The organism is Actinoplanes sp. NPDC023714, assembly GCF_040639855.1.
GTDB lineage: Bacteria > Actinomycetota > Actinomycetes > Mycobacteriales > Micromonosporaceae > Actinoplanes.
On the sequence record NZ_JBFAAR010000001.1, the window covers coordinates 362,863 to 418,413 of the forward strand.

Genomic DNA, 55,551 nt, shown 5'->3' on the forward strand with positions numbered 1-55,551 from the left:
CCGGCGGCTTTGACCAGGTGGGGGTGCTCGGCGGTGACCGCCAGCATCGCGCGCACGGCGTAGTCCGTGCGAGCCGAGACGTACACGACGAGCCCTCCTCCCGCGATACTTTGCTTAACCTATCTGCTGGATGGGAATAGTGGAGCATGTAGGTCTGGTGCGTCAACCCCCGTCCGGATCGGCGGATCGGGATATGGCGCATTTACGCTGTTGGGTGAAGCGCGACTACCGCGCGGATCCGGGCCGACACGCTAGATTCGTACCGTGGCGCCCAGAATCAAGATCCCCGCGACGAAATATCCGGTCGAGCGATTCACCCTCGGCAATGGTCTGCGCGTGGTCCTCTCGCCGGATCGCAGCGCTCCGGTGGTCGGCGTGGCCGTCGTCTACGACGTCGGCATCCGCAGCGAACCGGAAGGCCGGACCGGCTTCGCCCACCTCTTCGAGCACCTGATGTTCCAGGGCTCGGCGAACCTGGAGAAGCTGGCCCACTTCCGGCACGTGCAGGGGGCCGGCGGCACCTTCAACGGCTCGACCCACCTGGACTACACGGACTACTACGAGGAGCTGCCCTCCGGCGGCCTGGAGCGCGCGCTCTTCCTCGAGGCCGACCGGATGCGCGGCCCCCGGCTCACCGAGGAGAACCTGCGCAACCAGGTCGACGTGGTCAAGGAGGAGATCCGGGTCAACGTCCTGAACCGGCCGTACGGCGGGTTCCCGTGGCTGAAGCTGCCGCCGGTGATGTTCGAGACGTTCCCGAACGCCCACGACGGGTACGGGTCGTTCGAAGACCTGGAGAGCGCCACGGTGGAGGACGCCCAGGGCTTCTTCGACCGCTACTACGCCTGCGGCAACGCGGTGCTCTCGGTGGCCGGCGACTTCGACGTGGCCGAGGCGACCGCCATGATCGAGCGGCACTTCGGCGACGTGCCGGCCCGGCCCGCGCCGGCGCTGCCCGACTTCGCCGAGCCGGGCATCACCGAGGAGCGGCGGGAGTCGTACACCGACCGGATCGCGCCGCTGCCCGCCGTGGCGGCCGCCTGGGGTGTGCCCGACCCGATCGGCGACTTCGCCGGCTACCTGCCCTACGCCGTGCTCGCCGAGGTGCTCACCGACGGCGACGCCTCCCGGCTCGTGGAGCGCCTGGTCCAACGGGACCGGTCGGCCACCAACCTCGGCGGCTACATCGGCTTCATGGGCGACGAATACCAGGTCCGCAACCCCACGGCGCTCCTGCTCCAGGCGCACATGCCGCCCGGCGGCGACGCCGGCAAGGTGCTGCAGACGATCGACGAGGAGCTCGACCGGCTGACCACCGACGGCCTCAAGCCGGGCGAGCTGGACCGCACCCAGGCGCGGATGGCGACCCGGCTGCTCCAGGGCACCGACGACGTGCTCGGCCGGGCCCAGCCGATGGCCGTCCTCGAGCTGCAGCGCGGCCGCCCGGGTCTGCTCAACGAGCTGCCCAAGCTGGTCAGCGAGGTGACCGACGAGCAGATCGTCGCCGCCGCGGCCACCCTGCGGCCCGAGCGCCGCGCCAGCGTCGAAGTCATCCCGGGAGCCGCCCAATGAGCGAGCTTGCGAGCGAATCAGCCAGTCCAGTCGACACATGTCGATGCCGGAGCGCAGCGGAGGTAGCGGCATGAGCACCACGACCCTGCCCGACCTGATCCCGGACGCCGCGCTGCACCTCCCCCGGGAGGCGGAGCGCCGGCTGCCCAGCGGGCTCACCGTCATCGCGATCCGGCGCTCGGCGGTGCCGCTCGTCGAGCTGCGGCTGCGGATCCCGTTCGGCCGGGCGCCGCTGGCCCCGGCCACCCTGCTCTCGCAGGCGATCTTCACCGGCACGAGCACGCTGTCCAGCATCGACATCGCGGCCGAGCTGCAGGCCGTGGGCGGCAGCCTCGGCGCCGTCCTCGACCCGGATCGCCTGCTGATCAGCGGCAACGCGCTCGCCGACGGCCTGGGCCGGACCCTGGAGCTGCTGGCCGGGGTGCTGACCGACGCCACCTATCCGGCCGAGGAGGTCGGCGTCGAGCGCGAGCGCCTGGTCGACCACATCCAGGTGGCGATGAGCCAGCCGGCGCACCTGGCTCGGGTGGCACTGCTCAAGAGGATCTTCCAGAGCCATCCGTACGCGGTGCAGACGCCGACGCCGGACGAGGTCCGCTCGGTGGAGCCCGGGGCGCTGCGCGAGCTGCACGCCGAGCGTGTCCGCCCGGCCGGCGCGACCCTCGTCCTGGTCGGCGACATCGACCCGGACCAGGCGATCGACGTGGCCGAGAAGGTGCTCGGCGGCTGGACCGGCGCGGGGCCGGACGGCGTCATCCCGCCGACCCCGGCGATCGAGACCGGCCCGCTGCTGCTCGTCGACCGGCCCGGCTCGGTGCAGTCGTCGCTGCGGCTCGCGCTGCCCGGCGTCACCCGGACCGACCCCGACTACGCCGCGTTCACGGTGGCCAACCTGATCTTCGGCGGCTACTTCTCGTCCCGCTGGGTGGAGAACATCCGCGAGGACAAGGGGTACACCTACGGCTCGCACTCGGGGATCGAGCACTTCGTGGCCGGGTCCACCTGGTCCGGCTCGGCCGAGGTCGCCACCGAGGTGACCGGGCCGTCCCTGCTCGAGACCGTCTACGAGCTGGGCCGCATCGCCAGCCTCCCGCCCGGCGAGGAGGAGCTCGAGCAGGCCCGGCGCTACGCCCTCGGCACCCTGCGCCTCAGCATGTCCACTCAGGCCGGCCTCGCCGGCCTGGCCAGCATGTACGCGGGCTTCGGGCTGCGCCTCGACCACCTCCGGGAACACTCGGAAGCGCTCGCCTCCGTCACCCGTGAGGAGGTGTTCGCGGCCGGAGCGAAGTACCTGGCACCCTCCCGTGCGGTTACCGTGGTCCTCGGCGACGCCGACAAGATCGAGTCGCAACTGTCCGTACTGACGGCCGTGGAGCGCAGCAGAGAGTGACCGAACCCGAACAGCCAGACCTGGGTGAGCAACCCGGCACCCCGCCGCTGGCCCGTACCACCCTGGACCGCGCCGCCCACCGGCGGAAGGACGAGGCCTGGCTGGCCGGCGCGGCCACCCGCGGTCTCGTCCTCGTTGTCGACCTCGCCGCCGGCGGACGTGCCCTGGTCACCGATCGTCCCGACGGCGGCGCCGCACTCGTGCTGGCGCCGTCGTCGGCGTTGCCCGACGCCGAGCGCTGGTTCCTCGGCCTCGACGCCGACGGCACCCCGATCTGGACCGTGGACGCGCCGGTGGAGCCGTCCGAGGGCCGGCGAGCCGTCACGCTCCGCGAGGTCGGTCACCTGCTCGACGACCGGGACGCCGGGTTGTTCACCGCGGCGGCGGCGCTCGGCAACTGGCACCGCAGCCACGCGTTCTCGCCGCGTACCGGCCAGCCGACCACCGTGGTGGAGGCCGGCTGGGCGCGGGCCGACCCGGAGGGCCGGCTGATGTGGCCGCGGACCGACCCCGCCATGATCGTGCTGGTGCACGACGGCGTGCCCGGCCCGTCCGGCCGTTGCCTGCTCGGGCACAACGCGTCCTGGCCGACCGGCCCGGACGGCGTACGCCGCTTCTCCTGCCTCGCCGGTTACGTCGAGCCCGGCGAGTCGGCCGAGGCCTCGGTGGTCCGCGAGGTCCGCGAGGAGGTCGGCATCGGCCTGCGGTCGCTGCGGTACGCCGGGAGCCAGTCCTGGCCGTACCCCGGCTCTTTGATGTTGGGTTTCCACGCGGTCGCCGATCCGGACCAGCCGTTCGTGCTCGACCCGGAGGAGATCGACGAGGCGCACTGGTTCACCCGGGACGTGATCGCCAAGATGATCGCCGGCGGCTACGTCGACCCGGAGAGCGGCGTGCCGATGAGCCTGCCCATGCGTTCCTCGATCGCGTTCTATCTGGTCGAGAAGTGGCTGCAGGGTTAACGGAAACTTTTTCTGATTCCCGGGCAACCAACCAGGTACCCCACGGCGTCTTGGATACAAAGACGAGAGGGGAACCGATGACCCAGGTGGAAGCCCCGGCGTGGACGCCGATGTCCGCGGAGGAGCGGGAGGCGTTCGAGCGGGACGGGTACATCGTCGTGCCCTCGGTGCTCAGCGAGAGCGAGATCGAGGCCGGCCGGGCCGCGATCCTCGGCCACTACGAGAAGACCAAGCCCGAGGGCGGCGCGCTGCACCAGCTCTCGCCGGTCGCGCACGTGCCCGAGCTGGCGTTCCTGCTCGACCACCCGAAGGCGTTCAAGTACATCTGGTCGCTGCTCGGCTGGAACGTGCACGTCTACCACTCGCACATCGACGTGCACCCGCAGCTGCACGAGCAGCAGAAGCAGTGGTGGCACTGGCACCAGGACGGCGGCCGGCAGAACCGGGAGATCGAGACCGACCCGCGCCCGATGATGTCGGTGAAGCTGGCGTACTGGTTCTCCGACGTGAGCGAGACCGGCCGGGGCAACTTCACGGTCCTGCCCGGCAGCCACAAGACCAACTGGCTGCCCGGCCCGCCGAGCCGCGGCGTCCCGTGGCCGCAGCCTTCAGGCGCCGTCCAGATCACCGCGAACCCGGGTGACCTGGTCGTCTTCGACCGGCGCATCTGGCACGCCCGGTCGGACAACTACTCCGACATCACCCGGGTCGGCGCGTTCTTCGGCTACACCCCGCGCTGGATCGCGATCCGCGACGAGGTGGCCCACTTGCCCGCCCGGTCCGACTGGGACGGCTTCAACGACGTGCAGAAGCAGCTGCTCGGCGGCTTCGGCAACGGCGACGGCGACCACCAGTGGGGTCACTACCCGGAGACCACGCCGCTCTACGGCGCGCTCAAGGAGCGGGGCCTGCTCGACTCGAGCATCCCGGCGTTGATTCCCTGATCTGCCCCATACGAAAGGGGCCTTCCGCAAGGAAGGCCCCTTTCGCTGCTTTTCAGGCGGAGATCGTCGCCAGGTGCTGCTTCACCTGCACGATCGACGGGTTGGTCAGCGCCGACCCGTCGTCGAACTTCAGCGTCGGAACGGTCTGGTTCCCGCCGTTCACGCTGCGCACGAACGCGGCCGAGGCCTCGTCCTGCTCGATGTCCACGACGTCGTAGGCGATGCCCTCCCGGTCGAGCTGGCTCTTCAGGCGGTGGCAATACCCGCACCAGGACGTCGAGTACATGGTCAGCATCGGTCACTGCTCCTTCGATACAGGTCACACGGCGGTGCGGCTGAGAAGCACAACGCCCGGCCGGGGTGTCATGATTCCCTACCGTGCGCAGTGATGGGGTGCTGGCCGGGCTGGACCCGGAACAGCGGACGGCGGTGACCGCTCCGGCGGGTCCGGTTTGCATCCTGGCCGGCGCCGGAACAGGTAAGACTCGGGCGATTACCCACCGGATCGCGTACCGAACCTCGACCGGCGAGATCAGTCCCCGGCACGTCCTCGCCGTGACGTTCACGGCCCGCGCGGCCGCCGAGATGCGCGCCCGGCTCACCGCGCTGGGCACGGCCGGCGTGCAGGCCCGGACGTTCCACGCCGCCGCGCTGCGCCAGGTCCGCTACTTCGCGCCCCGGCTGCTCGAGGGCCGGGGGATGCCCGAGCTGATGGAGAGCAAGGTCCGCGTGGTGGGCCTGGCCGCGGCCCGGGCCGGGGTGCGCGCCGACCGCGCCGCCGCCCGCGACCTGGCGGGCGAGATCGAGTGGGCCAAGTCGTCGCTGGTCGAGCCGGGGGAGTACGCCGTCGCGGCCGCCAAGGCGCTGCGGGAGCCGCCGTTCGAGCCGGCCCGGGTGGCCGAGGTGTTCGCCGCGTACGAGTCGCTCAAACGGCGGCAGGGCGTGATCGACTTCGAGGATCTGCTGCGCGCCGCGGTCTGGGGCATCGAGGAGCACCCGGACGTGGCCGACCAGATCCGCGCGCAGTACCGGCACTTCGTCGTCGACGAGTACCAGGACGTCAACCCGCTCCAGCAGCGGCTGCTCGACGCCTGGCTGGGCGGGCGCGACGACATCACGGTGGTCGGCGACGCCAGCCAGACGATCTACTCGTTCACCGGCGCGACCTCCGGCTACCTCATCGACTTCCCGCGCCGCCGCCGCGACGCCGTGGTGGTCCGGCTGGTCCGCGACTACCGGTCGACGCCGCAGGTGGTCGGCCTCGCCAACGCGGTGATCCGGCAGGCCCGGGGCACCGAGGCGAAGCTGCGGCTGGAGCTGGTCGGCCAGCGCCCGGCCGGCCCCGAGCCGGAACTCAAGATCTTCCCGGACGAGCCGGGCGAGGCCGCCGCGGTCGCCCGGCGGTGCCGCGAGCTGATCGCGTCCGGCACGCCGGCCAGCGAGATCGCGGTGCTCTTCCGGACGAACGCGCAGTCCGAGGCGTACGAGGAGGCACTCGCCGAGGCCGAGGTCCCGTACGTGGTCCGCGGCGCCGAGCGGTTCTTCGAGCGCGCCGAGGTCCGGCAGGCCATGGTCGCCCTGCGCGCCGCGGTCCGCTCGATCCCCGGCGAGACGCCGCTGGCCGACGCGGTCGTGGAGGCGCTCGCGGCGACCGGCTGGAACCGTCACCAGCCCCCGCCCGGCGGCGCGGCACGCGAGCAGTGGGAGGCCCTCGCGGCCCTGGTCACCCTCGCCGAGGAGTACGCCGCCTCGCCCGAGATCCTGCCGATCGGGGAGGCCGGCCGGGTGCAGCGCGAGGTGTCGCTCTCGGCCTTCAACGACGAGCTGGCCCGCCGCGCCGAGCAGCAGCACGCGCCCACCATGGCCGGGGTCACGCTCGCCTCGCTGCACTCGGCGAAGGGCCTGGAGTGGGACGCGGTCTTCCTGGTCGGGCTCGCCGACGGGACGCTGCCGACGACGTACGCGAAGACGCCGGAGCAGCTGGAGGAGGAGCGGCGGCTGCTCTACGTCGGGGTGACCCGGGCCCGCCAGTGGCTGTGGCTCTCGTACGGGCAGTCCCGGTCGCCGGGCGGCCGCCCGCGCCGCCCGTCCCGGTTCCTCCCGCAGCTGGAGCGCTCCCCGGGCGCGACCGCCGACCGGGGCGAGCGCGGCAGTCGGAAACCCGACCGCAGGCGCCCGCAGGTGGCGTCCTGCCGGATCTGCGGCGCCACCCTGCTGGCCGGCGCCGACCGCAAGCTGGGCCGCTGCCCGACCTGTCCGTCGGACCTCGACGAGGACCTGTACGAGCGCCTTCAGGTGTGGCGGGCGGCCACCGCGGCGCGGCTCAAAGTTCCTGCGTACGTGGTATTCACCGATGCCACGCTGGTGGCCGTCGCGGAACGCCGCCCGGCGGAGCCCGCGCAACTGCTCGCCATCGCCGGAATCGGCGCCCGGAAGCTCGGCCAATACGGCGAGGCGGTCTTCGCTCTGGTGTCCGGCGCCAGCCCCGACGATCTTGAACAGAAAAACTTCGAAAGTTAGTCCGTTAATTCGTTTGCCCTCCGCTGTAGGGCAGGCATAGCCTCAGGACACACCTTGGCGAACGGTTCCGTTCGCCGAGAAACAGGACACGAGTGCAAGGTCATGGAGGAGGTGGCAGAGATGAGGCTCAACATGTTCGTTCCGTCGATGCTGCCTGCTTGCTCCCTGCCCGTGTCCGCCGCTCCGACCGTTCTGCTGACTGCCGAGCGGCCGGTGGCCCCGTGGGCGCACCAGGCTCAGATCCAGGCCGAGCTGGGCAAAGCCGTTCTGGTGCTCGACGGAAACAAGGGGACCACTGGGTTCAGTGGCAACGGCTCCATCGCCCGCAAGCGCTACACGGATGGTGGCGGCGGAATCCCGCCTCGAGGAAGGCCGGTCTAAACGACCACCGGCTCACTTCGAGGCCGCGGAACCCGCTAACCCGGGATCCGCGGCCTAATTTTTTGCCGGCCAACAGGCCGGTGCACGACCCGAGAGAAAAACGATCCAGAAGATCGAGAAGAAGAGAGAGGTGACCGGGCTTTATGAGTCTGGCGCTGGCCCCACTCGACGCGAACGTCGAGCTCGAGGCAAACCTGCCCTGTCGGAAGTTCGACCCCGACCTCTGGTTCTCCGACGCCCCTGCCCAGCTGGAGCTGGCCAAGTCGCTCTGCGGGGACTGCCCGCTGCGCGTCGAGTGCCTCGCCGGCGCGGTGGAGCGCAGCGAGCCCTGGGGTGTCTGGGGTGGAGAGATCTTCGAGCGTGGCGCCGTGGTTCCGCGCAAGCGGCCCCGTGGACGTCCCCGCAAGGTCGACGTCGCGCGCGACGCCGAGCTGGCCGTCGAGGTCGAGGAGCGGCTCGCCGCGAACGGTCTCGAGACCCGCAACTCGGTCCGTCTGGCGGCCTGAGATGAACTCCCTCCCCGTAGCAGTGATCGATATCCGAAAGCCGAGCACCGAGATGACCACGAACGGAAGCGCGAAGATGAGACTCATCCACGAAGCGTTATCGAGGGCCCGAATGCGAAGGCCTCAGCGTGACACCGCACCTGAGGCTTACCGCTCCGCCCGCCGCATCGCCATGGAGGCCCGCCATCGGGCCGCTCGCGAACTGGGCGGACTCTGACCCGTAGATATCTCACCCACCGATGACTGAAGGCCCGTCCGCCATGCGGACGGGCCTTTTGCTCGCGGAAAGGCTAGGCGAAGCCGGGGAGCCACTCCTCGAGGATCTCCCGATAGGAGGCCTCCGCCTCCAGCTGGCAGAGCACCCCGATCGACCCGAGCGTCACCCGGTGGATCAGCAGGTACGACGGCGGCAGGTTGAGCTTGCGGCTCAGCTGGTACGCCGGGGACCGCGGGCTGCCGAGCCGGGTCGCCTCGCCGCGCAGCCACGCCCGGGTGAACCGGAACCGGTCGAGCGCGATCGGCTCGATCATCGGCAGCAGGAACTCCAGCACCGCCTCGGCGTCGATCTCCTCGTCCGGCTTGATGAACCCCTCGTCCCGCAGGCCCTCGACCACGTCGGCGGCGCGGCCCTCGAGCGCGAGCCGGACCAGCCGGCCCACCGGTTCCGGCATGCCCTCGGGCAGCCGGGCCACCGCGCCGAAGTCGATGACGCCGAGCCGGCCGTCGCCGAGGATCCGGAAGTTGCCGGGATGAGGATCGGCGTGCAGCAGGCCGGCCCGGGCCGGGGCGGAGAAGTGCAGGATCGCCATGAGCCGGCCGGCCTCGTCGCGCTCCTCGACGGTGCCGCCGGCGATCACGTCGGCCAGCGGCCGGCCCTCGACCCACTCGGTGACCAGCACCCGGGGCGCGGACGCCACCACCCGGGGCACGAAGATGTCCGGGTCGTCGGAGTACGCCGCGGCGAAGGCCCGCTGGGTCTCCGCCTCCATCTCGTAGTCGAGCTCCTCGATGATCCGCTCGCGCAGCTCGGCGATCAGCGGCTTCACGTCGATGCCCGGCTGAATGATCTTGAACATCCCGGCCAGCCGGGAGAGCTGCTTCAGGTCGGCGACGAGCGCGTCGCCGGCGCCCGGGTACTGCACCTTCACGGCGACCGGCAGCAGCTTCGGCTTCCCGTTGCGGCGGGCCGGCGGCAGCTTCCAGACCGCCCGGTGCACCTGCCCGATGCTCGCCGCGGCGGCCGGGCTGTCGTCGAACTCGGCGAAGTTGTCCCGCCAGTCCGGGCCGAGCTGCTCGGCGAGCGCCCGGTGCACGTTCGCCACCGGCATCGGCGGCGCCGCCTCCTGGAGCTTGGTCAGCGCCTGGCGGTACGGCCCGGCCATCTCGTCCGGCAGCGCCGCCTCGAAGACCGACAGGGCCTGACCGAATTTCATCGCCCCGCCCTTGAGCTGACCGAGGACGCTGAAGAGCTGTTCGGCGGTGCGCTGCTGGATGTCCGCGGAGATCACGTCGGAGGCGATGCCGACCGCTCGCTTGCCGAGGCCCAGCGCGGTCCGCCCGGCGAACCCGAGGGGCAACGCGGCGAGCTTGGCGGTCCGGGACGCCGCGCGGCGGGGGATGTCGGTCACCAGATCATTGTGACCGACGTACGGCACTCACTCCGCCCGTCGCATGGTGCTTTTGGGCTTATGTGGTGAAGGTCCGGTGAAGGTTGCCGCCCGGCGCCGGCAGGCGCAGCCCGGATGCGGCGGCCAGGTGCGCCGCCGGAACCGTCCCGGCGCGGAGATCTCCACGGCCGCGCCGAGCGTCTCCGGCCGCCGGCCGTCCAGGTGGGCGAGGACCTCGGCGGTCGCGTACGCGGTGGCCGCCATCAGCGTGGCGACGGTGCACGGCTCGGCGCCCGGCGCCGCCGCTCCGAGCCCGCCCGGCCAGCCCGCGTCCCGGTCCTGCCGGTGCAGCTCGACGCAGCGCAGGCAGGGCGCGCCGCCGGCCGGGACGAGCGGGCCGACCACCACGGCGCCGTCCCGGACCACGACGGCGAGGTGTGGCTGCCGCCGGCCGGCGTGCCCGGCCGCGATCAGGGTGACCGGCTCGTCGCAGGCCAGCTGGACGACGAGGCCGGCGGGCGGCCGCCGGACGGCGTGCACCAGCGTGCCGGGGAAGGCGCGCAGGATCGCGGCGGTCGTGGCGGACCGCCGCGGGCTGCCGACGTCGGCGGACCCGAGCGGCCCGCCCGCGACCTCACCGGCCCCGACGGCGCCGGACAGATCCGGGTACACGTGCCCGACACCGGCCTCGGCCAGGGCCACCGCGATCGGCGCGCCGAGCCGGCCGCGCCCGGTGATCACGACGGTGGCGCCCTGCCGGCGGCGCAGTACCAGGGCCGGGGACGGGTCGCCGGTGGCAGCGGCGACCGCGCCGAGGGCCAGGGCGGCGGCCTCGGCGCTGAGCCGGGCCCGGGAGACCGGCGGCAGGGCGGCGGGCAGGAACGCGGCGCCCGGCAGCACGAGGCCGGCCCGATGGAGAAGATCGAGCAGGGTACGGGACTCCTCCGGCGGCACGCCGAGCTCGGCGGCGCGGAGCAGGACGGCACGTTCGGAGCGGTCGCCGTCGAGGAGGTCGAGGACCTTCGCGGTCCGGGGATCGGGCAGCCGGAGCAGCACGGCGTGCGCCGGATCGAGGCCGAGCTGCAGCTCATCGGGGCCGCGCCAGAGGCGGGGCAACCCGGGAATGAGGGTCGGCCGCGGTAGCGGCGTCCGTGACATGGCCACAGGTTGTCACGGTGGGAATGCGGAGCGGTGATGTTATCCACAGGCCGGCATCGGCCCGTGCAGCTTTGTCCACAGCCCGGTGCGGGTTATCCACAGGCCGCCCCGGATCACTCAACGTGATCGGACGGCCACGGTTACGGCCTGGCGGGAGAACTCCCGGGGAGGGCGACCGGGCGGCCGGTCCTCCCCGGGCGAGCGATCAAGCCTTGGCCTTGCCCAGGATCCGGTTCATGGTCGTCCCGCAGACCGGGCACTTCCCCTTCGCCATGTTCATGCCGGTCTTGGAGACCTCCACGTTGCCCTGGAAGTCACGCTTCTCCTTGCACTTGACGCAGTAGCCGTTGTAAGTGGTGTCGGCCACGGTTCCTCCTCGTCGTAATGTCGGCCGCTCAGCCCGGTGCCTTGTTCGCGGCTACGGGTGCGAACCTCTCTGCGGCGCTGGACCGCGCGGCCACGCGGTTGTGGCCACCCGTCCGGGGCGGTCACTTACCCAGGTCAGGCCGGTTCCATGTCAACGCAGCGTCGGCGGTGTCACCGACGCCGTGAGTCTGCCGGGGCGAATGGTCCTTTTGCGCCAGATTTGCCGGGACACGCCGACGATTACCATCAGAACGGCATAAAACCGACACGAGGGCCGTCCTGAGGGCTGAGTTGAAGATGGTCTAGGTTGACGGATGCCTCGGGTGTTGCCGGTGAGGAAAATTTTTTCGGGTATATGCGGCGGAAGTGCGCATTTTCGGAGACCGTCCTGCCCGTACTCTTGCGTTGACCAGGGGCTGGCGGATTAGCGTCTCAACGTGAACCCGAATCAGGGCCGCGCGAGCCGGTAATGGCTGCCCGCACGCGCAAGCCTGTCGTTGAGGTGCGGCGCAGTCAGCGCCGGCGCCGGACGGTGTCCGCGTACCGCGACGGTGAGCGCGTCGTCGTGCTGATCCCGGACCGGTTCTCCCGGGCCGAGGAGACCGAGTGGGTGGAGCGGATGCTCGCCCGGCTCGCGGCCCGCGAGGAACGCCTGAGGTGCACCGATGCCGAGTTGCTGGCCCGGGCCAGGCGCCTGACCGCGCGCTACCTCGCCGACTTCGCCGACGTGGTGGTGCCGGCCAGCGTCCGATGGGTCACCAACCAGAACGGCCGCTGGGGTTCCTGCACCCCCGACGACGCGACCATCCGGATCTCCCACCGCATCCAGGAGATGCCCGAGTGGGTGATCGACTACGTGGTCCTGCACGAGCTGGCCCACCTGGTCGTGCCGAGCCACAACGCCCGCTTCTGGGAGCTGGTCAACCGGTTCCCCAAGGCCGAGCGCGCCCGGGGCTACCTCGAAGGCGTCTCGGCGGCCGGCAACCTGGAGATGGCCGAGCACTAAGCTCGACGGCTGTGGTGCGACGTGTGGTGGTGACCCTGCTCGTCCCGGTCCCGTGGAGCCCTCCGGGCGTGGACCCGGCGGCCTGGCGTGCGGCCCTGGCCGAGGACACGGTCGACCTGCTCGCCCGGCTCTCCACGGCGGACGCCGCGATCGCGGCCGCTCCCGGCGACCGGGAGCTGGCCGAGGAGATCGCCTGGCCGGGCATGAAGATCTACGAGGTGCCGTCCCCGACGGTCCTGCCGGTGCTCGCCGCCGCCGCGGCGGACGGGTACGACCAGGCCGCCGTCATCGCGGCGGACGCGCCGGACGTCCCCGGCATGACCCTGGGCAAGCTGCTCCAGCCGCTGGACAGCCGCGCGGTCGCGGTGGCGCCCGGCGGCCCGGACGGCGGGCTCTTCGGCGTCGCCACGAACCTGCCCGCCCCGGAGTGGCTGGCCGACCACGACCTGGACACCGCGACGCCGCAGCGACTGCGCAGGACGGCGCCGGCGCCCGGCGAGGTCACCTCGACCCCGCAGTGGCGCCGGCTGCGCGGACCGGCCGCGCTGGCGACGCTCGACCCCGCCCTGGAGGGCTGGGAGAACACCCGAGCCCTCCTGGGAGGGTGAGGACTAGTCGTCCTCCTTGGGCGCCTCGCCCAGGTTGTCCAGCTCGCTGATGTCCCAGTCGGAGCGGGTCCGGGCGAAGGCCGCGGGGTCGGCGAAGTCGTCCTCGGTGGGCAGCAGGTCGGGGTGGTCCCAGAGCGCGTCGCGCCCCCCGATGCCCCGGTGCTCGGCCACCGACGCCCAGAGCGCCCCGGCCTCGCGCAGCCGGCGCGGGCGCAGCTCGAGGCCGACCAGCGCCGCGAACGTCTGCTCCGCGGGACCGCCCGCGGCCCGGCGGCGGCGGAACGCCTCGCCGAGCGGGACCACCGACGGCAGGCGGTCGCCCGCGGCCGCGTCGACCACGTGGCCGACCCAGCCCTCGACCAGCGCGAGCGCCGTCTCGAGACGGGCCAGGCTGGCCTTCTGCTGCGGGGTGTCCTCGGGGGTGAAGATGCCCTCGAGCGCCATCTGCTGCATCGACTCGGGGTCGCTCGGGTCGACCCGGCTCATCGCGTCCTCGATGGCCTCGCGGTTCACGGTGATGCCGTTCGCGTAGGTCTCGACCGCGCTCAGCACGTGCGACCGCAGCCACGGGACGTGCCCGAAGAGCCGCTGGTGGGCCGCCTCGCGCAGGGCCACGTAGAGCCGGACCTGGTCTTCCGGGAGCTCGAGGCCGGACCCGTACGCCTTGATGTTGGACGGCACGAGCGCGGCGGTGCCGGCCGGGCCGAGTGGGAGGCCGATGTCGCCGGCCGAGAGCACCTCGGCGGCGAGCTGGCCGAAGGCCTGCCCGAGCTGCCCGCCGAAGAGCGCCCCGCCGAGGGTGGCGACCATCGACTGCATCGGGCCGAGCTGGGCGCGGGCCTCCTCGGGCACGAGGTCGCCCATGGCGCCCACCATGCGGCCGGCGATCGGCTCGCACAGCTTCTTCCACACGTCGAGGGTGTTGTAGATCCACTCGTTGCGGTTCCACGCCACGGCCTTGTGGATGCCGCTCGGGAGGGCGGTGACCGGGTCGAGCCAGAGGTCGGCGAGGCGCAGCGCCTCCTCGACCTGGTGGCGCTCCAGCATGTTCACCGATGGGTCGCCGGTCGCGGAGAGCTGGCTGGCCGCGACCTGCCGGGCCAGGTCCCAGTTCACCGGACCGCTGCCGGGCGCGGCGAACATCTGCTGCAGCTGCGCCATGAACTGCTGCATCTGCTGCGGGTCGGAGGGGTCGGGCGGCTGAGCGCCCGGCAGGGAGAAGCCGAACGGGATATCAGGCACGTCCCCAACGGTACGCGTGAAAAGCCCGTAGCGGACTGAGGGAGCCGTCAGCTCAGAGAGAACTCAGGGGTTCAGAGAGAACTCAGGGTGGGTGGGTACGCTCACGCGCATGAGACGTCGCGGTGTCACGGTCATCCTCGGCGCCCTGATCACCGCTCTGCTGGCAGCCGGTGTCATGGTCGCACCCCTGCCCTACGTGGTGCTCAAACCCGGCCCCACGGTCGACACCCTCGGCTCCGACAACGGCACCGAGGTGATCCAGGTCAAGAAGGGCGAGACCTCGACCTCGAAGGGCCAGCTGCGGCTCACCACCGTCAACGTCCAGTCGAAGGTCGAGCTGGTCTGGGCGATCGAGGGCTGGCTGAGCGGCGAGGACGCGGTCGTCCCCAAGGAGCTGATCTACCCGCCGGACCAGACCGAGAAACAGGTCCAGGAGCAGAACGCGCAGGAGTGGAAGCAGTCGCAGACGAGCGCCGAGACGGTCGCGCTGCGCGAGCTGGGATACCCCGTCCTCACCTCGGTGCGCAAGGTCACGTCCGGCGGCGCGGCCGAGGGGAAGCTCCTCGCCGGCGACGTGATCACCTCGGTCGACGGCACCGAGATCGAGAACCCCTCGCAGGTCACCGAGCTGATCCGGGCCAAGCCCGCCGGGACCGCCCTGACCGTGGGCTACGACCGGGGCGGCCAGGCCGGCACCGCGCAGATCACCTCGAAGGCCGGCGGGGACGACGACACCCCGCGGATCGGCATCGAGATCGAGACGACCCAGCCGAACCCGTTCGACATCGAGATCGACCTCGACAAGATCGGCGGGCCGAGCGCCGGCCTCATGTTCTCCCTCGGCATCATCGACAAGCTCAAGCCGGAGGATCTGACCGGCGGCAAGATCATCGCGGGCACCGGAACCATCGACGACGACGGTAATGTCGGGCCGATCGGCGGCATCCCGCAGAAGCTCGTGGGAGCGAAGAAGGCGGGCGCCGAGCTCTTCCTGGTGCCCGAGGACAACTGCGCGGAGGCGCTTCGCAACACCGTGCCCGGCCTGCCGATGGCCGAGGTCGCCACGGTGGATGACGCCCTCACCGCACTTGCGACATTCGCCTCCGGCGGAACCCCGAAGCCCTGTACGGCGTCGTAGGTCCTACCGGTGGTGACGAGACAGTTCGTCCGCGTATTGAAGCTGGATGCGACATCGTTAAGGTGAATCACCGGCCAGACGAAGTGTGGAGCCAACGTTGGTCATGCGTAACAGTCCTCTACCGAGGATGAGCCGGCGCGGTCGCGTCACCGTCGGCGTCCTGGTCGGGGTCTTCATTCTTTTCACGCTGCTCGGTTGGGGCATCGACGCGTACACCGACTACCTGTGGTTCTCCGAAGTCGACTTCACCAACGTCTTCTCGGAAGTCCTGATCACCAGGTTGCTGCTCTTCCTGGCGGTCGGTGTGGCGATGACCCTCGTGGTGGGTGGCAACCTCTACCTGGCGTACCGGCTCCGGCCGCTGCTGCGCCCCCACTCCCAGGAACAGGCCACCCTGGAGCGCTACCGGATGATCCTGGCGCCGCGCCTCGGCACCTGGGTCACCGTGGTCAGCCTGATCGTCGGCTTCTTCGCCGGCCTCTCGGCGCAGAGCCGCTGGGCCGACTGGATGCTGTTCCGCAACGGCGGCTCGTTCGGGGTCCAGGACCCCGAGCACAAGGTGGACATCTCGTTCTACATCTTCGAGTACCCGCTCTGGCGCTACCTGCTCGGCGTCGGCTTCACCGCCGTGGTGCTGTCGCTGCTCGGCGCGCTGGCGGTGCACTACATCTTCGGCGGCGTCCGCCTGCAGGGCGTCGGCGACCGGATGACCGCCGCGGCGCGGGCCCACCTGACCACCCTGGTGGCGGTGTTCGTGCTGCTCAAGGCGGTCGCCTACATCCTCGACCGCCGCGCGCTGCTGCTCGAGCAGCACGTGTCGCCGGGTCTCTACGGCGCCGGCTACACCGACGTGAACGCGCTGCTGCCGGCCAAGGAGATCCTCGCCTACATCTCCGTGGTGGTGGCGATCGCGATCATCGTCTTCTCCAACGCGGTGATGCGGAACCTGGTCTGGCCCGGCGTCTCGCTGGCCCTGCTCGCGATCTCCGCGGTCGCGATCGGCGGCATCTACCCGCTCGCCGTGCAGAACTTCCAGGTCAAGCCGAGCCTGTCGGACAAGGAAGCGCCGTACATCAAACGGTCGATCGACGCGACGCGCGACGCGTTCGCCCTGGACGCCACCGAGGTCACGCAGTACAGCGCGGCCAGCGGCAGCCCGCCGGCGAACCTGGCCGAGAACTCCAGCGCGCAGAACGTCCGGCTCATCGACCCGCAGCTGGTCTCCCAGGCGTTCACCCAGTCGCAGCAGTCCCGGGGCTTCTACGACTTCGGCGAGAAGCTCGACGTCGACCGCTACACGATCGACGGCAAGACCCAGGACTACGTGGTCGGCGCCCGTGAGATCAACGACGAGAAGCTGACCGCCCAGCAGCGGAACTGGCTGAACCGGCACACCGTCTACACGCACGGCTACGGCCTCGTGGCGGCGCCCGCCAACCAGGTCTGCGGCACCGGCCTGCCGTATTTCGTCTCCGGCTTCCTCGGCAGCACGGCGCAGGGCAACTGCGCCTCGACGACCGACGAGATCAAGGCCGAGCAGCCGCGGATCTACTACGGCGAGCAGTCCAGCGAGTACGTGATCGTCGGCCAGGAGGACGAGAACAAGAACGTCGAGTTCGACCGTCCCCAGGAGCAGAACAGCGACGCCTCCGAGCTCTACACCTACGAGGGCACCGGCGGCGTGCCGATCGGCTCGTTCTTCAAGCGGGCCGTCTTCGCGATCAAGAACACCGAGAGCAACTTCCTGCTCTCCGACGCGGTGAACTCGAAGTCGCGTCTCATGTACATCCGCAACCCGCGGGAGCGCGTCGAGAAGGTCGCACCGTTCCTCACCATCGACGGCGACCCCTACCCGGCGGTCGTCGGCGGCAAGATCGTCTGGATTCTGGACGGTTACACGACGGCGCAGACCTACCCGTACGCCCAGAAGATCAACCTGGCCACCGAGACGCGGGACGAGCTGACCGGGCAGGGCTCCTTCGCCCTCGCCCGCGACGACGTCAACTACATGCGCAACTCGGTGAAGGCGGTCGTCGACGCGTACGACGGCACCGTCAAGCTCTACGAGTTCGACGAGAAGGACCCGGTTCTCAAGGCGTGGAACAAGGCGTTCGGCGGCGACCTCGTAGTCCCGAAGGCGGAGATCCCGGCCGAGCTGTCCTCGCACTTCCGCTACCCGGCCGACATGTTCAAGGTGCAGCGCAACCTGCTGACCAAGTTCCACGTCACCGACCCGCAGACGTTCTTCTCCGGGAACGACTTCTGGGAGGTCCCGAACGCGCCGGACGCGCCGCAGAACGGCGTGAAGCAGCCCCCGTTCTACCTGAACGTGAAGCTGCCCGAGCAGGACGAGACGCGCTTCCAGCTCACCGCCGGCGTCACACCCGCCAACCGGGAGAACATGGCCGCGCTCATCTCCGGCTCCTACATCGACGGGCAGCCCAAGCTGGAGATACTGGAACTGCCCGACGACACCGTCGTCTCCGGCCCGGTCCAGGTGCACCAGCGGATGGTCAACAACGCGAACGTCGCCTCCGACCTCGCGCTGCTCAGCAGACAGGGGCAGGCCACCGTCCTCTACGGCAACCTGATCTCCCTGCCGCTCGACAAGGACATCCTCTACGTCGAACCGGTCTACGTGCGCAGCAACAGCCAGGCCAACGCCGCGCCGCTGCTGCAGAAGGTCCTGATGTCCTACGGCGACGGCGGCACCTACGTCGTCCTCGAGGACAACCTCACGAAGGGCCTCGAGGCGCTGGCCGAACTCGGCCGGACATCGGGCACACCGACCACCGAGACACCGGGCCAGACACCGGGCACCGGGACACCCGCGTCGCCGGCGCCGGGCGCCACGCCCACGACGCCACCCGCGGTCACCGGCAACCTGGCACAGGCCGCGGCCGACGTCGACCGCGCCATCGAAGACCTGAAGGCAGCCCAGCGCAGCGGAGACTTCGTGAAGCAGGGCGAGGCGCTCAAGGCCCTCGACGACGCGATCAACCGCTTCCAGCAACTCCAGGCGGCCCAGGGTGGCGCGGCTCAGGGTGACACCCCGGCCACGTCGGCGCCCGCCATGGCGCCGACGGCCAGCGCCGGAAGCTAGATGTGGCAGCCGTCTCCGGGGGCCGTTTTGCAGCCCCCGGAGACGGTGCGCTAGTGTTAACAGGCCGACGCGGGGTGGAGCAGCTCGGTAGCTCGCTGGGCTCATAACCCAGAGGTCGCAGGTTCAAATCCTGTCCCCGCTACGAGTGAATTGGGACCGTGTGTCTGCGGAATGCGCAGACCGCGGTCCCTCTTCGCATGTCTGCCGGGGGGCCGAGCCCCCCGAACCCCCCACGTTGCGGTGGTTGCGGTGGGGGATTCTGTTGCGGTTCATTCCTTTGCATCTGTACGGGTGGAATGGGCCGTTATCGTCTTTTCATGGATCGGTGGCGGCGGTCTGCGGTTGTCATCGGGCTTGTGGTTCTGCTGGGGGCTCTGGGGACGGGGCTGTCGGCGGTGGCTCTGCACATGTCGGCCCGGGGGTGGAGTGAGCGGGCCTTCGAACAGAAGCGGGACGTCATCGCGAAAGTGGTGATGGCCGAGCTGGTGCAATATGGCGTCGCTCTCGCTGATCTGTCGGCCTCGATCGGGGCCCAGCCGGAGGTCGACGCGGCTGCGTTCGCGGCCATCACGGCTCCGATGAACGGGGAACGGCTGCCGGGGGCGGTCGCCGTGGGGTTCGTGGTGCCGGCCGGGGATGCGGACGTCGCTGGGCTTCAGGCGCGGTGGCGGGAGTCCGGCGACCCGGAATTGACGCTCTCGCCCGATCCGGCGGCGACGGGTGAGCACTACTTCGCCGTGCTCGGGAAGTCGTTGACGGGGCCCGCGACCGTACCCCAAGGGGTTGATCTCGCGAGTGTCGCGGCGGTCGCCTCGGCTCTGCGCGAGGCCCGCTCGGGCGGCGGGGTGGTCACGAGCGCCACGTTCGAGCCGGCGGGAGGCGGAGACCGGTCGTTCGTCATGGCGGCCGCGGTGCGCGGTGGTGAGGCGGGCGAGGTCCGCGGGTGGGTGGTCATGACGTTCCTGGGGCGGGAGTTCCTCGGGATGCCGGTCGGGCTCATCGGGGGCGAGCAGGTCGACGTCGAGTTCGCCGACGTCTCCGGCGACCGGCCGGTCACCGTCGCCACCTGGCAGTCCGGGGCCCGGCCGGACCACCGGATGCCGGCCTGGTCCACGGTCATGCCGGAGCCGCCGGGCCACTGGCGGCTCACCGTACGGCCCACGGTGCGGCTGCTGCCCGCCGGTCAGGCCTGGCCCGCGCCGGTCGCGGCGGTCGCCGGCAGCCTGATCACCATCCTGCTGGCGACGCTGACGGCCACCGTGGTGACGTCCCGGGACCGCGCGCTGCGCCGGGTGGACGAGGCCACCGCCGAGCTCCGCGACGACATCGCCCGCAGGGAGGCCGTGGAACAGCAGCTCCGGCGCCGCGAGGAGGAGCTGGTCGGGTTCGCCGGCGTGGTCGCCCACGACCTGCGCAGCCCGCTCGCCAACGTGGTCGGGTACGCCGACATGATCCGGCTGCTCGACGACGGCGACCTCAGCGAGAAGCAGCGGGCGCACCTCGCCAGGCTGCAGAGCAGCGCCGGCCGGATGCAGGCCCTGATCGAGGACCTGCTCGCCTACGCCACGGCCGACAACACGACCCTCAGGTCCGAGCCGGTGGACCTCGGCGCGCTGGTGGACGTCATCGTCGCCGAACGCCGCGTCACGGCGCCGGACGCCGAGATCACCCGCACCCCGCTGCCGGTGGTCCTGGGCGACGAGTCGCAGATCCGCCAGGTCCTCGACAATCTGATCGGCAACGCCGTGAAGTACACCCCGAAGGATCGGCACGCCCGCATTTCGATCAGTGCGACGGACGTCACGGAAACGTCTTTCTGCCGCGTCGAGATAGCGGATCGCGGCATCGGAATCCCGGAATCCCGGCTGTCCGAGGTCTTCAACGCTTTCACCCGGGTGGAAGGCTCCGAGAACTATCCGGGAACGGGCCTCGGCCTGGCGATCGTGCAGCGGATCGTCGAACGCCACAACGGCGACGTGGGCGTGGCCGGGAATCCCGGCGGGGGCACGATCTTCTGGTTCACGCTGCCCACGGCGGGCGCACGGAGTTCCGTACCATAGAAAAAAGGGACCGCTGATCGCGATCCCTTTTTCACTCGTAGCGGGGACAGGATTTGAACCTGCGACCTCTGGGTTATGAGCCCAGCGAGCTACCGAGCTGCTCCACCCCGCGTCGGTAAGAACAACCTTACCTCGCTTACGGAGGAGCGCCTAATCGGGGTCGGGGAGGCCGCCGTAAAATCGATGAAGTGACTGGTCTCGCCGCTGATTGTTCCCGCTGTGCCGCGCTCTGCTGCGTCGCGCCGGCATTCGCCAAGTCGTCGGATTTCGCGGTGGACAAGCCCGCCGGCCGGCCCTGCCGGAACCTGCGCGACGACTTCCTCTGCGGCATCCACGAGGAGCTGCCGCAACGCGGGTTCCCGGGATGCGTGGTCTTCGACTGCTTCGGCGCCGGGCAGCGGATCACCCAGGAGACGTTCGGCGGGCGGGACTGGCGGACCACGCCCGCGATCGCCGGGGAGATGTTCGCGTCGCTGCCGATCGTGCGGCAGCTGCACGAGCTGATGTGGTACCTCACCGAGGCGCTGAAGCTGGAGGAGGCACGGCGTCTGCATCCCAAGCTCTCGGCCGCCCTGACCGAGACTGATCAGCTTGCGGGGGCGAGCGCCGCGGAGCTGCGGGCGCTCGACGTGGACGCCCACCGCGGCCGGGTGAACCCGCTGCTGCGCCGGGCGAGCGAGATGGCGAGGGCGACGGCCGGCGGCAGGCGGCCGGACCACAGCGGCGCCCAGCTGATCGGCCGGCGGATGCGCGGCGCCGATCTGCGCGGTGCGAGCTTCCGGGGCGCGCTGCTGATCGGCGCCGACCTGCGGGACGCGGATCTGCGGCGGGCCGACTTCACCGGCGCCGACCTGCGGGGGACCGACCTCCGCGGTGCGAACCTCGCGGGCGTGCTGTTTCTCACCGCGTCCCAGCGCCGCGCCGCAGTGACGGGCGCCGATCAGCCCTAGGATGACCACATGCAACAGGTCTCCGGTGTGGTGTGGGTTCTGACCGTCCTCTTCATCATCGGCCTGCTGCTCTTCGACTTCTTCTTCCACGTCCGCAAGGCGCACGTGCCCCGGCTGCGTGAGGCCGCGCTGTGGACGTCGATCTACGTGTCGATCGCCATCCTGTTCGGCGTCGGGGTCTGGATCTTCGGCGGCTCCACGATGGGCGCCGAGTACTTCGCCGGATACGTCACCGAGGAGGCGCTCTCGGTCGACAACCTCTTCGTGTTCCTGCTGCTGATGAGCAGCTTCAAGGTGCCGCGCGCGGACCAGCAGAAGGTGCTGCTCTTCGGCATCGTGGTGTCGCTGCTGGCCCGGACCGGGTTCATCCTGGTCGGCGCCGCGCTGATCAACTCGTTCGCCTGGATCTTCTACATCTTCGGGCTGATCCTGCTGATCACCGCAGGGAACCTGCTGCGGAACAAGGGCGAGGAGGAGGAGGCGCCGGACAACATCGTGATCCGGCTGGCGCGCCGGTTCCTGCACACCTCCGACGACTACGACGGCGACAAGCTCTTCACCTACCAGGACGGCAAGCGGATGCTCACGCCGATGCTGCTCGTCATGGTGGCGATCGGCGGCACCGACATCCTGTTCGCCCTCGACTCGATCCCGGCGATCTTCGGGCTCACCCAGAACGTCTACCTGGTCTTCACGGCGACCGCGTTCTCGCTGCTCGGGCTCCGGCAGCTCTACTTCCTGATCGACGGGCTGCTGGACCGGCTCGTCTACCTGTCCTACGGCCTGGCCGCCATCCTCGCGTTCATCGGCGTGAAGCTGGTCCTGCACGCGCTGCACGAGAACAACATCCCGTTCATCAACGGCGGCGAGCCGGTCGACGTCGCCGAGATCCCGACGGCGCTCTCGCTCGGCGTCATCGTCGGCGTCCTGCTGATCACCGTGGTGGCGTCGCTGCTCAGCCCGAAGGGACGGGCCCGGACGCACGTGGCGGCGGCCCGCCGGCACGCCACCGAGTTCCTCGACATCGAGACCGACCCGCGGTACTGCGACGAGATCTACCACCGTCTCCTCGAGGAGGAGCAGAGCCTGCGCGGGCTGCCCGAGCGCTACCGGGACCGGATCCGGCAGGAGGACGAGCTCATGGCGCTGCTGCGCCGGGCCCACCAGGTGCACGCCGAGCGGGTCGCCGAGGGCCGGTGCTTCGCGGCGCCGTCGGCGACCAGGGCGTCCGAGGCCTGATCTCTAGCGCGCCGTGCCGGGGTCGACGTCGGCGTTCAGGTATGCCGACAGGTTGGTGACCTGGCCGGGCCGGTCGTCGTCCGAGGCGGAGACCAGGCCGGCGATCCGGGCCGCGAGGCTCGCGGCGCGGGAGGCGAGGTCGGGCTCGGAGTACCGGCTGTCCTGCTCGGCCCGGAGTGCCTGCTCGGCGCGGATCGCGTCGGCGGCGAGGCCGGGCCGGTCCACGGCGTGGCCGGCCGAGACAGGGGTCGCCGAGATGGGGGTCGCCGAGATCGGAGTGGCCGAGACGGGAGCGGCCGAGACCGGGGCGGCCTCGTACACCTCCTCGGCCTCGTAGACCTCCACGTCGATCGGCTCGTCGGCGTACGCCTCGTCGGCATACGTCTCCCCGGCGTACGGGGCCGGGACCTGCACCGAGCCGAGCAGGCTCACGGTCTGCCCCTCGCCGCCCTGGTAGTTGCTGAACTCCGGGCCGATCACGAGCCGGGACAGCATCCGGGCCTGCGGGGCCGGCACGCCGATCTCGTTCGCGTTCTCCACCCGGAACCGGGCGATCGCCTGCCGCATCACGTTGGCGAGACGGTCGGCGTCGCCGACCGTGGCGAGCGCGCCGCCGGCGAAGACCAGGGCCGGGAAGCTGCCCTCCGGCCCGTTGCAGACGAGCTGGATCTGGGTCACCGTGGCGTTGCGCCCGGTCTCCCGGTTGCCCGGCTGCACGCGCAGGTGCTGCGGCCAGAGCCAGAAGAGCTCGCCGCTACGCAGCGTGGACTCGTCCGCGTGGGTGTAGCGGACGCGCCGGTCGGTGACGAGGACGTCGGTCTCCTCGGGCAGCGTCCACCGCGGTAGCGAGGACGCCTCGTCGAACGCGTACTCGGCGACGGCGCAGTGGCCCTGCCAGAGCACACGCTCCCCGCTGTCCAGCGGTCCCAGGTCCGTACCGGGAGCGGACAGGAAGTGCTGGTGGAACATCGTGCGCCTTCCCCGTGGTTCGCCGCATCCGCCATGTGCGGCCGCACCGATTACAGCCTGTCGCATCCGGTGCCGCCAGTCACCGGGCGCGAATCACAGCGGAACTTGCGAAATCGACGCAGTGCGGTGATCAGTGGTGCACCTACGGCCGATCTGGTCATCACTTTCGGTTACCGAAGAGGCCGGCCGGTGGCGGCGGCGAGGGCGTCGCGGTGGCGTCGGCGACCGCCGCCACCCCGCCGGTGAAGCGATCGAGGTCGGTCTCCACCCGGCCGGGGAACCAGTCGCCGGCGGCCCGGCGGGTCAGCTCGGCGACCGGCGGCGGGGTCCGGCCGGCGAGCACCACGAGGTTGCCGAACCGCCGGCCGCGCAGCACCCCGGCGTCGGCGATGAGGCAGGCCTCGGGCAGGGCCGCCCGGATCGTGGCGACCTGGCTGCGGGCGTACTTGAGCGGCGGGCCGTCGGCCACGTTCGCGATGAGCCAGCCGGCCGGGGCGAGGACGCGGGCCACCTGCCGGGCGAACTCGGTCGAGTTCAGGTGGGCCGGGGTCCGGGCGCCCGCGAAGACGTCCAGGATGACCACGTCGTACCCGGAGTCGCGCATGCCCTCCACGGCGGCCCGGGCGTCCGCCACCCGGACCCGGATGTTGCCCGCCGCCGGGAGCGGCAGCGCCTCGCGCACCAGCTCGACCAGCGGCCCGTCGATCTCAATCACCCGCTGTGCGGAGCCGGGCCGGGTCGCGGCGATGTAGCGCGGCAGCGTGAGCGCACCGCCGCCGAGGTGCAGGGCCCGCAGCGGCCGGCCGGCCGGCGCGATCAGGTCGATCGCCGAGGCCATCCGGCGGACGTACTCGAACTGCAGGTACGACGGGTCGGCGAGGTCGACGTGGGACTGCGGCGCGCCGTCGAGCAGCAGGGTCCAGGCGGTGTCCCGGTCGGGGTCGGGCACCAGCTCGGCGACCCCGGACGCGACCGTCTCCACGCGTCGCCGGGACGCCCTGCGCTGTGCCATCGGGCAAGTATGTCCGGAGCAGTTCGGTAGCGCGGCGCGGGGAACCCAGCGATCACCCGGGAAACCTCCGACTTCTGCGTCCGTGAGCGCATTCGAGCAGACGATGACCCGGCGCGGCGTCCTCGGGACGGCGGCGGCGGCCGGTGTGGCGGCCGCCCTTCCCGCCGTGCCGGCCGCGGCGGCCACCGCCTCCACCGCGGGCGCGGCGGCGGAGTTCCTCTCCGACGATCAGGCCCTGCACCTGCTGCGCCGGGCCACCTTCGGGCCGAGCCCCTCCTCGATCGCCGAGATCCGCCGGCTGGGCGCCGGCGCCTGGCTGGAGCGGCAGCTCAACCCGGTCTCGATCCCGGACACCGTGGCCGAGCGGGTCGTCGCCCGGCTGCCGCTGGCCGGCCTCGGCATCGCCGACATCCGCGCCCGGGTCGCCGCCGGCACGCTCAAGCAGTACAGCTGGGACCCGATGTGGCAGCTCGGCTTCGCCGCGGTGGCCCGGGCCATGTGGGGCGAGCGCCAGCTGTTCGAGGTGATGGCGGACTTCTGGAGCAACCACCTGAACGTCACCTGCCCGCACGGCGACGTCTGGGACAGCCGGATCGACTACGACCGCAACGTCATCCGCAAGTACGCGCTCGGCACCTTCGCCGACCTGCTCAAGGCGTCGGCGCGGCACCCGGCCATGCTCACCTACCTGGACAACCGGTTCTCCACGAAGGCCGCGCCGAACGAGAACTACGGCCGTGAGCTGCTGGAGCTGCACACCGTCGGCCTCGCCTACGCCGAGTCGGACGTGAAGGACGCGGCGCGCCTGCTCACCGGCCTGACCGTGGACAACGCCACCGGCCGGTACCGGTACGACGGCGCCGGCCACGCGACCGGGGCCGTCCGGGTGCTGTCCTTCCAGCACGCCAACACCACCGCGGCCGGCGGCGAGGCGGCCGCCCTCGCGCTCCTCGACTACCTGGCCCTGCACCCGGTCACCGCCCGCCGGATCGTCACGAAGCTCTGCGTCCGGTTCGTCGCCGACGAGCCGCCGGCCGACCTGATCACCGCGCTGGTCAAGGTGTACCTCGACAACAGGTCGGCGATCGTGCCGGTGTTGCGCGCGCTCTTCACGTCGCCGCAGTTCGCGGCGTCGATCGGGGCGAAGACCCGGACGCCGTTCGAGGACCTCGCGGCGACCGTGCGGACCCTCGGCTACGGCCCGGCGACGTCCGGGACGAAGTTCCTGGAGAGCCTCTACGGGATGGCCCGGGACGCCGGCCACGCGCCGATGAACTGGGCGCCGCCGAACGGGTACCCGGACGTCGCGAGCGCCTGGGCGTCCCCGTCCGGACTGCTGGTGCGCTGGAACTTCCACCTCTCCATCGCGGCCGGCTGGTGGCCGGACACCCTGGTCCGCCCGGCGAACCCGGCGACCGGGATGCTCGGCGTGCTGCCCGCCACGTACGGGGCGTTGATCACACAGCTCGGCGTGCGGCTGCTCGGCACGGCCCCACCGGCTAAGCACGTGACCGCCCTCGCCGAGTTCTATGGCAAGACGCCGGCGTCACCGCTGAAGGCCACCGATCCGGCGGCCGGCTGGATGTTCCCGTACCTGATGGGGTTGTTGTTGAACTCCCCCTCCTTCGCGCTGAGGTGACGATGACCGAGACCTTCTCCTGCTGCGACGACCAGCGTCAGGCCACCGTCTCCCGGCGGCGGCTGCTCGCCACCGGCGCGGCCGGCGCGTTCGCCGGGCTGGTGGGATCGCAGCTCGACACCGGCCTCGCGTTTGCGGCCGACGCCTCGTACGACGGCGACGTGATCGTGCTGCTCTCGCTGCGCGGCGGCTTCGACGGGCTGTCCGCGGTCGTGCCGCACGGCGACGCCGCGTACTACACCGCCCGGCCCGGCATCGGCGTGCCGAAGGCGCAGCTCATCGGCGGGGACGCGGTCTTCGGGCTGCACCCGGCCCTCGCGCCGCTGCTGCCGTACTGGACCGGCGGGCAGCTCGCCGCGGTGCAGGCGGTCGGCCAGCCGGCGCCGAACCGGTCGCACTTCTCCGCCATGGAGGAGCTGGAGCGGGCCGCGCCGGGCACCTCGATCCGCACCGGCTGGCTCAACCGGATGCTCGGCACGCTCGGCGGCGCGGACCCGTTCCAGGCGGTCGCGATGGGCACCGCCATGCCGGCCCGGGTGCTGGGCGGCCCGGCGCCGTACCTCGGCCTCACCTCGATCGACAAGCTGCAGCTCACCGGCGATCAGGCGGACCGGCCGATCGCCGCGACGATGAGCAGGCTCTACGAGGGGGCGCCGGCCGCGCTGGCGCAGACCGCCGGCCAGCTCACCGGCGCGCTGAGCCGGGGCGCCGGGCTGCGGGCCGCCGGGTACACGCCGGCGAACGGCGCGGTCTACCCGGACACCGACCTCGGCCGCGCGCTGCGCGACGTGGCCCGGCTGATCAGGAGCGGGACCGGCCTGATGAGCGCCACCGTCGACTCCGGTGACTGGGACATGCACGAGAACCTCGGCGTCGCGGCGCCCGGCCGGCGGATGTACGACCAGCTGAAGGCGTTCGCCACGGCGCTGGCGGCGTTCGCGGCCGACCTGGGTCCGGAGGGCCTGAGCCGGGTCTCGCTCATCACGATCAGCGAGTTCGGCCGCCGGGTCACCCAGAACGGCTCGGGCGGCCTGGACCACGGGTACGGCAACGCCATGTTCGTGCTGGGCGGCGGCGTGCGGGGCGGCCGGGTGTACGGCCGGTGGCCCGGTCTCACCGCGGCGGACCTGCGCGATGGCGACCTCGCGGTGACCACCGACTACCGGTCGGTGATCGGCGAGATCCTGCGGACCCGGTGCGGGGCCGCCGACCTGTCCGCGGTCTTCCCGGGGGTGACCGCGTCGTCGCTGGGCTTGACGACCAGCCGATAAGAGGCCGATAAGCAGGGAAAAAGGGCAAAACCGCCATCCGGCTCATGGGGTGCGCTTCACACTGAAACGCAACACCACGAACACGGAGGTGACGGTGTCGAGCAACGTGCTTGCCGAGATCATGAGCCAGCGGCGGCCATCAGGGCCGCCGCCGGTCCGCGAGATGCCCGGAATCCTGGCCGCCGCGAAGCATCGCGCCGGCCCGCCGCTGCGGATCCGCCGGCACACCTCCGATGAGGGCGCGCCGTTCTGGCGCTGGGACTGCACCGGCTGCGGTGAGTACGGCGGCGGGCGGCACCACGAGGACGCGCTGAACCGGGCGCACCGGCACTGCCGGGAGCACCCGCAGCACGGCTCGTCGCTGCTGCCGCCCGCTCGCTGCCGTCAGCCGGACACCTTCCTGCCGTTGCACCCGATGCTCTACGCGGTGGACGACGACCCGCCGCCGGAGCCCCTCGCGGTCTAGACCGCGGGCGGCGGCGGAGTTCCCCCGGTGGGGCCCGCCGTCGGCCCGGTGCGCTTCTTGATCTCCTCGACGCCGCGGTCGATCTTGGCGGTGTGCTTGTGGCCGGTGCGCCGGTCCACCTCGTCACCGATCTTGTCGAGCGCGGCGTCGACCTTGTCCTCGTGCTTGTTGACCAGTTCCTTGGCCTTGTCCAGGAAGCCCATGTGGCTCCTCTTACCCAGAATCCCGGCCACTTCCCCGAAGATCGGGTGCCGGATCACGTCGGCGAGGTCCGGGGTGAGCGGGATCCGCCAGTTCGGGTACTCGTCGAAGGTGCCGGGCAGGTTCGGCTGGCGGCTCTCCAGCAGGACGTCGTGCAGCGACGCGGTGACCAGCCGGCACGGGGTGCGGGCCAGGAACCGGTGCATCGCGAGCACGGTCTCCTCGGTGGTGGCGTCCTCGCCGAGCAGACCCTCGGCACGCAGCAGATCCAGGAGCTCGGCCCGGTCCTTCCGCCAGTTGGCGCGCTCCTGCTCGACCGGACCCGCCAGCTGACCCAGCTCCGCCCGTACGGTCACCTGCTCTCCCGCCAGGAAGCCGGCGGCGGTCGGGAGGTCGTGGGTGGAGATGCTGGCCAGGGCGTTGCGCGGGTATTCGGCCGCGGGCAGGTAGTCGCCGTCGTCGTCGCGGGTGAACCACAGCACGGCCGAGCCGAGCATGTTCGTCCGCGACAGGCCCTCGGTCACCTCCGGCAGGACCGTCCCGAGGTCCTCGCCGATCACCACGGCGCCGGCCCGATGCGCCTCGAGCGCCAGGATGCCGAGCATCGCCTCCGGGTCGTAGTGCACGTACGTGCCCTCGGCCGCGCCCAGGCCCGGCGGCACCCACCAGAGCCGCCAGAGCCCGGCCACGTGGTCGACCCGCAGGCCGCCGGCGTGCCGGAAGATCCGGCGCAGCATGTCCCGGTAGGCGGCGTAGCCGGTCTCCACCAGCCGGTCCGGGCGCCAGGCGGCGAGTCCCCAGTCCTGGCCGAGCTGGTTGAACGCGTCCGGCGGCGCGCCCGCCCGGACGCCCGGCGCGAGCACGTCCTGGAGCAGCCAGCCGTCCGCGCCGCCCGGGTCGATGCCGACCGCGAGGTCGTGCACGATCCCCACCGGCATCCCGGCCGCCGCCTCCCGGGCCGCGACGAGTTGCTCCTCGACGAGGTGCTGCACCCAGGCGTGGAAGGCGACGCGCTCCGAGCGGTAGGCGAGCACGTCCGGCGAGTCCGGCCGGCGCAGCCGCTCCGGCCACTTCCGCCAGTCCGGGCCGTGCTCCTCGGCGAGCGCGCAGAACCGGGCGAAGTCGGTGAGCCCGGGGTCGCCCTCCAGGTCGACGTCGCCGGCGAGCGGCCGGAGCAGCTCCAGCGCGGCCAGCTTCGCGGCCCACACCGCGTCGTAGTCGATCAGGCCGTCGGCGGGCGGAGCCGGCTTCAGCGCGTCCACCCGGGCCTGGAGCGCGGCGTCCGCCCGCCGGTACGCGTCCAGGTCGGTGATCCGCAGGTAGAGCGGGTTCGCGAAGCGCCGGCTCGACGGCGAGTACGGCGACGCCGGCACCGGGTGCGTCGGCGTGATCGCGTGCAGCGGGTTGAGCAGCACGAGCCCGGCGCCGGCCGCGCCGGCCACGAACGTCCTCAGGTCGCCGAGGTCGCCCATGCCCCAGGAGTCCGCCGAGTGCAGCGAGTAGAGCTGGATCATCCAGCCCCAGGTCTCGGGTGGCTCGGGAAGCTCGGCCGGGCACACGACGAGGGTGACCTCGCGGTCACCGCTGCGGAGCCGATGCCAGCCGAGCGGGAGCTCACCTCCGGCGAAGGTGGTGCCGTCCTCCAGGGTGATCTCGCCGGGGACCGGGACCGGCTCACCGGCGCGCAGCACGATCGTCCCCGGCAGGCGATCCGCGTCCCGGGCCGGGCTCTCCGGCGAGGCGCCGAGCAGGCCGAGCACGCCGCGCACGGACTCCTCGGAGACCTCGGTGCGTTTGCGCCGCCAGTCCTCGTACCACGTGGCAACCCCGTGCGCCTCGGCCAGCGCCACCAGATCCGCGTCCATTGCCTGTCCTTCCGTCGGTACCGCCCCATTACCCGTTGCGCTCATGAGTCAGCATTGGGTACATGGCCTATCCAGAGAAGCTTGCGAAGTGGTGGTCGCGGGTGGCCGCCGCCGTGACCGGCGCGGTGCTCACCCTGGTCGTCCCGGCTCATGCGTGGGCGGCGAGCAACGGCGTGGCGGACCTGGCGGTCGAGGCGGCCCGGCGCAGGTCACGAGGCGGATTCGGGTTCATCGGCTTCGGGCTGCTCTGCTGCCTCTTCGTCGTGGGCGGCGTCATATTGGCGATAGTGTTGATTTCGCGGAACCGCAGGCGTCGCTGACCCGTCCCGCCCTAGCGTTGAATCTATGCGTTCTCGGGGCGGTTCGTTGCTGGCTGGTGGGATTGTCGCGGTGCTTCTCGTGCCGCCGGCCGTCGGGCTGGCCGCGGCGGGCGGCGCCGATGTGCTGATCTCCCAGGGCCGCCCGGCCGTGGCCTCCTCGGCCGCGTCGGTGTCCTGGGCGGGCACGGCGGCCGCCGACGGCGACGGCCGGACCCGCTGGACGAGCGCGGCCGGGCCCGGGACGCAGTGGGTCCAGATCGACCTGGGCGCCGCCCAGGAGGTCCATCGTGTGCACCTGAGCTGGGCGAAGGTCTATGCGAAGGCGTACCGCCTGCAGATCTCGGCGAACGGTTCGGTGTGGACCGACCTGTTCCGCGCCGAGCGGTCCGACGGCGGCGCCGACGACGTGCGCGGGCTGCACGGCTCGGGGCGCTATCTGCGCCTGCTCGCCACCCGGCGCTCGGTCGAGTCGGGTGGCTATTCGCTGTGGGAGATGCGGGCGTACGGCCCGGGCCCGTCGGGGCCGGTCGCGGAGAGCGGGCGGGTGCCCTCCGCCGCGGTTCCGGCCGCGGCCGCCGACCTGACCGCCGCGCCGAAGAAGGAGACCGCCCTCGAGCTGGTCGCCAGCGCGGAGAACTCGACCCTCGACTGGCGGTCCTCGTACGGATACATCGAGGACATCGGCGACGGGCGGGGTTACACCGGTGGGCTCGTCGGTTTCACGTCCGGCACCTCGGACATGCTCGGCGTGGTGGCCGAGTACGCCCGCCGCAAGCCGTCGAACGGCCTGGCCCGCTACCTGCCGGCGCTGCGGAGGGTGGACGGCACCGACTCGCACGCCGGGCTCGGCGCCGGCTTCACGAGAGCGTGGAAGGCGGCCGCCGCCGACCCGGTCTTCCGGAGGGTCCAGGAGGACGCCCGGGACCGGATCTACTTCGACCCGGCCGTCCGGCTCGCGAAGTCCGACGGGCTGCGGGCGCTGGGTCAGTTCGCGTACTACGACGCCGCGGTCATGCACGGCCCGGAGGGGCTGAGGGAGATCCGGGACCGGGCGGCTGCTGCCGCCCGGACCCCGGGCCGGGGTGGCGACGAGATCGCCTACCTCACGGCGTTCCTGAACGCCCGGTCCGCCGAGATGCGCACCGAGGCCGCGCACAGCGACACCAGCCGCGTGGAGACCGCGCAGCGGGTGTTCCTGCGATCCGGCAACCTGGACCTCACCACCCCGCTGACCTGGAAGGTCTACGGGGACGACTATCGGTCCTAGGCCCTCGTCCACTTCTGGTTGGCGGTGCCGCCGCAGTCCCAGAGCTGGAGCTGGGCGCCGTTCGCGCTGTTCCACTCCCGGATGTCGACGCACCGGTTCGCCGAGACGTTGACCAGGTCACCGGCGGCCGACAGGGTGAACCGCTGCACCGGGTTGCCGTTGCAGGTGACCAGCTGGATCGGGGTGCCGTTGGCGAGCGCGCCGCCGGCCGGGTCCATGCACTTGCCGAGCGCGCGCAGGGTGCCGTCGGCGTTGGACGTCCAGCGCTGGGCCGTGCTGCCGTTGCAGTCCCACATCTGCAGGCGGGTGCCGTCGGCGCTGTTGCCGTTCGGGATGTCGATGCAGCGGCCGTTGAAGTTGCTCTTCAGCGCCGAGCCGGTGGCCGGCGGCGGGGTGCTGCCCTCGTTCCAGGCCGAGACCCGGACGTAGTCGACCAGCATGGTCTGCGGGAAGGACGTGCTCGCGTCCGGGCTGCCCGGCCAGTTGCCGCCGACCGCCACGTTCAGGATCAGGAAGAACGGGTGGTCGAAGACCCACTGACGGCCGCCGAGCGTGGCCGGGGTGACGCGGTGGTACTCGACGCCGTCGAGGAACCAGACGATCAGGTTGGGAGACCATTCCACCGCGTACGAGTGGTACGCGTCGCCGAGCGGGGCGCCGAGGGTGCGGCTGCCGCTGATGGCGCTGCCGCCGGAGTAGCCGGGGCCGTGGACGGTGCCGTAGACCTTGTTCGGCTCCTTGCCGACGTTCTCCATGATGTCGATCTCGCCGGACTGCGGCCAGCCGACGCTGCCGAGGTTGTCGCCGAGCATCCAGAACGCCGGCCAGATGCCCTGGCCCTTCGGGATCTTGATGCTCGCCTCGAAGCGCCCGTACTTCTGGGTGAACTTGCCGGAGGTCAGGATCCGGCCGGAGGTGTACTGGCACGTGCCGTACCAGCACTGGAAATTGGACGGGTTCTCCTTGCGCGCGGTGATCGCGAGGTGGCCGGCGCCGTCCTGCCGGACGTTGTTCGTCGAGTTCGTGTAGTACTGCAGCTCGCTGTTGCCGAAGCCGCCGCCGCCGGTGTCGAAGTTCCACTTCGAGCCGTCCACCGGCGCGCCGGCCGCGCCGTTGAACTCGTCGGACCAGGTGACCGGGCCGATCGCGGCCTCGGCGGTGTCGCCTTGCGACGCCAGGGTCAGCGCGCCGGCCAGGGTGGTCGCTACCACGGCCACGCTGAGCAGGGTTCTCAACTTACGCATGGGGGATCCTCCGGGGAGAGGGAAGGCCGTTACTCCAAACAGTCTTTAGAGATTGACTGTCACCGGTCAATGGAGACGGGTTCCGGAACCACCGGATAACGAAAACGTCAGATTTTCTGAAAAAGGGCCGGAACCAGGCTCGGCTGCCACCCCGGCAGCGACGTGTGCCGCTCGCGGACCCGGTAGGTGCCACCCTTGTACGAGACGTACCGGCCGGCCTCGTACGTCGTGAACTTCTTCCACGGCGTGCTCTTCACCGGGACCTCGACGGTGACCCGCACCGCGTCGACCACCATGGCGGGCGCCCGGCGGCCACTCGAGTTCAGGTTCAGGACCAGGAAGAACGGCGCGCCGCTCACGGCCCGGGTGAAGCGGATGACCTCGGTGCCGTCCACCGACCAGACCATCGCGGAGGGCGTCCAGTCGATCGCGTAGGTGTGGAACTCGTCGTCGTCCACGCCGTCGTCGGCGAGCACCTCGACCCGTCCGGCCGGGATCTGCCCGGTCTCGTCGAGGACGCCCAGCGCACGCCACGCGCCGGACGTACGCCGGAGTCTGATCTTCGCCTCGGCGTGCCCGGACTTCTGGGTGAAGGTGGCGGCGCTCCGCATCGGGTCGTCGAGCGCGAGCAGGCCGGCGCCGTCGAGCCAGGCCTCCGGGACCGGCGACCACTTGGCGGCGTCCGGCGCGGCGCCGCGGTCCCCGTCGAAGGCGTCGTCGAAGACGATGCGCGTCACCGTCGCGTCGGCGCGGGCCGGCGCGGACGCGGCCAGGCCGGAGACGAGCACTGCGGCCGCCGTGAGCGACCGCAGCAGACGCGCGCACTTCATCGAAGACTCCCACCCCTTGATCACTCGCGCGTGCACAATGCGCGCTTGGGAGCGCTTTCAGCAAGGGTTGGAGGCAAAAAACTCAGTCGTAGTCGGGAGCGCGGGTCTCGTGCATGGCCAGCTCCTCGGCGCTGGCGCCGCCGCCGGCCGCGCCCGCGTCGTAGGCGACGCTGTCCGGCTCGTCGTCCCAGCCGGAACCCTCGTCCGGGGCGACCAGGCGGCCGACCGGCTCCGGGCTCTCCTCGTCGAGCTGGCCGTCGTCGTAGAGCGAGACCGGCGAGTCCGGGTCCGAGGTGGGCCCGGGCTCCCAGACGTCCCGGTCGAACGCCCGCTGCTCGGGGTCGTCGACGGTCTCGTCGAAGAGGTTGCGCTCCGGCTTGATCTGTTCCCGCTCGGCGCCGACGTCCGGCACCTCCTGGCGCAGACGCTGGTCCAGCGACTCACCCTGGAGCTGCTCCTCCGCGGTGTCGCCGAACCGGTTCGACCCGCCGGGCCCGACGCCGGCCAGCGCGGCGGGATCCGCTCCGTCGGCCCACCGGGGGCTGTTCACCTCGTCGTACGCGGTGGAGTCGTCATCGGCGGTGTCCGGTAGTCCCGAGGCCTCCGGGTCGCTGACCTCGGCCGGGTAGTCGTTGTCTCGCATGTCCGCAATCTACCCACGGATCGGAGGGCTCATTCCGCTGTGCCGCCGCTATCCGGCTCGAGCTGCGCCCACACCACCTTGCCGCCGCTCAGAGCGAGGTGACCCCACCGGGACGAGACCGTGTCGATCAAGAGAAGACCGCGGCCACCGTACGACGTGGGGGCGACCGGCCCGGTGAACCGCGGGACCACGGGGGAGCCGTCGCGCACCGCCACGCTCATCGTGTCGCCGTGCAGGGCCAGCAGGAACCGCATCGGCGTCCGGGCGTGCGCCACCACGTTGTTCACCAGCTCGGTCGCCACGATGCAGGCGCTCCCGGTGAGCGCCGGCCGGTTCCACCGCCCGCACGCCTCGGTGATCATCTCGCGGGACCGGCGGGCCGCGCCCACCTCCGGCTCCAGGTCGAGGCTGAGGCGGTGGTACTGCCCGTCCGGGTCGCCCAGCGCCGCGAACGCCTCGCCCGGGTCCGGCCAGACCGGCCAGCCGCTCGGCTGCCAGACGGCCGCGTCGGTGGTCCCGCTGAGCGCGAGGTGCGAGCCGGGCCAGTCGCGGGTCTCGTCGAGGACCTCGCGCAGCATCCCGACCGCGCCGGCGTGCGGCGCCTCGACGCCCGCCACGTCCACGACCATCGCCTCGGGCTGGTTCGCCAGCTCGTCGAGCAGGGTGGACCGGGCCGACGCGACGGTGTCGTCATCGAGCACCCCGGTCAGCCGGACCAGGGGATAGGCCTGGTCACGGTCCACCGGGTGACGAACCTCGCTCGGCATGATCGCTCCATTGTGCATAACGCGTCCCCTCCTCGCATTTCGGCGTGAGGATCGGCCGTCACCGGAGATTGCTGGGTACCCCGCCCCGCGGGTCTCATGCCACCGGGACGTCAACTCCGGCGGGCGAGGGCGGTGAGGACGCTCTCGTGCAGCAGGCCGTTCGTGCCGACCACCGAGCTCTTGTCGGCCGTCGGGCGCCCGTCCAGGTCGGTCACCTTGCCGCCGGCCTCGGTGATGATCGGGATCAGCGCCGCCATGTCCCAGAGCGAGAGCTCCGGCTCGGCCATCGCGTCCAGGGCGCCCTCGGCCAGCAGCATGTATCCGTAGAAGTCGCCGTAGGCCCGGCTGCGCCACACCCCGAGCAGGATGTCGAGCAGGGCGTCCAGCCTGCCGTTGCCGGCCCACCCGTTGAGGCTGGCGTAGCAGAAGCTCGCGTCGGTCAGCCGGCGCACCGAGGAGACGCTGATCCGGGTCGCGGCGTGCTGGTGCTTGCCCGCGAACGCGCCCAGGCCGCGCGCCGCCCACCAGCGCCGGCCCAGCGCCGGGGCGGAGACCAGGCCGACCACCGGGGTGTCGCCCTCCATCAGCGCGATCAGGGTGGCCCAGATCGGCACGCCGCGCACGAAGTTCTTCGTCCCGTCGATCGGGTCGATCACCCAGTACCGGCTGCCCGGCCCGGCGGCCGCCACCGACCTGCCGAACTCCTCGCCGAGCACGCCGTCCCGCGGGCGCGCCCGGGCCAGCGTGGACCGGATCGCCTTCTCCACCGCGGTGTCCGCGTCGGTCACCGGCGTGAGGTCCGGCTTGGCCTCGACGTGCAGATCCAGCGCCCGGAACCGGGCCGTCGAGACGGCGTCGGCCGTGTCGGCGAGCAGATGGGCAAGCGCGAGATCGTCCGCATATCCGGCCATGGTGAGAAGTTAGTCCATGAGGAGCCGCGATCTAGGTGGTGGATCCCTCTTCGTTCCGCGCGTCCAGCTCACCGGCCCGCGAGGCCAGGAGCCTTCGGTACGAGGCCAGGCGCCGGGCGTCGGCCTTCCCCTCGGCGACCCACGCGTCCAGCCGGCAGTCGCCGTCGGCCGCCGTGTGCCCGCAGTTCGGCTGGTCCTCGAGGGTGCCCTCGACCAGGTCGGGGAATCCGTGCAGCAGGCTCTCGGCGCTCACGTGGGCCAGGCCGAAGCTGCGGATGCCGGGCGTGTCGACGATCCAGCCCGGATCCTTCTTCGACTTGCCGACCGGGGGCAGCCGGAGGGCCACCGCGCTGGTCGAGGTGTGCCGGCCCTTGCCGACCGCGCTCACCGCGCCGACCGCCCGCAGCGCGTCCGGGACCAGCCGGTTCACCAGCGTGGACTTGCCCACCCCGGAGTGGCCGACCAGGACCGAGATCCGGCTCGCCAGCCGCCCGCGCAGCTCGTCGAGGTCGCTGCCGGGCTTGACCAGCACATAGGGCAGGTCGAGCTCGGCGTAGTAGTCGAGCACCTGCTCGGGACCGGCCAGGTCGGCCTTGGTGAGGCAGAGCAGCGGCTCGACGTCGGCGTCGTACGCCGCGACGAGGCACCGGTCGATGAACCCGGTCCGCGGCGGCGGGTCGCTCAGCGCGCTCACGATCACGAGCTGGTCGGCGTTCGCCACGACGACCCGCTCGAGACGGCCCTCGGGCGTCGTGTCGTCGTCGTCGGCGGTCCGGCGCAGCACCGACGTGCGCTCGCCGATCCGCACGATCCGGGCCAGCGCGCCGGGCGCCCCGGACACGTCGCCGACCAGCGACACCCGGTCGCCGACCACCACCGACTTGCGGCCCAGCTCGCGGGCGCGCATCGCGGTGATCACCTCGAAGCCGCCCGCGGCGCCCCTCGTCCCGCTCTTCGTCTCTCCGGTGTCCTCGAGGACGCAGCCGTACCGGCCGCGGTCGACGGTGATCACCAGGGCGTCGACCGCGTCGTCGTGTTTCGGCCGGGTCCGGGTACGCGGGCGCGACGAGCGCCCCGGCCGGACCCGGACGTCGTCCTCGTCGTACTCCCGCTTCCGCGCTGGCAGATCTAGCTCCTCGCCACGAGTCCCGCCCAGAGTTCGGGGAACTCGGGCAACGTCTTCGAGGTACAACCTACGTCGGCCAGTTGAATGCCCGGCACGGCCAGCCCGATAACCGCCGCGGCGTGTGCCATCCGGTGGTCCGCGTACGTCTCGAAGGTCGTCCCGGACAGCGGCCGGGGCTCGATGCGCAACCCGTCCGGAAACTCGGTCACCCCGGCGCCGGCCTTGCCGAGCTCGGTGGCGAGCGCCGCGATCCGGTCGGTCTCGTGCCCGCGGATGTGCGCGACGCCGCGCAGCTCCGAGGTGCCCTCGGCGAGCGCCGCGAGCGCCGCGATCACCGGGGTCAGCTCGCTCACCTCGGAGAGGTCGGCGGTGATCCCGCGCAGCGTGCCGGTGCCCCGCACGGTGAGCCCGGCCTCGGAGCGGGTCGCCTCCGCGCCCAGCGCGGTGAAGAGCTCGATCACCCGCTCGACCGGCTGCCAGCTGTCCGCGGGCCAGCCGGCCAGGGTCACCTCGCCGCCGGTGACCGCCGCCGCCGCGAAGAACGGCGCCGCCCCGGACAGGTCCGGCTCGATCGTCCAGGTCCGCCCGCGCAGCACACCGGGCTCGACCGTCCACACGTCGGGCACCGACTCGTCGACGCCGGCGCCCGCGGCGCGCAGCATGTGCGTGGTCATCCGCAGGTGCGGCGCGGACGGCACCGGCGGGCCCTCGTGGCGCAGGGTGAGGCCCTTGGTGAACCGGGGCGCGGAGAGCAGCAGGCCGGAGACGAACTGGCTGGACCCGGACGCGTCGATGACCGCCTCGCCCCCCTCGACCAGGCCGGTGCCGCTCACGGTGAGCGGCAGGCCGCCGGCCGGCGACGCCTCGATCGTGACGCCGAGTGAGCGCAGCGCCTCGACGATCGGCTTCAGCGGCCGGTTGCGGGCGTGCGGGTCGCCGTCGAACTCGACGGCGCCCTCGGCGAGCGCGGCGGCCGGCGGCAGGAACCGCATGATCGTGCCGGCCAGGCCGACGTCGACCCGGGCCGGACCCCGCAGCGGGCCGGGCTCGACGGTCCACCGGTCGTCCGCGCCGGTGTCCACGCCGACGCCGAGCGCGCGCAGGCCGGCCGCCATCAGCACGGTGTCGCGGGCGCGCAGCGGCGCCTCGATCACCGAGGGGCCGTCGGCGAGCGCCGAGATGATCAGGGCGCGGGCGGTCATCGACTTCGAGCCGGGCAGCCGCACGGTCGCCGTGACCGGGCCGGAAGCGGACGGGGCGAGCCAGGGGCGGGGTTCAGCAGTCACAGGGCCATTCTGCCGCCGCCCGGTCCGGATGCCCGCCGGAGTTCCCGTCGCCTGGGACGGCGTCACCGTCACGGTGGACGAAAGCCGCGGCCGGCCGCTCGCGAACCGCCCGCGCATTCCACCGGACAGGGCGGATTCCCCGACGCTTTCCTTTACCTATGGCGGGTCTGCCCGCGCATTCCGTGGGAGCGCGCCCACGCCATTCGGAGTTCCGCCCCCGGAGGGTTCCGGAGCTCCGGGGCGGACGCCGGGGCCCGCCGCGCAGTACCGTGCATGTCCATGTGCGGCCGATACGCGACCACCCGGAGCAACGCCGACCTCAGCACCTTCTTCGAGGCCGCCGATGTCGCCGAGCCGTTGCGGGCCAGCTGGAACGTCGCTCCCACCGACCCGGTTCCGCTGATCCGCACGTCGAAGTCGCACGAGGGCCGGGTGCTCGACGCGGCGCGCTGGGGCCTGGTGCCGCCGTGGGCGCCCGACCTGCGCGGCGGCGCCCGGATGATCAACGCGCGGGCCGAGACGGTGGCCACGCTGAAGTCGTTCGCCCCGTCGTTCGCGAAGCGCCGCTGCCTGGTGCCGGCCGACGGCTGGTTCGAGTGGGTCCGGGACGGCAAGCAGAAGCAGGCGTTCTACATGACGCCGAAGGACGGCCGGCCGCTCGCCTTCGCCGGCATCTGGTCGGCCTGGGGCCCGGAGTCGGTGCTCACCACCAGCGTGATCACCACGGCGGCGCGCGGCGGCCTGGAGAGGGTGCACGACCGGATGCCGCTGATCCTGCCGGCCGACCGGTGGGACGACTGGCTGGCCGGCGGCGGCGATCCGGAGCCGCTGCTGCGCCCGCTCTCCGACCGCGATCTGGCGGGCATCGAAGTGCGTGCCGTCGGACCCGAGGTCGGCAATGTCCGCAACAATGGCCCGGAGTTGCTGGAACCCCGCGCCGAGGTGACGCTTTTCTGAACAGAACGAGATCAACGTTCTTCTTTGTCGGATTATGCGCCCATTCTGAATCAACAACTTTGTTTCAAGATAGATCACCCCCTTGTTCTGATCTTGTACGGTGCGGTACAAACCAGCGCCGGAGTGGTGCCGATCCGTAAGGTGCGGGCCGGCCGCCACAGCACTTCCGGTCCCACGGGGGAGGTGGGCTGATGACACGAGCACGCATGCCGCGTCCGCACGAGGTGGCCATCGCGCGACGCGACCCGCGGCTGCTCGAGGCGATCGCGCAACGGCGGACCGACGAGGCCTGGCGGACACGAGGCGCCTGCCGCAGCGTCGACCCGGAGACGTTCTTTCCGGCGCCCAACGAACCGTCCGGCGGCGCCGTCGCGCTCTGCGGCACCTGCGACGTCCAGGGTCCATGCCTGGCCTGGGCGCTGCAGGTCGGCGACTGCCACGGCGTCTGGGGCGGCACCACGCCGCGCGAGCGGCGGGCCATGCTGGTGGCCTGGCGCGAGCGGGTCACGGCGGAGGGCGACCTGGTCGAGGACGGCTCGGACGACGACGATCGCCGGTTGCTGACTCTGATCCCGATCAGTCGCTGATACAACGGAGCTCGTGCCCAGTGCCACGGAGCCGAGCGAAGAAGAACTGACGATCGAGACCCCACGCGGCCCCGCCGCCGCGCGGGTCACCGCCATGCCCGGTCCGGCGGTGAGTCTGCTCCTGCTCGGCCACGGCGCCGGGGGAGGGGTGGACGCGCCGGACCTCATCGCGGTGCGCGACGCGGCGGTGGCGGCCGGCGTGCGGGTCGCCCTGGTCACCCAGCCCTACCGGGTGGCCGGACGCCGTGCGCCCGCGCCCGCCGGGCAACTCGACGAGGCCTGGTCGGCCGTGGCGCGTGCTCTGCACGTACCCGGAACGCCCTTGATCCTGGGAGGGCGCTCCAGCGGAGCGCGCGTCGCGTGCCGGACCGCAACCACCCTCGGCGCCGCGGGTGTTCTCGCGCTGGCGTTCCCGCTGCACCCGCCGGGCCGGCCGGAGAAGAGCCGGGCCGGTGAGCTGCCGCGCGATCTGCCGACGCTGGTGATCAACGGTGACCGGGATCCGTTCGGCGTCCCGGAGCCGGCCGGCGCGGTCGAGGTGCGGGTGCGCCCGGGCGCGGTCCACGATCTGCGCAAGGACGTGGCCGGGACCGCCGCGATCGCGGCCGAGTGGCTGCGGTCGCACGGCTGGGCCCGGCAGGCACGGAATGGCGGATCCCCCTCCGGCGTTACACAGACGCATGCCTGAACGTCGGAAGGGGAGTCGTAGTGGGTGCCGGTACCGAGTTCGTCCAGCGTGACGACCGGAAGGCGACCCGGGTTCGGAGCCTGTTGAGCTCTCCCGAGTGGCCCGCGGTCGAGGGGTCGTCGGTGAGCGTCAGCACACCGGCGGTTTTCGAAGGCGTTACAGGGGCACTACCCGTATCCTCGGCGGGGCGGTCGAGGGGGGAGTCCAGGGTGGCCCAGAAGGAGAAGACCGACGAGCGACGTCAGCGCTTCGAGCGCGACGCGCTTCCGTTCGTCGACCAGTTGTACGCCGCCGGACTGCGGATGACCCGCAACCCGGCCGACGCCGAAGACCTGGTGCAGGAGACGTTCCTCAAGGCGTTCTCCGCGTTCCACCAGTTCGAGGAGGGCACGAACCTCAAGGCGTGGCTCTACCGGATCCTGACGAACACCTACATCAACTCGTACCGGCGCAAGCAGCGGCAGCCGGTGCAGGCGCCGACCGAGGAGATCACCGACTGGCAGCTCGCGTCGAGCGAGTCGCACACGTCGCAGGGTCTGCGGTCGGCCGAGACCGAGGCGCTGGACCGGCTTCCGGACAGCGACATCAAGGAAGCGCTGCAGTCTCTGCCGGAGGATTTCCGGCTCGCGGTGTACCTGGCTGACGTCGAGGGCTTCTCCTACAAGGAGATCGCCGACATCATGGGCACGCCGATCGGCACGGTCATGTCCCGTCTGCACCGCGGGCGGCGCAACCTGCGCAACCTGCTGGAGGAGTACGCCTCCGAGCGGGGCATCACCCGTGCCACGACGTCCGAACCGCAGGGGGCCTGACACCGATGTCGACCGACGACAACGAGACCGATTGCAGCCTCGTCCTCAGCGAGGTCTACCTCTATCTCGACCTGGAGTGCAGCGAGGAGCGCCGGCTGCTGATCCGGAAGCACCTGGACGAGTGCACCGCGTGCATCCGGGAGTTCGGGATCGAGACCGAGGTGAAGGCCCTGGTCGGCCGCTGCTGCGGTGACGAGCGCGCGCCGAGCGAGCTACGCGATCGGCTGCGCCAGAAACTCGATCAGCTCGAAGTGCAGAGCTGACCCACATGCGAAAAGGCCCGGCGGATGCCGGGCCTTCTTCGTGTCAGCTGTTGGGGCGCTTGCCGTGGTTCGCGCCGCTCTTCTTCCGAGCCTTCTTCTTACGGGCCTTCTTCGCCATGGCGGGACTCCCTGGTTCGTGGTGCTTTCTCGCTGCCGATCGTAATGGGCCGCTCCGACGTGCCGGGACGTGCCCGGCGCCCATCCGTGATTTGATGGCGGTCACCTGAACAGACGTTCAAGCAGAAGGGCGATCCCCTCATGGCGGACGAGATCCGGGCCGAGATGGTGGCCAACGTGTGGAAGGTCGTGGCCAGTGTCGGCGACGCCGTCGAGGACGGCGACACCCTGGTGATCCTGGAGTCGATGAAGATGGAGATCCCGGTGATCGCCGAGTCGGACGGGACGGTGGCGAAGCTCGCGGTGAACGAGGGCGACGTGGTCCAGGAGGGCGACCTGATCGCCGTCATCGAGGGTTAGAGCCCCGCTTCGGGGTGAACCGCCGCCACACGATCCGGCCGCGCTGGCGCGGGACGGCCGGCACCCGGATCGTGGCGGCGGCCAGTTCCCGGGTCGGCCGGTCCAGGCCGGGCGCCGCGAGCGCCAGCTCGGCCACCGCGCGGGCGGACGGGCCGGACGCCGTCTCGTTGAGCCGGCCGGCCACCACGGCCGCCACGTCGGCCCGCGCCTCCGGGTCCACCCAGGCATAGGTGATGAGCGCGAAGAGCGCCGCCTGGGTCACCCGGTCGAGATCGCCGTCGAGCAGGCCGAGCAGCAGGCGCCGGCGGCTGGAGTCGAGCCAGGGCTCCTCCGAGCCGTGGTGCAGCAGGCCGAGGCAGGCCCACACCTCGAGGCCGGTGGGCTGGCGGGCCTCGGTGACCGACGGGTGGGCCAGCAGGGCGAGCAGCTCCCACGGCTCGACGAGCACGAGACCGAGCGCCCGGTCGTACGCCGCCGGCGGGTGGGCCCAGCTCGTGGTCGCCACCCGGAGCAGCCGGCGGACCGCGTCGGCGGACGGCTCGGCGTTGACCGGGGCGCGTCCCGGCGGCAGCGGCGCGCCGGCCGGCATGCCACCCAGCCAGGGCGTCTCCCGGCAGCACTCCTCCAGGTCGGTGTGCTCGTGCGCGTCGTCCGGGTGGTCGCGGACGAAGTCGGCGAGCGCGACCAGGTGGGCCACGTCCCCGTCGGCGCGGTGGCGCAGCCGGTGCGCGGTGTGTACGACGCAGTCGAAGTCCGGGTCGCGCTCCAGGGCGAGCTCGGTCCAGCGCAGCGCCTCGTCGAGCCGGTCCAGGTCGGCCAGGGTCGCCGCGACGTCGGCGTAGACCGAGAGGTCGTCCGGGTCGTAGGCGACCGCGCGGCGCAGGGCGGCGAGCGCCTCGGGCATCCGGCCGGCGCTGCGGTACGCGTATCCGAGCCAGATCTCGCCCAGCTTGGACGGCTGCGCCTTGGCGCCGCGCGCCGCCCACTCGACGGCGAGGCGCACCTCGCCGAGCCGCCGGGCGAGCGCCGACCCGGCGCCGAGCAGCATGGCCTGCTCGCCGTGCGCGGCCACGGCGTTCCGGACCACGGTGAGGTAGGGCGCCAGCGCGGCGGAGGTCCCGGCCGGGGCCGGGTCGCCGACCGCGGTGCAGAGCCGCATGACCGTGCGCGCCAGCAGGCCGGGATCGATGCGCGTACCGAGCACCGGATCGCTCACCCAGGGCACGCCGGCCCACGCGAGGTCGGGGTGGCTGCCGCTGGCCTGCGCGAGGAGTGGCAGGCCGTCCTCGGGGCGCCCGGCCGCGGCGAGCAGGTGCGCGCGGGCCACCGCGCGGCCGACCGTCTCGTACGGCTCGGCGGGGTAGAGATCGAGCCCGCCGCCGGCGGTCGCGGCCAACCGGCTGAGCAGCTCGTGGATCTCGGGCATGGTGGGTGCGCAGGCGAGCGCGCCGGCGAGGTGACCGGCGGCGTCGGCCATGTCGCCACGGTCGAGGGCGTCGCGGGCGCTCGCGAGGTCGCGGTGGGCCGAGGGGGAATCCACGAGGAAAGACAGTAGGGGAACCGGGCCCGGATGTCAGTCCTCATGTTTGCGCACTTCTGCGCGAAACCTTGACCTAGTAAGCTTTTTCTTGCAAGACTGCGCATCGATTGCGCGGAAAATGGATGTCTGGGGAGGATCACGTGACACAGCGAGGCCACGGCATGGCGGCGGACATCGCGGAGCAACCGGCAGGTTTCGCCCGCCTCCTGGAGGAGGGCAACGCCGCCGCGATCGCCGGGGTGGCCGCCGAGATCGCCCGGCGGAAGCCGCGCAACGTGCTGTTCGTGGCGCGCGGCACCTCCGACCACGCGGCGCTCTACGGCGCCTACCTCACCGAGATCCGCCTCGGCCTGCCGGTCGCGAGCGCCTCGCCGAGCGCGATCACGCTCTACGGCGCCCGGCCCGACTTCACCGGCTCGCTGGTGATCGGCGTGAGCCAGAGCGGCGGCTCGGCCGACCTGACCGGCGTCCTCGGCGTGGCCCGGGAGAACGGCGCGCTCACCCTCGCCGTCACGAACGCCCCCGGCTCCCCGCTGGCGCAGGCCGCCGAGCTCTCCATCGACGTGGTGTCCGGCCACGAGCGCGCCGTCGCGGCCACCAAGACCTACACGGCCGAGCTGCTCGCCCTGCTCATGCTGATCGAGGGCGTGCGGGCCGGCGACGGACGGCTGCCGGCCGGCGAGCGGGCCGCCCTCGAGGAACTGCCCCGGCTGGCCGAGCAGGCGCTCGCCGACACCGCGGCGGAGAGCCTGGCGCAGCGCTACCGGTTCGCGTCCAGCCTGGTGACGACCGGGCGGGGGTACGCGTACCCGACCGCCCGCGAGGCCGCGCTGAAGCTCATGGAGACGTCGTACCTGCCGGCGCTCGCGTTCTCCGGCGCCGACCTGCTGCACGGCCCGCTCGCCATGGCCGACCCGGACGTGCCGGTGCTCGCGGTCGTCGGCGAGGGCCCCGGCGGCCGGTCGATGCGCGACGTGGTGACCCGGCTCGGCGAGCGCCGGGCCGACGTCGTCACGATCGGCGCGGCGGACGTGCCCGGCGCCTCGGCCCGGCTCGCCGTCCCGGCCGTCGACGAGCGGTACTCGCCGCTGCTCGACATCCTTCCCCTGCAGAAGCTGGCGCTCGCCCTGGCGCTGGCCCGCGGCGAGGACCCGGATGCCCCGCGCGGCCTCAAGAAGGTGACCACCACTCTCTAAGCTGGGTCCGTGTCCACCCTGCGCGACCTCGTCGAGGAACACACCAACCTCAGCCCCGCCGACATCGATCACCTGCACCGGCTGGCCGGTGACTGGCAGCTGCTCTCCGACCTCTCCTTCGCGGACCTGCTGCTCTGGGTGCCGATCAAGGGGGAGCCGCGGCAGCCCCGGGAGTTCCTCTGCGTCGCGCAGGTCCGGCCGGTCACCGCGCCGACGGCGTACCAGGACGACCAGGTCGGGAAGATCGTCGGCGGGCCGGAGGTGGCCCACCTCGACGTGGCGATCACGCAGGAGCGGATCTGGCGGGAGGGCGACCCGGTCTGGTACGGCGACACCCCGGCCCGGCACGAGGCCATCCCGGTCCGGCTGCGCGACGCCACCGACCTGGAGGAGGGGTACAGCGAGGTGATCGCGGTGATCGGCCGCGACACCAACCTGAGCACCGCCCGGACCCCGAGCCAGCTCGAGCTGAACTACCTGACCACGGCGGACGACCTGGCGCAGATGGTGGCCGACGGGACCTTCCCGCCGCCCCGGCACCCGGGCGAGACCACGTCGGCGCCGCGCGTCGGCGACGGGATCATCCGGCTCGACTCGTCCGGCAAGGTGACGTACGCGAGCCCGAACGCGCAGTCGGCGTACCGGCGGCTCGGGTTCAACTCGCACCTGGTCGGCGAGGAGCTGGCCAACCTGGCGAGCCGGCTCGCCGCCGACCCGCTGGAGGGCAACGACGCCTCCGAGCGCATCCTCGGCTCGCTGCGCGGCGAGTTCGCGCCCCGGATGGAGGTGGAGGCGCGCGGCGCCACGGTGCTGACCCGGGCGCTGCCGCTGCTCCCCGCCGGCGTGCCGATCGGCGCGCTCGTGCTGGTCCGCGACGTCACCGAGATCCGCCGCCGGGAACGCGCCCTGATGACCAAGGACGCGACCATCCGGGAGATCCACCACCGGGTGAAGAACAACCTGCAGACCGTCGCGGCGCTGCTGCGCCTCCAGGCCCGCCGGGTGGACGCGCCCGAGGCGCGGATGGCCCTCGAGGAGTCGGTGCGCCGGGTCGCCTCGATCGCGCTGGTGCACGAGACGCTGTCGATGTCGAGCGACGAGGCGGTCGAGTTCGACGGCATCGTCGACCGGGTCGCCACGGCCGCCACCGAGGTGGCCGCCACCAGCTTCCCGGTACGGATGCGCCGCGAGGGCACGTTCGGCGTGCTGCCCGCCGAGATCGCCACCTCGCTCGTCATGGTGCTGAACGAGCTGCTGATCAACGCGGTCGAGCACGGCTTCCCGGCGCCCGACGACGACCCGGCGCCACCCGCGCCGGACCAGGCCGGCGAGGTCGTGGTCTCCGCCCACCGGTTCCGCAAGCAGCTGCACGTCACCGTCGCCGACAACGGCAAGGGGCTGCCGGACGGCTTCAAGTTCGAGGGCGGCAACCGGCTCGGCCTGCAGATCGTGCGCGCCCTGGCGACCGGCGAGCTGCGCGGAAGCATCGAGCTGCGTAACCGTGCCGGCGGGGGCACCGAGGCGGTCCTGGTGGTCCCGCTCGCCAAGCGCTGACTTCGTAACAACTTGTTAGGGCTGTGTTACGCAGCACACTCCCGGAATCTGGACCGCACTGGCTCAGATTCGCCCGGCGTGAGACGCTAGCCGACATGACCGCTGCTCTGGACTGCCGCCTCGTGGCCCGCCGCCACGTGGACTACGGCCGCGTCCGCAGCGCCATGTGTCCGGCTTCCTGACGCCGCCCGCTCTTCATTCTCGGGTGCGCGACCGCCGGGCCCACTCCTGACACAGATGTCACGAGCCTCCTTCTGGGCCGTGGGCGGAGACGTGCGCCCACGAAACCCGGAGGGAAGCCGAGATGGCGCCCAGCAACACCCCCGCAACGCCGACCGCCCGGCCCCGCAAGGCCCGCGGCGAGGGTCAGTGGGCGCTCGGTCACCGTGAGCCGCTGAACCCGAACGAGCGCAGCAAGAAGGACGACAACCCGCTCAACGTCCGCGCCCGGATCGAGAACATCTACGCGCACGGCGGGTTCGCCTCGATCGACCCGGCCGACCTGCGCGGCCGGTTCCGCTGGTGGGGCCTCTACACCCAGCGCAAGGCCGGGATCGACGGCGGTCGCACCGCGGTGCTGGAGCCGGAGGAGCTCGAGGACGAGTTCTTCATGCTCCGCGTCCGGATCGACGGCGGCGCGCTGAACCTGGCCCAGCTGCGCACCATCGCGGAGATCTCCACCGAGTTCGGCCGGGACAGCGCCGACATCACCGACCGGCAGAACATCCAGCTGCACTGGATCCGGGTCGAGGACGTGCCGGAGATCTGGCGCCGGCTCGAGGCCGTCGGCCTGCAGACCACCGAGGCCTGCGGCGACTGCCCGCGCGTCGTGCTGGGCAGCCCGGTCGCCGGCGTCTCGGCCGACGAGGTCATCGACGCGACCCCGGCGATCGACGAGATCGTCAAGCGGTACGTCGGCGACACCCGCTACTCGAACCTGCCGCGCAAGTTCAAGTCCCAGGTCTCCTGGCTGCCGGACGGCCCCTACCAGGCGAACGACATCTCGTTCGTCGGCGTCGAGCACCCGGAGCACGGCCCCGGTTTCGACCTCTGGGTCGGCGGCGGCCTCTCCACCAACCCGCGCCTGGCCGAGCGGCTCGGCGTCTGGGTGCCGCTGGGCGAGATCCCGGACGTCTGGGAGGGCGTCGTCGGGATCTTCCGGGACTACGGGTACCGGCGCCTGCGGCACCGCGCCCGGCTCAAGTTCCTGCTCGCCGACTGGGGCGTCGCCAAGTTCCGCGAGGTGCTGGAGAAGGAATACCTCGGCCGCACGCTGCTGGACGGGCCGGCGCCGGAGCTCCCGGAGAAGCCGCTCGACCACATCGGCGTGCACAAGCAGGTCGACGGCCGGAACTACGTCGGCGCGGCGCCGGTCGTCGGACGGTCCTCCGGCACCCAGCTGAGCAGGCTCGCGGACCTCGTCGAGGCGCACGGCTCCGACCGGGTGCGGCTCACGGCGTACCAGAAGCTCCTGGTCCTCGACATCCCGGACGAGCAGGTCGAATCGCTGATCACGGCACTGCGGGGGATCGGGCTCGAAGCCCGGCCCTCGGCGTGGCGGCGGGGAACCATGGCCTGCACCGGCATCGAGTACTGCAAGCTCGCCATCGTCGAGACCAAGGCGCGCGGCGAGGAGCTGGTGGCCCGCCTGGAGAACCGGCTCGCCGAGTTCGACGCCGACATCTCGGTGCACATCAACGGCTGCCCGAACGCCTGCGCGCGGACCCAGGTCGCCGACATCGGCCTGAAGGGCCAGCTCGTCATGAACGCGCACGGCGAGCAGGTCGAGGGCTTCCAGATCCACCTCGGCGGGGCCCTCGGCATGGCCAAGGGCGAGACCGCCGGGTTCGGGCGCAAGGTGCGTGGCCTGAAGGCCACGGCCGAGGAGCTTCCCGCGTACGTGGAACGCATCGCGCGCCACTACCTGGACGGCCGCACCGACGGCGAGACGTTCGCCAACTGGGTGCTCCGGGCCGAAGAGGAGCTCCTGAAATGAGCGACGCCCGATCCGCCCCCCTGTACTGCCCCTACTGCGGTGACGAGGACCTCCGTCCCCACGAGGCTTCGCACGGCGCCTGGGAGTGCCGCTCCTGTGCGCGTGTTTTCTCGGTCAAGTTCATCGGGTTGTCGTCCAAGGGAGTGAATCGATGAGTCTCCTCAACGCCGCGTCTCTGAATCTGGTCGACCTCAGCGCTCCGGTCGAGTCCGGCCGCCGCACCCCGGACGAGCTCAAGGCGCTCGCTCTCGACGCCGCGCAGGCCCTGGAGGGCTCCAGCGCCGAGGAGATCGCCACGTGGGCGACCGACACGTTCGGCGCGCGGTTCTGCGTCACCAGCTCGATGGCCGACGCCGTCGTGGCGCACCTCTTCTCCCGGGTCTCGCCCGGGGTGGACGTCGTCTTCCTCGACACCGGCCTGCACTTCCCGGAGACCCTCAAGGTCCGGGACACCGTGGCCCGCACCATGAACGTGAACGTCCGCTCGATCCGCCCGCGCCTCACCGTCGGCCAGCAGGACGGCGAGTACGGCCCCCGGCTCTTCGCCCGCAGCCCCGACGAGTGCTGCTTCCTGCGCAAGGTGGAGCCGCTCGAGCGCGCCCTCGCCGAGTACGACTCCTGGGCCACCGGCCTGCGCCGCGACGAGTCGCCGACCCGCGCCAACACGCCGGTCGTGGCGTTCGACGCGAAGAAGGGCAAGGTCAAGGTCAACCCGATCGCGGCGTGGACCCAGGCCGACGTGGACCGCTACATCAGCCGCTGGAACGTGCCGGTCAACGAGCTGTTCAAGAAGGGCTACGGCTCGATCGGCTGCTGGCCGTGCACCCGGCGCACCAAGGCCGGCGAGGACCCGCGCGCCGGTCGCTGGGCGATGTTCGAGAAGACCGAATGCGGCCTGCACGTCTGATCCCCCGCACCCGTCCCGCCGTGGTTCTGGTGGCCCACGGCAGCCGGGACCCCCGGGCCGCGGTCGCCACCGAGGCGCTGGCCCGGGCGGTCGGCCGGGCCCGGCCCGAGTGGCTGGTCCGCGCCTCCTACCTCGATCACGACGGCCCGCGCCCGCTGGACGTGCTGGCCGCGGCGCCGGCGTCCCGGGCGATCCTGGTGCCGCTCCTCCTGACCAAGGCGTACCACGGCCGGGTCGACGTGCCGGCGGTGGTGCGCGAGGCGGCCGCGCTGCCCATCGGGGTGACCGCCACCGAGGTCCTCGGGCCGTCGTCGCCGCTGCTGCTCGGCGCGCTGCACCGCCGGCTGGCCGAGGCCTGTGACATCGGGTCCCTCGACGGCGTGGTGCTCGCGTCGGCCGGCACCCGGAACGAGGCCGCCCGCGCCACCGTGGCGGACGCCGCGGCGGCCCTGGGACGGCGCCTGGGGATCCCGGCGGCAGTCTCCTACGCCTCGGGCCCCGGCGCCCGCTCCGGCGAGGCGGTGGCCGCCCTGCGCGCGGCCGGCGCCGAGCGGATCGGGGTGGCTGGCTACTTCCTCGCGCCCGGCCTGCTCTACGACGCGGCGGCCGGGGCCGCCCTCGAGGCCGGCGCCGTGACGGTCGCCGAGCCGCTCGCCGACGCGCCCGAGCTGGTGCGGCTGGTGGCCGCCCGGGTGGCGTCGGTGCTGCCGGCCGCCCTCGCCGCCGCCGCCTGATCAGGCCCGGCCGTTCCCGACGCCTGATCCCGTCCGGCCGTTGCCCGATTCGGCGCCGGCCGCGGCCTGACCCTTTTCGGTCGCCGTATGGTCCTTGCTGGCCGCGGCCTGACCCTTTTCGGTCGCCGTATGGTCCTCGCCGGTCGCTGCGGGATCCCTTTCCGGCGGGCGCCGGACCGGTCCGGCCGGTGCGGAGGCCTGAGCGCCTCTCTGCGGGGCTCGGCGCGTCCGGCTGCCCGCAAACCCGGTGCGGGTCGCCCGGAACGCTCTCCGTCGATCTCAGCGGGCCGGGCGCCGTCGCCCGTTCCGGATCACGGCGGCGCGTCTCGTCAACAACGAACTAACTCACTCTGGGTTACCGTCACTCCGCGCAAGGTAACAGCGAAAGAGTGATCGGGTCACTCCAATGCGGAGTGTGCCGAGTCCGCGACGCAAAGCGCCTCGATCAGAATTTCGAGATCATTTCAGGGCTTCGGTTAAACGTACGGTGATCGCAATTGCGCACTGTGGAATGGCAAGCCCGTCCGCCCGGCCCTAAACAGCAAGACGCCCCGGTGCCGTCCGGCCCGGGGCGCAAATGCTGTGTGGGGGATTGAATCAGGCGGTAGGAGCGCCGACCCGGAGGCCGCCGCGACGCTTCACGGCACGCCGCTCGTCTTCGCTCATCCCGCCCCAGACGCCGGCGTCCTGACCCGACTCGAGTGCCCAAGAGAGGCATTCCTCGGTCACCGGGCACCGCCGGCACACGGCCTTGGCCTGCTCGACCTGCAGGAGCGCCGGGCCGGACGTCCCGATCGGGAAGAACAGCTCAGGGTCCTCGTCGCGGCAGATCGCATCGTGACGCCAGTCCATGGCGGCAAACTCCTTGTTTCGGATGGGGTAATGAAAACAGTGCTGTTTACCTATATGCGTGCGCAGTGGTGGCGACGGGTTGTACCCGTGTGATCACCAGTGCGTCAGCAAGCTTTTGGTGTTTGGTGGCTGTTCCGCGCTTCTGGATTAGGAACGCGTACAAGCAGCAACCGGTTACTTCTTATCGCTTGTGAATGCTTTCACGAACTCTCGCGATGTCAAGGGTAGCGCCGGAAGTTTCTCCCGCCGGGTGAGCTGGCTCACGCACCCTTATGTCCGGTTCCGCCGTTACTGCCGAAGCCGGATGACGAACGCTCCCATCAATGTAGTACGGTCCTGCCCACTTCGCCGACCTTTTGACCGTGTTTCTGTAACGGATCGTGAGCACCTACCGGGTTCACGTACCCCGATGTCAGCAGATCACACGCAGAGCTGAAGGGACGGACACGAAGTGCACCTTCTGTCGCTCGCCGAGGTAGTCGCCGTCCAGCTGGAAAGCCTGGGGTCGGGTCGCCACCACGGTGAACTCGGCGATGTCATGCAGCCGTAATACTTGTTTACCTCGAAGATCACTTGTTCGCCACGCGAGTTGTGTCACGGTCCGCACCGTCCCCGGGATGTTCAGCCTGCGTAGAGCCATGACGTCGAGTCCGAGATCGAACGACGCGCCGGGGTTGGGATCGACCGCCCGTTCGCCGACATAAGTCCACGGGGCTGTGTTCTGCACGACCACGGTGCCGAGGCCGTCCTCCGGTTCCTCGCCGGGCTGCTCCAGCGTCATCGGCGGATCCTTGCGGTCCATCCCGGTGAAGAACTGGCCGGTCATCGAGCGGACGTAGAGCGCCGGCGTGGAGGTGCGGCCGCGCAGCCGGGCCTGCTCCACCCGGCGGATCGTCGCGGCGTCCCAGCCGAGACCGGCCGTGAAGGTGAAGTAGCGGTCGTCCGCGCGTCCGAGATTGATCACCCGGTGGCGGCCGTCGCGGATCCCGTCGAGGATCACGCCGGCGCCGTCCACCCAGTCGCGCGGCATGCCGAGCGCGCGGGCGAAGACGTTGGTGGAGCCGCCCGGGACCACGGCGAGGGCCGGCAGCCGGTTGGCGAGCGGGCCGGGCAGCTCGCCGAGCGCGGTCGAGGCGGTGAGCAGGCCGTTGACGGCCTCGTTCACGGTGCCGTCGCCGCCCAGCGTGACGACCAGGTCGGTGCCGCGCTCGGCCGCGTCCCGGGCCAGCCTGGTGGCGTGGCCACGACGCTCGGTGTAACTCACGGTCAGGTCCACCGCGCTGCGCAACGCCCGGACCAGGACATCGCGGCTGCGCTCACTGGTCGTCGTCGCCCGGGGGTTCACCACCAGCAACGCTCGCATGGGCGGCACTGTACCCGTCGGAACGCCTCCGTGCTGTCGGTATGGTGCAGGAGTGACCAGTGAGAATCCCGTGACGACCAAGGCGGTGACCCTCGAATGGGGGGTTCGGCTCCTCTACCTGGAGGCGGCCGGGCTCGCGGTGCTCACGACGTACCTCCTGGTCCTTGATCTGACCAAGGGTGAGATTGACGTGGCGATCGCCGCCTCCCTCACGGTGATGGCCGCCCTGGCCGCGCTCGCGGTCTTCGCGGTGGCGCGCGCCCTCGGCCGCCGGCGCGTCCGGGCGCGCGGCCCGGCCGTGGTGGTGCAGCTCTTCCTGCTGGCGACCGGTGGTTTCCTGATCCAGATCGGCATGATCTGGCAGGGAGTGGGAATGCTGGTGCTCGCGGCACTGACCGCGGCGCTGATCCTCGTTCCGCCGAGCAGTCGAGCGCTCGGCGTCGATTAGCGGGTCTCCGGAAGGCGATCAGGGCCTACCCTGGACAGGTGACCGGCTCAACGGTGCGCCCGCCCGCATATCAGCAGCTCGCCGACGATCTGCGCGCTGACATCACGTCGGGGCGCCTCCAGCCCGGTGAGCGACTGCCACCGGAACCCGAACTCTGCGTCAAGATCGGCGTCAGCCGCAGCACGGTGCGGGAGGCGTTGCGGCTGCTGGCGAGTCAGCACCTGATAGTGACGACACGCGGGGTGACCGGCGGAAGTTTCGTGGCGCACCCCGACGCCGAGCAGCTCGCGGACGGGCTCTCCACCGGGTTCGCGCTGCTCACGCACTCCGCCGACGTCGGTCTCGCCGACCTGCTGGAGCTGCGGCGTGCGCTCGAGGTGCCGGCCGCCGGGCTGGCCGCGGTCCGCCGCACCGACTCGCATCTGGCCGAGCTGCGCGGCGCGCTCTTCGATCCCGCGCTCGACGACTTCGACACGATGATGGTGGCGCACGCGGCGTTCCACAAGGCGATGTCGAAGGCGACCGGCAACCCGCTCTTCGAGCTGGTCGGGACCCCGCTCTACCACGCCTCCTACGGCGAGGAGGTGATCGGCGTGCTGCCCGAGGGCTACTGGATGCGCATCGACGGCGACCATCGCCGGCTGCTGGAGTGCCTGGTCGCGCGGGATGCCGAGGCGGCCACGCGGGTCGCGGCCGAGCATCTCGACTTCATCGCCGAGGCGGTGCGCTGATCTTCGGGTCGCCTTGACCCTCGGGTCAGCTTGACTCGGGTCGGCTTGACCCTCCGTGTCCGCTTTTGATCAGAATTCGGTGCGCCTGGTCAGCAGCCGGATCGTGGCCTGCTTGCCGTTCGCCTCGGCCTCGGCCGACGTGGTGAGGGCGGTCAGCACCTTCCACGCGAACGACGACTCGGAGGGCAGCCGCGCCCCGCGCACCGTGGAGACCGTGACCTCGACGGTCAGCGCGTCGTCGGTGACGGCGAAGCGGCACTCCAGCTCGGCGCCGCGGGTGGCGATCGCCAGCAGCATGGCGCAGGCCTCGTCGACGGCGATGCGCAGGTCCTCGATCTCGTCGAGGGCGAAGTGCAGCCGGGCCGCGAGCCCGGCGGTGGCCGTACGGAGGACGCCGAGATATCCGCCGTCGGCGGGAACGGTCAGTAGTACGACGTCGTCGCCGACATCCGGCTCGGTCTGCATCAGCTGAGTCACCCCGGCACCCTCCTCCTGATGGAGGAGACTCTAGCCGGTCACGCTGAGTCAGGGCAGGGCCCGGCGGCGGGATGAACCGCCACCGGGCCCCGAAGCGGCCTCAGGCCTGCTTGGTCTCCCAGAAGATCTTGGAGATCTCCTCGATCTTGCCGAGCAGCTGGTCGGCCACGGCCGGGTCGACCGAGCCCTTGGCGCCGGAGGCGCCGGCCAGCTTGGTGGCCTCGTTGAAGAGCTGGTGCAGGTTCGGGTACTTCTCGAAGTGCGGCGCCTTGAAGTAGTCGGTCCAGAGCACCCACAGGTGGTGCTTGACCAGCTCGGCGCGCTGCTCCTTGATCAGGATGGCCCGGGTGCGGAACTCCGGGTCGGTGTTCGCCTGGTACTTCTCGGCGATGGCCTTGATCGACTCGGCCTCGATCCGGGCCTGGGCCGGGTCGTAGACCCCGCAGGGCAGGTCACAGTGCGCGCTGACCACGGTGCGCGGCGTGAGGAAACGCGGAAGTCGCATCAGGACTCCTCCATAGAGTTTGCGATGATCCGTGGTTGACACTACCCCTTACGCCGGTAGGCGAACGCGACGGAGGCTTGCTGCCTTGGCATGGCAATTACCACTGTTCGCGGCCCTGGTGCACGGCCCGTCCATGGTCCCCACCCTGAAGGCCGGTGACGCCGTGCTGGTGCGGCGCGGCGGCCGGGTCCGGGCCGGCGACGTCGTGGTGGCGAGCTTCCGGTCCCGGCCCGGCCTGCTGGTGGTCAAGCGCGCCATCCGGGAGCAGGACGGCGGCTGGTGGCTCGAGGGCGACAACGAGTTCGTCATCAACGACTCGCGGGCGTATGGCGTCGCCGACGTCGCCGGGCGTGTGACATTTCGGTACTGGCCCAGGCCAGGGCAGATAAAGTAGGCTTTCGTGATCCCCGGCGCACACCCGTGCCGCGGACGCTTTTTCGGGTGATCCCCGCATCGCACCGCCCCCTGGCGCATACTCGCGACCAGCAGTGGCCAGGTGCCAACGTGTCAACGACGATGCCGTGTGGAGTTCACCGTGTCTTTCTTCAGTTTCGAGCTCGATCCTGCCCTGGCCGCCGATCCGGTCTTCGACCTGCACCGCCAGGGCAAGATGACGATGAGCGCGACCGTCCCGCTGTCCAGCCGGGACGACCTCTCCCTCGCCTACACGCCGGGCGTCGCCCGGGTCTGCGAGGCCATCGCCGAGGACGAGTCGCTCTACCCCGACTACACCTGGACCGCCAACACGGTCGCCGTGATCACCGACGGCTCGGCCGTCCTGGGCCTCGGCAACATCGGCCCGAAGGCCGCCATGCCGGTCATGGAGGGCAAGTCGGTCCTGTTCAAGCAGTTCGGCGGGGTCGACTCGATCCCGATCTGCCTCGACACGCAGGAC

54 protein-coding genes, 2 tRNA genes and 1 pseudogene (2 of these 57 cut by a window edge) are annotated in these 55,551 nt (G+C 71.5%); 35 read left to right on the plus strand and 22 right to left on the minus strand.

From position 1 onward, the window contains the following. A protein-coding gene (locus AB0G10_RS01845; RefSeq protein ID WP_360914988.1) for an Rrf2 family transcriptional regulator crosses the window boundary here: on the minus strand, window positions 1–86 show its 5' end (the start). It extends 328 nt beyond the left edge of the window; 86 of the gene's 414 nt are visible here — the first part of the coding sequence; its start codon is at window positions 84–86; its stop codon lies off the left edge, out of view. A 178-nt stretch (window positions 87–264) separates the two neighbouring features. On the opposite strand from AB0G10_RS01845, the gene AB0G10_RS01850 reads away from it, so the two are divergent. From AB0G10_RS01850 to AB0G10_RS01865, 4 genes are all read left to right on the plus strand, one after another. After that, the gene (locus AB0G10_RS01850; protein WP_360914991.1) at window positions 265–1,572 is read left to right on the plus strand and encodes a pitrilysin family protein; all 1,308 of its coding nucleotides are present in this window, start codon (window positions 265–267) and stop codon (window positions 1,570–1,572) included. Window positions 1,573–1,642: 70 nt separating this feature from the next. Continuing rightward, complete coding sequence (locus AB0G10_RS01855; RefSeq protein ID WP_360914994.1) at window positions 1,643–2,962, plus strand: pitrilysin family protein; 1,320 nt, start codon at window positions 1,643–1,645, stop codon at window positions 2,960–2,962. Next, on the plus strand, window positions 2,959–3,924 hold the full coding sequence (gene nudC, locus AB0G10_RS01860) for an NAD(+) diphosphatase (protein WP_360914997.1): 966 nt from the start codon (window positions 2,959–2,961) through the stop codon (window positions 3,922–3,924). The genes AB0G10_RS01855 and nudC overlap by 4 nt, the downstream gene beginning before the upstream one ends. A 77-nt stretch (window positions 3,925–4,001) precedes the next feature. Beyond that, the gene (locus AB0G10_RS01865) at window positions 4,002–4,868 is read left to right on the plus strand and encodes a phytanoyl-CoA dioxygenase family protein (protein ID WP_360915000.1); all 867 of its coding nucleotides are present in this window, start codon (window positions 4,002–4,004) and stop codon (window positions 4,866–4,868) included. A gap of 52 nt (window positions 4,869–4,920) precedes the next feature. On the opposite strand, the gene AB0G10_RS01870 is transcribed toward AB0G10_RS01865, so the two are convergent. Further along, window positions 4,921–5,163: a mycoredoxin gene (locus tag AB0G10_RS01870; protein WP_014447439.1), complete on the minus strand. Its 243-nt coding sequence runs from the start codon at window positions 5,161–5,163 to the stop codon at window positions 4,921–4,923. Between the two features lie 83 nt (window positions 5,164–5,246). Here AB0G10_RS01870 and AB0G10_RS01875 point away from each other — a divergent pair, with 83 nt between their 5' ends. From AB0G10_RS01875 to AB0G10_RS01885, 3 genes are all read left to right on the plus strand, one after another. Beyond that, complete coding sequence (locus AB0G10_RS01875) at window positions 5,247–7,388, plus strand: ATP-dependent DNA helicase UvrD2 (protein ID WP_360915002.1); 2,142 nt, start codon at window positions 5,247–5,249, stop codon at window positions 7,386–7,388. 120 nt (window positions 7,389–7,508) lie between these two features. Beyond that, window positions 7,509–7,769: a hypothetical protein gene (locus AB0G10_RS01880; protein ID WP_360915005.1), complete on the plus strand. Its 261-nt coding sequence runs from the start codon at window positions 7,509–7,511 to the stop codon at window positions 7,767–7,769. Between the two features lie 143 nt (window positions 7,770–7,912). Beyond that, window positions 7,913–8,275: a WhiB family transcriptional regulator gene (locus AB0G10_RS01885; RefSeq protein WP_360915008.1), complete on the plus strand. Its 363-nt coding sequence runs from the start codon at window positions 7,913–7,915 to the stop codon at window positions 8,273–8,275. A 290-nt stretch (window positions 8,276–8,565) separates the two neighbouring features. Here the strand turns inward: AB0G10_RS01885 and AB0G10_RS01890 are convergent, their stop codons facing one another. From AB0G10_RS01890 to AB0G10_RS01900, 3 genes are all read right to left on the minus strand, one after another. Then, window positions 8,566–9,903 carry an AarF/ABC1/UbiB kinase family protein gene (locus tag AB0G10_RS01890; RefSeq protein WP_360915011.1) on the minus strand — a complete coding sequence of 446 codons (1,338 nt, stop codon included), beginning with the start codon at window positions 9,901–9,903 and terminating at the stop codon, window positions 8,566–8,568. Between the two features lie 27 nt (window positions 9,904–9,930). Further along, window positions 9,931–11,040, minus strand: coding sequence for a hypothetical protein (locus AB0G10_RS01895; protein ID WP_360915014.1), 1,110 nt, complete (start codon window positions 11,038–11,040; stop codon window positions 9,931–9,933). A 205-nt stretch (window positions 11,041–11,245) separates the two neighbouring features. After that, window positions 11,246–11,407, minus strand: a complete 162-nt coding sequence (locus AB0G10_RS01900) for a DUF5679 domain-containing protein (protein ID WP_169792401.1) — start codon at window positions 11,405–11,407, stop codon at window positions 11,246–11,248. A gap of 468 nt (window positions 11,408–11,875) precedes the next feature. On the opposite strand from AB0G10_RS01900, the gene AB0G10_RS01905 reads away from it, so the two are divergent. Next, on the plus strand, window positions 11,876–12,412 hold the full coding sequence (locus AB0G10_RS01905) for a M48 family metallopeptidase (RefSeq protein ID WP_360915018.1): 537 nt from the start codon (window positions 11,876–11,878) through the stop codon (window positions 12,410–12,412). Between the two features lie 11 nt (window positions 12,413–12,423). After that, a complete protein-coding gene (locus AB0G10_RS01910; protein WP_360915021.1) occupies window positions 12,424–13,020 on the plus strand; it encodes a hypothetical protein in 597 nt (198 codons plus the stop codon). Between the two features lie 3 nt (window positions 13,021–13,023). Here AB0G10_RS01910 and AB0G10_RS01915 read toward each other — a convergent pair whose 3' ends face one another. Then, entirely contained in the window at window positions 13,024–14,262 is a 1,239-nt protein-coding gene (locus AB0G10_RS01915; RefSeq protein WP_360915024.1) for a zinc-dependent metalloprotease, read from the minus strand. 109 nt (window positions 14,263–14,371) lie between these two features. On the opposite strand from AB0G10_RS01915, the gene AB0G10_RS01920 reads away from it, so the two are divergent. From AB0G10_RS01920 to AB0G10_RS01935, 4 genes are all read left to right on the plus strand, one after another. Further along, a complete protein-coding gene (locus tag AB0G10_RS01920) occupies window positions 14,372–15,400 on the plus strand; it encodes a PDZ domain-containing protein (RefSeq protein ID WP_360915027.1) in 1,029 nt (342 codons plus the stop codon). A gap of 127 nt (window positions 15,401–15,527) precedes the next feature. Further along, on the plus strand, window positions 15,528–18,503 hold the full coding sequence (locus AB0G10_RS01925; protein ID WP_360915030.1) for a UPF0182 family protein: 2,976 nt from the start codon (window positions 15,528–15,530) through the stop codon (window positions 18,501–18,503). Between the two features lie 68 nt (window positions 18,504–18,571). Next, window positions 18,572–18,645 (plus strand) — tRNA-Met (locus AB0G10_RS01930). A gap of 253 nt (window positions 18,646–18,898) precedes the next feature. Then, window positions 18,899–20,563 carry a HAMP domain-containing sensor histidine kinase gene (locus tag AB0G10_RS01935; protein ID WP_360915033.1) on the plus strand — a complete coding sequence of 555 codons (1,665 nt, stop codon included), beginning with the start codon at window positions 18,899–18,901 and terminating at the stop codon, window positions 20,561–20,563. A gap of 38 nt (window positions 20,564–20,601) precedes the next feature. Here the strand turns inward: AB0G10_RS01935 and AB0G10_RS01940 are convergent. Continuing rightward, window positions 20,602–20,675 (minus strand) — tRNA-Met (locus AB0G10_RS01940). Window positions 20,676–20,751: 76 nt separating this feature from the next. Here AB0G10_RS01940 and AB0G10_RS01945 point away from each other — a divergent pair. After that, window positions 20,752–21,513, plus strand: a complete 762-nt coding sequence (locus AB0G10_RS01945; protein ID WP_360915036.1) for a pentapeptide repeat-containing protein — start codon at window positions 20,752–20,754, stop codon at window positions 21,511–21,513. A 9-nt stretch (window positions 21,514–21,522) separates the two neighbouring features. Beyond that, window positions 21,523–22,470 (plus strand): annotated as a pseudogene (locus AB0G10_RS01950) (TerC family protein); the annotation flags it as partial. A gap of 285 nt (window positions 22,471–22,755) precedes the next feature. Here AB0G10_RS01950 and AB0G10_RS01955 read toward each other — a convergent pair. Then, window positions 22,756–23,721, minus strand: a complete 966-nt coding sequence (locus AB0G10_RS01955; RefSeq protein WP_360915039.1) for a translation initiation factor 2 — start codon at window positions 23,719–23,721, stop codon at window positions 22,756–22,758. 160 nt (window positions 23,722–23,881) lie between these two features. Beyond that, the gene (locus tag AB0G10_RS01960) at window positions 23,882–24,733 is read right to left on the minus strand and encodes a fused MFS/spermidine synthase (RefSeq protein ID WP_360915042.1); all 852 of its coding nucleotides are present in this window, start codon (window positions 24,731–24,733) and stop codon (window positions 23,882–23,884) included. 82 nt (window positions 24,734–24,815) lie between these two features. Between AB0G10_RS01960 and AB0G10_RS01965 the strand changes: the two genes are divergently transcribed. From AB0G10_RS01965 to AB0G10_RS01975, 3 genes are all read left to right on the plus strand, one after another. Further along, on the plus strand, window positions 24,816–26,372 hold the full coding sequence (locus AB0G10_RS01965; protein ID WP_360915045.1) for a DUF1800 domain-containing protein: 1,557 nt from the start codon (window positions 24,816–24,818) through the stop codon (window positions 26,370–26,372). A 2-nt stretch (window positions 26,373–26,374) separates the two neighbouring features. Further along, window positions 26,375–27,643, plus strand: coding sequence for a DUF1501 domain-containing protein (locus tag AB0G10_RS01970; protein ID WP_360915048.1), 1,269 nt, complete (start codon window positions 26,375–26,377; stop codon window positions 27,641–27,643). 94 nt (window positions 27,644–27,737) lie between these two features. Next, complete coding sequence (locus AB0G10_RS01975; protein WP_360915051.1) at window positions 27,738–28,109, plus strand: hypothetical protein; 372 nt, start codon at window positions 27,738–27,740, stop codon at window positions 28,107–28,109. Here the strand turns inward: AB0G10_RS01975 and malQ are convergent. Next, a complete protein-coding gene (malQ, locus tag AB0G10_RS01980) occupies window positions 28,106–30,175 on the minus strand; it encodes a 4-alpha-glucanotransferase (RefSeq protein ID WP_360915054.1) in 2,070 nt (689 codons plus the stop codon). The two genes, AB0G10_RS01975 and malQ, sit on opposite strands and share 4 nt — an antisense overlap. A gap of 62 nt (window positions 30,176–30,237) precedes the next feature. On the opposite strand from malQ, the gene AB0G10_RS01985 reads away from it, so the two are divergent. Together AB0G10_RS01985 and AB0G10_RS01990 are read left to right on the plus strand one after the other, a co-directional pair. Continuing rightward, the gene (locus AB0G10_RS01985) at window positions 30,238–30,495 is read left to right on the plus strand and encodes a hypothetical protein (RefSeq protein ID WP_360915057.1); all 258 of its coding nucleotides are present in this window, start codon (window positions 30,238–30,240) and stop codon (window positions 30,493–30,495) included. Between the two features lie 70 nt (window positions 30,496–30,565). Then, a complete protein-coding gene (locus AB0G10_RS01990; RefSeq protein WP_360915060.1) occupies window positions 30,566–31,762 on the plus strand; it encodes a chitosanase in 1,197 nt (398 codons plus the stop codon). Here the strand turns inward: AB0G10_RS01990 and AB0G10_RS01995 are convergent. From AB0G10_RS01995 to aroA, 7 genes are all read right to left on the minus strand, one after another. Next, complete coding sequence (locus tag AB0G10_RS01995) at window positions 31,759–33,006, minus strand: family 16 glycosylhydrolase (RefSeq protein WP_360915063.1); 1,248 nt, start codon at window positions 33,004–33,006, stop codon at window positions 31,759–31,761. The genes AB0G10_RS01990 and AB0G10_RS01995 overlap by 4 nt on opposite strands. Window positions 33,007–33,113: 107 nt before the next feature. Continuing rightward, window positions 33,114–33,836, minus strand: a complete 723-nt coding sequence (locus AB0G10_RS02000) for a carbohydrate-binding protein (RefSeq protein WP_360915066.1) — start codon at window positions 33,834–33,836, stop codon at window positions 33,114–33,116. Between the two features lie 82 nt (window positions 33,837–33,918). Further along, window positions 33,919–34,479, minus strand: a complete 561-nt coding sequence (locus AB0G10_RS02005; RefSeq protein WP_360915069.1) for a DUF5709 domain-containing protein — start codon at window positions 34,477–34,479, stop codon at window positions 33,919–33,921. Between the two features lie 29 nt (window positions 34,480–34,508). After that, window positions 34,509–35,246, minus strand: a complete 738-nt coding sequence (locus AB0G10_RS02010) for an ATP-binding protein (protein ID WP_360915072.1) — start codon at window positions 35,244–35,246, stop codon at window positions 34,509–34,511. Window positions 35,247–35,356: 110 nt separating this feature from the next. After that, entirely contained in the window at window positions 35,357–36,157 is an 801-nt protein-coding gene (hisN, locus tag AB0G10_RS02015; RefSeq protein WP_360915075.1) for a histidinol-phosphatase, read from the minus strand. A gap of 31 nt (window positions 36,158–36,188) precedes the next feature. Then, window positions 36,189–37,283: a ribosome small subunit-dependent GTPase A gene (gene rsgA, locus AB0G10_RS02020; protein ID WP_360917919.1), complete on the minus strand. Its 1,095-nt coding sequence runs from the start codon at window positions 37,281–37,283 to the stop codon at window positions 36,189–36,191. 2 nt (window positions 37,284–37,285) lie between these two features. Continuing rightward, a complete protein-coding gene (gene aroA, locus AB0G10_RS02025; RefSeq protein ID WP_360915078.1) occupies window positions 37,286–38,569 on the minus strand; it encodes a 3-phosphoshikimate 1-carboxyvinyltransferase in 1,284 nt (427 codons plus the stop codon). A gap of 279 nt (window positions 38,570–38,848) precedes the next feature. Here aroA and AB0G10_RS02030 point away from each other — a divergent pair, with 279 nt between their 5' ends. From AB0G10_RS02030 to AB0G10_RS02055, 6 genes are all read left to right on the plus strand, one after another. Continuing rightward, complete coding sequence (locus AB0G10_RS02030; protein WP_360915081.1) at window positions 38,849–39,526, plus strand: SOS response-associated peptidase; 678 nt, start codon at window positions 38,849–38,851, stop codon at window positions 39,524–39,526. A gap of 191 nt (window positions 39,527–39,717) precedes the next feature. After that, window positions 39,718–40,113, plus strand: a complete 396-nt coding sequence (locus AB0G10_RS02035; protein ID WP_360915084.1) for a WhiB family transcriptional regulator — start codon at window positions 39,718–39,720, stop codon at window positions 40,111–40,113. Window positions 40,114–40,207: 94 nt separating this feature from the next. Then, entirely contained in the window at window positions 40,208–40,801 is a 594-nt protein-coding gene (locus tag AB0G10_RS02040; RefSeq protein WP_360917920.1) for an alpha/beta family hydrolase, read from the plus strand. Window positions 40,802–40,821: 20 nt separating this feature from the next. Further along, window positions 40,822–41,613 carry a sigma-70 family RNA polymerase sigma factor gene (locus AB0G10_RS02045; RefSeq protein ID WP_360915087.1) on the plus strand — a complete coding sequence of 264 codons (792 nt, stop codon included), beginning with the start codon at window positions 40,822–40,824 and terminating at the stop codon, window positions 41,611–41,613. A gap of 5 nt (window positions 41,614–41,618) precedes the next feature. Next, a complete protein-coding gene (gene rsrA, locus AB0G10_RS02050) occupies window positions 41,619–41,876 on the plus strand; it encodes a mycothiol system anti-sigma-R factor (protein WP_360915090.1) in 258 nt (85 codons plus the stop codon). A 258-nt stretch (window positions 41,877–42,134) separates the two neighbouring features. Then, window positions 42,135–42,353 carry a biotin/lipoyl-binding carrier protein gene (locus AB0G10_RS02055; RefSeq protein ID WP_360915093.1) on the plus strand — a complete coding sequence of 73 codons (219 nt, stop codon included), beginning with the start codon at window positions 42,135–42,137 and terminating at the stop codon, window positions 42,351–42,353. On the opposite strand, the gene AB0G10_RS02060 is transcribed toward AB0G10_RS02055, so the two are convergent. Next, window positions 42,340–43,830: a tetratricopeptide repeat protein gene (locus tag AB0G10_RS02060; RefSeq protein ID WP_360917921.1), complete on the minus strand. Its 1,491-nt coding sequence runs from the start codon at window positions 43,828–43,830 to the stop codon at window positions 42,340–42,342. The two genes, AB0G10_RS02055 and AB0G10_RS02060, sit on opposite strands and share 14 nt — an antisense overlap. Window positions 43,831–44,054: 224 nt before the next feature. On the opposite strand from AB0G10_RS02060, the gene AB0G10_RS02065 reads away from it, so the two are divergent. From AB0G10_RS02065 to AB0G10_RS02085, 5 genes are all read left to right on the plus strand, one after another. Then, window positions 44,055–45,089, plus strand: coding sequence for an SIS domain-containing protein (locus tag AB0G10_RS02065; RefSeq protein WP_360917922.1), 1,035 nt, complete (start codon window positions 44,055–44,057; stop codon window positions 45,087–45,089). A gap of 9 nt (window positions 45,090–45,098) precedes the next feature. After that, complete coding sequence (locus tag AB0G10_RS02070; RefSeq protein WP_360915096.1) at window positions 45,099–46,643, plus strand: histidine kinase N-terminal domain-containing protein; 1,545 nt, start codon at window positions 45,099–45,101, stop codon at window positions 46,641–46,643. A gap of 304 nt (window positions 46,644–46,947) precedes the next feature. Next, window positions 46,948–48,639: a nitrite/sulfite reductase gene (locus AB0G10_RS02075; protein ID WP_360915099.1), complete on the plus strand. Its 1,692-nt coding sequence runs from the start codon at window positions 46,948–46,950 to the stop codon at window positions 48,637–48,639. Between the two features lie 151 nt (window positions 48,640–48,790). Continuing rightward, window positions 48,791–49,546, plus strand: a complete 756-nt coding sequence (locus tag AB0G10_RS02080; RefSeq protein ID WP_360915101.1) for a phosphoadenylyl-sulfate reductase — start codon at window positions 48,791–48,793, stop codon at window positions 49,544–49,546. Then, a complete protein-coding gene (locus AB0G10_RS02085; protein ID WP_360915104.1) occupies window positions 49,528–50,280 on the plus strand; it encodes a CbiX/SirB N-terminal domain-containing protein in 753 nt (250 codons plus the stop codon). Before AB0G10_RS02080 ends, AB0G10_RS02085 begins: the two co-directional genes overlap by 19 nt. 597 nt (window positions 50,281–50,877) lie before the next feature. Here the strand turns inward: AB0G10_RS02085 and AB0G10_RS02090 are convergent. Together AB0G10_RS02090 and AB0G10_RS02095 are read right to left on the minus strand one after the other, a co-directional pair. Further along, the gene (locus AB0G10_RS02090; RefSeq protein WP_093619131.1) at window positions 50,878–51,132 is read right to left on the minus strand and encodes a WhiB family transcriptional regulator; all 255 of its coding nucleotides are present in this window, start codon (window positions 51,130–51,132) and stop codon (window positions 50,878–50,880) included. Window positions 51,133–51,544: 412 nt separating this feature from the next. Then, window positions 51,545–52,495, minus strand: a complete 951-nt coding sequence (locus AB0G10_RS02095; protein ID WP_360915107.1) for a diacylglycerol kinase family protein — start codon at window positions 52,493–52,495, stop codon at window positions 51,545–51,547. Between the two features lie 52 nt (window positions 52,496–52,547). Between AB0G10_RS02095 and AB0G10_RS02100 the strand changes: the two genes are divergently transcribed. Together AB0G10_RS02100 and AB0G10_RS02105 are read left to right on the plus strand one after the other, a co-directional pair. Further along, a complete protein-coding gene (locus AB0G10_RS02100) occupies window positions 52,548–52,943 on the plus strand; it encodes a hypothetical protein (RefSeq protein WP_360915110.1) in 396 nt (131 codons plus the stop codon). Between the two features lie 38 nt (window positions 52,944–52,981). Beyond that, on the plus strand, window positions 52,982–53,674 hold the full coding sequence (locus AB0G10_RS02105) for a FadR/GntR family transcriptional regulator (protein ID WP_360915113.1): 693 nt from the start codon (window positions 52,982–52,984) through the stop codon (window positions 53,672–53,674). A 69-nt stretch (window positions 53,675–53,743) separates the two neighbouring features. Here AB0G10_RS02105 and AB0G10_RS02110 read toward each other — a convergent pair whose 3' ends face one another. Both AB0G10_RS02110 and sodN read right to left on the minus strand, forming a co-directional pair. Beyond that, window positions 53,744–54,139 carry an ATP-binding protein gene (locus AB0G10_RS02110; RefSeq protein WP_360917923.1) on the minus strand — a complete coding sequence of 132 codons (396 nt, stop codon included), beginning with the start codon at window positions 54,137–54,139 and terminating at the stop codon, window positions 53,744–53,746. Window positions 54,140–54,251: 112 nt separating this feature from the next. Further along, on the minus strand, window positions 54,252–54,656 hold the full coding sequence (gene sodN / locus AB0G10_RS02115) for a superoxide dismutase, Ni (protein ID WP_360915116.1): 405 nt from the start codon (window positions 54,654–54,656) through the stop codon (window positions 54,252–54,254). 85 nt (window positions 54,657–54,741) lie between these two features. Between sodN and AB0G10_RS02120 the strand changes: the two genes are divergently transcribed. After that, window positions 54,742–55,050: a S26 family signal peptidase gene (locus AB0G10_RS02120; protein WP_360915119.1), complete on the plus strand. Its 309-nt coding sequence runs from the start codon at window positions 54,742–54,744 to the stop codon at window positions 55,048–55,050. 216 nt (window positions 55,051–55,266) lie between these two features. Next, window positions 55,267–55,551: the start of an NADP-dependent malic enzyme gene (locus AB0G10_RS02125; protein WP_360917924.1), read on the plus strand. The gene runs 903 nt beyond the window's last position; 285 of the gene's 1,188 nt are visible here — the first part of the coding sequence; the start codon lies at window positions 55,267–55,269; its stop codon lies beyond the right edge, outside the window.

What these genes read in the sequence shown, in the direction of transcription:
- AB0G10_RS01855 (WP_360914994.1), top strand. Translation starts at nt 1,643, where the DNA reads ATGAGCACCACGACCCTGCCCGACCTGATCCCGGACGCCGCGCTGCAC.
- AB0G10_RS01865 (WP_360915000.1), top strand. Translation starts at nt 4,002, where the DNA reads ATGACCCAGGTGGAAGCCCCGGCGTGGACGCCGATGTCCGCGGAGGAG.
- AB0G10_RS01870 (WP_014447439.1), bottom strand. Translation starts at nt 5,163, where the DNA reads ATGCTGACCATGTACTCGACGTCCTGGTGCGGGTATTGCCACCGCCTG.
- AB0G10_RS01880 (WP_360915005.1), top strand. Translation starts at nt 7,509, where the DNA reads ATGAGGCTCAACATGTTCGTTCCGTCGATGCTGCCTGCTTGCTCCCTG.
- AB0G10_RS01885 (WP_360915008.1), top strand. Translation starts at nt 7,913, where the DNA reads ATGAGTCTGGCGCTGGCCCCACTCGACGCGAACGTCGAGCTCGAGGCA.
- AB0G10_RS01895 (WP_360915014.1), bottom strand. Translation starts at nt 11,040, where the DNA reads ATGTCACGGACGCCGCTACCGCGGCCGACCCTCATTCCCGGGTTGCCC.
- AB0G10_RS01905 (WP_360915018.1), top strand. Translation starts at nt 11,876, where the DNA reads ATGGCTGCCCGCACGCGCAAGCCTGTCGTTGAGGTGCGGCGCAGTCAG.
- AB0G10_RS01920 (WP_360915027.1), top strand. Translation starts at nt 14,372, where the DNA reads ATGAGACGTCGCGGTGTCACGGTCATCCTCGGCGCCCTGATCACCGCT.
- AB0G10_RS01925 (WP_360915030.1), top strand. Translation starts at nt 15,528, where the DNA reads ATGAGCCGGCGCGGTCGCGTCACCGTCGGCGTCCTGGTCGGGGTCTTC.
- AB0G10_RS01955 (WP_360915039.1), bottom strand. Translation starts at nt 23,721, where the DNA reads ATGTTCCACCAGCACTTCCTGTCCGCTCCCGGTACGGACCTGGGACCG.
- AB0G10_RS01960 (WP_360915042.1), bottom strand. Translation starts at nt 24,733, where the DNA reads ATGGCACAGCGCAGGGCGTCCCGGCGACGCGTGGAGACGGTCGCGTCC.
- AB0G10_RS01970 (WP_360915048.1), top strand. Translation starts at nt 26,375, where the DNA reads ATGACCGAGACCTTCTCCTGCTGCGACGACCAGCGTCAGGCCACCGTC.
- malQ (WP_360915054.1), bottom strand. Translation starts at nt 30,175, where the DNA reads ATGGACGCGGATCTGGTGGCGCTGGCCGAGGCGCACGGGGTTGCCACG.
- AB0G10_RS01985 (WP_360915057.1), top strand. Translation starts at nt 30,238, where the DNA reads ATGGCCTATCCAGAGAAGCTTGCGAAGTGGTGGTCGCGGGTGGCCGCC.
- AB0G10_RS01995 (WP_360915063.1), bottom strand. Translation starts at nt 33,006, where the DNA reads ATGCGTAAGTTGAGAACCCTGCTCAGCGTGGCCGTGGTAGCGACCACC.
- AB0G10_RS02000 (WP_360915066.1), bottom strand. Translation starts at nt 33,836, where the DNA reads ATGAAGTGCGCGCGTCTGCTGCGGTCGCTCACGGCGGCCGCAGTGCTC.
- AB0G10_RS02005 (WP_360915069.1), bottom strand. Translation starts at nt 34,479, where the DNA reads ATGCGAGACAACGACTACCCGGCCGAGGTCAGCGACCCGGAGGCCTCG.
- AB0G10_RS02010 (WP_360915072.1), bottom strand. Translation starts at nt 35,246, where the DNA reads ATGCCGAGCGAGGTTCGTCACCCGGTGGACCGTGACCAGGCCTATCCC.
- hisN (WP_360915075.1), bottom strand. Translation starts at nt 36,157, where the DNA reads ATGGCCGGATATGCGGACGATCTCGCGCTTGCCCATCTGCTCGCCGAC.
- AB0G10_RS02030 (WP_360915081.1), top strand. Translation starts at nt 38,849, where the DNA reads ATGTGCGGCCGATACGCGACCACCCGGAGCAACGCCGACCTCAGCACC.
- AB0G10_RS02035 (WP_360915084.1), top strand. Translation starts at nt 39,718, where the DNA reads ATGACACGAGCACGCATGCCGCGTCCGCACGAGGTGGCCATCGCGCGA.
- AB0G10_RS02040 (WP_360917920.1), top strand. Translation starts at nt 40,208, where the DNA reads ATGCCCGGTCCGGCGGTGAGTCTGCTCCTGCTCGGCCACGGCGCCGGG.
- rsrA (WP_360915090.1), top strand. Translation starts at nt 41,619, where the DNA reads ATGTCGACCGACGACAACGAGACCGATTGCAGCCTCGTCCTCAGCGAG.
- AB0G10_RS02055 (WP_360915093.1), top strand. Translation starts at nt 42,135, where the DNA reads ATGGCGGACGAGATCCGGGCCGAGATGGTGGCCAACGTGTGGAAGGTC.
- AB0G10_RS02060 (WP_360917921.1), bottom strand. Translation starts at nt 43,830, where the DNA reads ATGGCCGACGCCGCCGGTCACCTCGCCGGCGCGCTCGCCTGCGCACCC.
- AB0G10_RS02065 (WP_360917922.1), top strand. Translation starts at nt 44,055, where the DNA reads ATGGCGGCGGACATCGCGGAGCAACCGGCAGGTTTCGCCCGCCTCCTG.
- AB0G10_RS02075 (WP_360915099.1), top strand. Translation starts at nt 46,948, where the DNA reads ATGGCGCCCAGCAACACCCCCGCAACGCCGACCGCCCGGCCCCGCAAG.
- AB0G10_RS02080 (WP_360915101.1), top strand. Translation starts at nt 48,791, where the DNA reads ATGAGTCTCCTCAACGCCGCGTCTCTGAATCTGGTCGACCTCAGCGCT.
- AB0G10_RS02085 (WP_360915104.1), top strand. Translation starts at nt 49,528, where the DNA reads ATGCGGCCTGCACGTCTGATCCCCCGCACCCGTCCCGCCGTGGTTCTG.
- AB0G10_RS02090 (WP_093619131.1), bottom strand. Translation starts at nt 51,132, where the DNA reads ATGGACTGGCGTCACGATGCGATCTGCCGCGACGAGGACCCTGAGCTG.
- AB0G10_RS02095 (WP_360915107.1), bottom strand. Translation starts at nt 52,495, where the DNA reads ATGCGAGCGTTGCTGGTGGTGAACCCCCGGGCGACGACGACCAGTGAG.
- AB0G10_RS02110 (WP_360917923.1), bottom strand. Translation starts at nt 54,139, where the DNA reads ATGCAGACCGAGCCGGATGTCGGCGACGACGTCGTACTACTGACCGTT.
- sodN (WP_360915116.1), bottom strand. Translation starts at nt 54,656, where the DNA reads ATGCGACTTCCGCGTTTCCTCACGCCGCGCACCGTGGTCAGCGCGCAC.